Annotated in this window: 46 protein-coding genes and 1 pseudogene (2 of these 47 only partly in view); 31 read left to right on the top strand and 16 right to left on the bottom strand. The window is 56.2% G+C overall.

What is annotated here, in order from left to right; all coding sequences use genetic code 11:
• From KORM41_RS16070 to KORM41_RS16060, 3 genes are all read right to left on the bottom strand, one after another.
• Window positions 1-499 carry the beginning of an HlyC/CorC family transporter gene (locus KORM41_RS16070; RefSeq protein WP_068150472.1) on the bottom strand. 800 nt of this gene lie to the left of the window's left edge, so 499 of the gene's 1,299 nt are visible here — the first part of the coding sequence; its start codon is at window positions 497-499; the stop codon falls past the left edge of the window.
• A 64-nt stretch (window positions 500-563) separates the two neighbouring features.
• Entirely contained in the window at window positions 564-1,694 is a 1,131-nt protein-coding gene (gene aroB, locus KORM41_RS16065) for a 3-dehydroquinate synthase (RefSeq protein WP_068150470.1), read from the bottom strand.
• Window positions 1,691-2,269: a shikimate kinase gene (locus KORM41_RS16060; RefSeq protein WP_068150467.1), complete on the bottom strand. Its 579-nt coding sequence runs from the start codon at window positions 2,267-2,269 to the stop codon at window positions 1,691-1,693. Before KORM41_RS16060 ends, aroB begins: the two co-directional genes overlap by 4 nt.
• A 194-nt stretch (window positions 2,270-2,463) precedes the next feature.
• On the opposite strand from KORM41_RS16060, the gene KORM41_RS22060 reads away from it, so the two are divergent.
• From KORM41_RS22060 to KORM41_RS16030, 7 genes are all read left to right on the top strand, one after another.
• A complete protein-coding gene (locus KORM41_RS22060; protein ID WP_197421210.1) occupies window positions 2,464-2,604 on the top strand; it encodes a hypothetical protein in 141 nt (46 codons plus the stop codon).
• Between the two features lie 28 nt (window positions 2,605-2,632).
• Window positions 2,633-4,663, top strand: coding sequence for a hypothetical protein (locus KORM41_RS16055; protein ID WP_156432022.1), 2,031 nt, complete (start codon window positions 2,633-2,635; stop codon window positions 4,661-4,663).
• A 6-nt stretch (window positions 4,664-4,669) separates the two neighbouring features.
• A complete protein-coding gene (locus KORM41_RS16050; RefSeq protein ID WP_068150462.1) occupies window positions 4,670-5,566 on the top strand; it encodes a site-specific tyrosine recombinase XerD in 897 nt (298 codons plus the stop codon).
• A gap of 74 nt (window positions 5,567-5,640) precedes the next feature.
• Window positions 5,641-7,788, top strand: coding sequence for a penicillin acylase family protein (locus KORM41_RS16045; RefSeq protein ID WP_068150459.1), 2,148 nt, complete (start codon window positions 5,641-5,643; stop codon window positions 7,786-7,788).
• 102 nt (window positions 7,789-7,890) lie between these two features.
• The gene (locus KORM41_RS16040; RefSeq protein ID WP_068151143.1) at window positions 7,891-8,838 is read left to right on the top strand and encodes an acetyl-CoA carboxylase carboxyltransferase subunit alpha; all 948 of its coding nucleotides are present in this window, start codon (window positions 7,891-7,893) and stop codon (window positions 8,836-8,838) included.
• 348 nt (window positions 8,839-9,186) lie between these two features.
• Window positions 9,187-11,022, top strand: coding sequence for a ribonucleoside-diphosphate reductase subunit alpha (locus KORM41_RS16035; protein WP_156432034.1), 1,836 nt, complete (start codon window positions 9,187-9,189; stop codon window positions 11,020-11,022).
• A 157-nt stretch (window positions 11,023-11,179) separates the two neighbouring features.
• On the top strand, window positions 11,180-12,391 hold the full coding sequence (locus KORM41_RS16030; protein WP_082720006.1) for an ISL3 family transposase: 1,212 nt from the start codon (window positions 11,180-11,182) through the stop codon (window positions 12,389-12,391).
• 27 nt (window positions 12,392-12,418) lie between these two features.
• Here KORM41_RS16030 and KORM41_RS16025 read toward each other — a convergent pair whose 3' ends face one another.
• Window positions 12,419-13,036 (bottom strand): hypothetical protein, encoded by a 618-nt coding sequence (locus KORM41_RS16025; protein WP_068150456.1) that lies wholly within the window; start codon window positions 13,034-13,036, stop codon window positions 12,419-12,421.
• 220 nt (window positions 13,037-13,256) lie between these two features.
• On the opposite strand from KORM41_RS16025, the gene KORM41_RS16020 reads away from it, so the two are divergent.
• The gene (locus KORM41_RS16020; RefSeq protein ID WP_068150453.1) at window positions 13,257-14,252 is read left to right on the top strand and encodes a ribonucleotide-diphosphate reductase subunit beta; all 996 of its coding nucleotides are present in this window, start codon (window positions 13,257-13,259) and stop codon (window positions 14,250-14,252) included.
• A 163-nt stretch (window positions 14,253-14,415) separates the two neighbouring features.
• On the opposite strand, the gene KORM41_RS16015 is transcribed toward KORM41_RS16020, so the two are convergent.
• Complete coding sequence (locus KORM41_RS16015; protein ID WP_068150450.1) at window positions 14,416-15,360, bottom strand: hypothetical protein; 945 nt, start codon at window positions 15,358-15,360, stop codon at window positions 14,416-14,418.
• 173 nt (window positions 15,361-15,533) lie between these two features.
• Window positions 15,534-18,380: a preprotein translocase subunit SecA gene (gene secA, locus KORM41_RS16010; RefSeq protein ID WP_068150448.1), complete on the bottom strand. Its 2,847-nt coding sequence runs from the start codon at window positions 18,378-18,380 to the stop codon at window positions 15,534-15,536.
• Window positions 18,381-18,677: 297 nt separating this feature from the next.
• On the opposite strand from secA, the gene argJ reads away from it, so the two are divergent.
• Both argJ and KORM41_RS16000 read left to right on the top strand, forming a co-directional pair.
• A complete protein-coding gene (gene argJ, locus KORM41_RS16005) occupies window positions 18,678-19,922 on the top strand; it encodes a bifunctional glutamate N-acetyltransferase/amino-acid acetyltransferase ArgJ (RefSeq protein ID WP_068150445.1) in 1,245 nt (414 codons plus the stop codon).
• A 161-nt stretch (window positions 19,923-20,083) separates the two neighbouring features.
• Complete coding sequence (locus KORM41_RS16000; RefSeq protein WP_156432020.1) at window positions 20,084-20,332, top strand: hypothetical protein; 249 nt, start codon at window positions 20,084-20,086, stop codon at window positions 20,330-20,332.
• A gap of 50 nt (window positions 20,333-20,382) precedes the next feature.
• Here KORM41_RS16000 and KORM41_RS21605 read toward each other — a convergent pair whose 3' ends face one another.
• Complete coding sequence (locus KORM41_RS21605; protein ID WP_082720005.1) at window positions 20,383-20,706, bottom strand: Flp family type IVb pilin; 324 nt, start codon at window positions 20,704-20,706, stop codon at window positions 20,383-20,385.
• Here KORM41_RS21605 and KORM41_RS15990 point away from each other — a divergent pair.
• Together KORM41_RS15990 and KORM41_RS15985 are read left to right on the top strand one after the other, a co-directional pair.
• A complete protein-coding gene (locus KORM41_RS15990; RefSeq protein WP_156432019.1) occupies window positions 20,705-21,148 on the top strand; it encodes a (deoxy)nucleoside triphosphate pyrophosphohydrolase in 444 nt (147 codons plus the stop codon). The two genes, KORM41_RS21605 and KORM41_RS15990, sit on opposite strands and share 2 nt — an antisense overlap.
• Entirely contained in the window at window positions 21,145-21,699 is a 555-nt protein-coding gene (locus tag KORM41_RS15985; protein WP_068150437.1) for a nucleotidyltransferase family protein, read from the top strand. Before KORM41_RS15990 ends, KORM41_RS15985 begins: the two co-directional genes overlap by 4 nt.
• On the opposite strand, the gene KORM41_RS15980 is transcribed toward KORM41_RS15985, so the two are convergent.
• Window positions 21,689-22,528, bottom strand: coding sequence for a methyltransferase domain-containing protein (locus tag KORM41_RS15980; RefSeq protein ID WP_068151133.1), 840 nt, complete (start codon window positions 22,526-22,528; stop codon window positions 21,689-21,691). The two genes, KORM41_RS15985 and KORM41_RS15980, sit on opposite strands and share 11 nt — an antisense overlap.
• A gap of 72 nt (window positions 22,529-22,600) precedes the next feature.
• On the opposite strand from KORM41_RS15980, the pseudogene KORM41_RS22520 reads away from it, so the two are divergent.
• From KORM41_RS22520 to KORM41_RS15960, 5 genes and pseudogenes are all read left to right on the top strand, one after another.
• Window positions 22,601-22,816: pseudogene (locus tag KORM41_RS22520) on the top strand (double zinc ribbon domain-containing protein); the annotation flags it as partial.
• A gap of 9 nt (window positions 22,817-22,825) precedes the next feature.
• Window positions 22,826-23,356: a ComF family protein gene (locus tag KORM41_RS15975; RefSeq protein WP_197421209.1), complete on the top strand. Its 531-nt coding sequence runs from the start codon at window positions 22,826-22,828 to the stop codon at window positions 23,354-23,356.
• A gap of 114 nt (window positions 23,357-23,470) precedes the next feature.
• Complete coding sequence (gene grxC / locus KORM41_RS15970) at window positions 23,471-23,728, top strand: glutaredoxin 3 (protein WP_068150426.1); 258 nt, start codon at window positions 23,471-23,473, stop codon at window positions 23,726-23,728.
• Window positions 23,729-23,733: 5 nt separating this feature from the next.
• Window positions 23,734-24,561 carry a carbon-nitrogen hydrolase family protein gene (locus tag KORM41_RS15965; protein ID WP_082720003.1) on the top strand — a complete coding sequence of 276 codons (828 nt, stop codon included), beginning with the start codon at window positions 23,734-23,736 and terminating at the stop codon, window positions 24,559-24,561.
• Window positions 24,558-25,010, top strand: coding sequence for a DUF1178 family protein (locus KORM41_RS15960; RefSeq protein WP_068150418.1), 453 nt, complete (start codon window positions 24,558-24,560; stop codon window positions 25,008-25,010). The genes KORM41_RS15965 and KORM41_RS15960 overlap by 4 nt, the downstream gene beginning before the upstream one ends.
• An 8-nt stretch (window positions 25,011-25,018) precedes the next feature.
• Here KORM41_RS15960 and KORM41_RS15955 read toward each other — a convergent pair whose 3' ends face one another.
• On the bottom strand, window positions 25,019-25,894 hold the full coding sequence (locus KORM41_RS15955) for an AraC family transcriptional regulator (protein WP_068150414.1): 876 nt from the start codon (window positions 25,892-25,894) through the stop codon (window positions 25,019-25,021).
• Between the two features lie 76 nt (window positions 25,895-25,970).
• Here KORM41_RS15955 and KORM41_RS15950 point away from each other — a divergent pair, with 76 nt between their 5' ends.
• Entirely contained in the window at window positions 25,971-26,951 is a 981-nt protein-coding gene (locus KORM41_RS15950) for a CPBP family intramembrane glutamic endopeptidase (protein ID WP_082720002.1), read from the top strand.
• A gap of 30 nt (window positions 26,952-26,981) precedes the next feature.
• Here KORM41_RS15950 and ubiG read toward each other — a convergent pair whose 3' ends face one another.
• Window positions 26,982-27,773: a bifunctional 2-polyprenyl-6-hydroxyphenol methylase/3-demethylubiquinol 3-O-methyltransferase UbiG gene (ubiG, locus tag KORM41_RS15945; RefSeq protein WP_082720001.1), complete on the bottom strand. Its 792-nt coding sequence runs from the start codon at window positions 27,771-27,773 to the stop codon at window positions 26,982-26,984.
• 181 nt (window positions 27,774-27,954) lie between these two features.
• Here ubiG and KORM41_RS15940 point away from each other — a divergent pair, with 181 nt between their 5' ends.
• The 10 genes from KORM41_RS15940 (at window position 27,955) to clpB (ending at window position 41,847) form a co-directional block, all read left to right on the top strand.
• Window positions 27,955-29,184, top strand: coding sequence for an aspartate kinase (locus KORM41_RS15940; RefSeq protein WP_068150409.1), 1,230 nt, complete (start codon window positions 27,955-27,957; stop codon window positions 29,182-29,184).
• A 26-nt stretch (window positions 29,185-29,210) separates the two neighbouring features.
• Window positions 29,211-30,227, top strand: coding sequence for an NAD(P)H-dependent flavin oxidoreductase (locus KORM41_RS15935; RefSeq protein WP_068150407.1), 1,017 nt, complete (start codon window positions 29,211-29,213; stop codon window positions 30,225-30,227).
• A 119-nt stretch (window positions 30,228-30,346) separates the two neighbouring features.
• Window positions 30,347-32,554 carry a phosphoenolpyruvate--protein phosphotransferase gene (ptsP, locus tag KORM41_RS15930; RefSeq protein ID WP_068150402.1) on the top strand — a complete coding sequence of 736 codons (2,208 nt, stop codon included), beginning with the start codon at window positions 30,347-30,349 and terminating at the stop codon, window positions 32,552-32,554.
• A gap of 315 nt (window positions 32,555-32,869) precedes the next feature.
• Window positions 32,870-33,784, top strand: coding sequence for a helix-turn-helix domain-containing protein (locus KORM41_RS15925; protein WP_068150399.1), 915 nt, complete (start codon window positions 32,870-32,872; stop codon window positions 33,782-33,784).
• A 103-nt stretch (window positions 33,785-33,887) separates the two neighbouring features.
• A complete protein-coding gene (gene ispG / locus KORM41_RS15920; RefSeq protein ID WP_068150396.1) occupies window positions 33,888-35,003 on the top strand; it encodes a flavodoxin-dependent (E)-4-hydroxy-3-methylbut-2-enyl-diphosphate synthase in 1,116 nt (371 codons plus the stop codon).
• Between the two features lie 21 nt (window positions 35,004-35,024).
• On the top strand, window positions 35,025-36,263 hold the full coding sequence (gene hisS / locus KORM41_RS15915) for a histidine--tRNA ligase (protein ID WP_068150394.1): 1,239 nt from the start codon (window positions 35,025-35,027) through the stop codon (window positions 36,261-36,263).
• 11 nt (window positions 36,264-36,274) lie between these two features.
• On the top strand, window positions 36,275-37,354 hold the full coding sequence (prfA, locus tag KORM41_RS15910; protein WP_068150391.1) for a peptide chain release factor 1: 1,080 nt from the start codon (window positions 36,275-36,277) through the stop codon (window positions 37,352-37,354).
• A complete protein-coding gene (prmC, locus tag KORM41_RS15905; protein WP_197421207.1) occupies window positions 37,351-38,211 on the top strand; it encodes a peptide chain release factor N(5)-glutamine methyltransferase in 861 nt (286 codons plus the stop codon). The genes prfA and prmC overlap by 4 nt, the downstream gene beginning before the upstream one ends.
• A gap of 196 nt (window positions 38,212-38,407) precedes the next feature.
• Window positions 38,408-39,043 carry a DUF4167 domain-containing protein gene (locus KORM41_RS15900; RefSeq protein ID WP_068150390.1) on the top strand — a complete coding sequence of 212 codons (636 nt, stop codon included), beginning with the start codon at window positions 38,408-38,410 and terminating at the stop codon, window positions 39,041-39,043.
• A 203-nt stretch (window positions 39,044-39,246) separates the two neighbouring features.
• A complete protein-coding gene (gene clpB, locus KORM41_RS15895; protein ID WP_068150387.1) occupies window positions 39,247-41,847 on the top strand; it encodes an ATP-dependent chaperone ClpB in 2,601 nt (866 codons plus the stop codon).
• Window positions 41,848-41,927: 80 nt separating this feature from the next.
• Here clpB and KORM41_RS15890 read toward each other — a convergent pair whose 3' ends face one another.
• Both KORM41_RS15890 and KORM41_RS15885 read right to left on the bottom strand, forming a co-directional pair.
• A complete protein-coding gene (locus tag KORM41_RS15890) occupies window positions 41,928-43,841 on the bottom strand; it encodes an alpha/beta hydrolase family protein (protein ID WP_068150385.1) in 1,914 nt (637 codons plus the stop codon).
• 138 nt (window positions 43,842-43,979) lie between these two features.
• Window positions 43,980-47,204 (bottom strand): TonB-dependent receptor domain-containing protein, encoded by a 3,225-nt coding sequence (locus KORM41_RS15885; RefSeq protein ID WP_068150382.1) that lies wholly within the window; start codon window positions 47,202-47,204, stop codon window positions 43,980-43,982.
• Between the two features lie 291 nt (window positions 47,205-47,495).
• On the opposite strand from KORM41_RS15885, the gene KORM41_RS15880 reads away from it, so the two are divergent.
• Window positions 47,496-49,316, top strand: a complete 1,821-nt coding sequence (locus KORM41_RS15880; protein ID WP_068150379.1) for a tetratricopeptide repeat protein — start codon at window positions 47,496-47,498, stop codon at window positions 49,314-49,316.
• 3 nt (window positions 49,317-49,319) lie between these two features.
• Here the strand turns inward: KORM41_RS15880 and KORM41_RS15875 are convergent, their stop codons facing one another.
• Window positions 49,320-50,033: a 2OG-Fe(II) oxygenase gene (locus tag KORM41_RS15875; protein ID WP_068150376.1), complete on the bottom strand. Its 714-nt coding sequence runs from the start codon at window positions 50,031-50,033 to the stop codon at window positions 49,320-49,322.
• Window positions 50,034-50,179: 146 nt separating this feature from the next.
• Here KORM41_RS15875 and KORM41_RS15870 point away from each other — a divergent pair, with 146 nt between their 5' ends.
• Together KORM41_RS15870 and KORM41_RS15865 are read left to right on the top strand one after the other, a co-directional pair.
• The gene (locus KORM41_RS15870) at window positions 50,180-52,042 is read left to right on the top strand and encodes a tetratricopeptide repeat-containing sulfotransferase family protein (protein ID WP_068150373.1); all 1,863 of its coding nucleotides are present in this window, start codon (window positions 50,180-50,182) and stop codon (window positions 52,040-52,042) included.
• A complete protein-coding gene (locus tag KORM41_RS15865; protein ID WP_068150371.1) occupies window positions 52,042-52,965 on the top strand; it encodes a class I SAM-dependent methyltransferase in 924 nt (307 codons plus the stop codon). Before KORM41_RS15870 ends, KORM41_RS15865 begins: the two co-directional genes overlap by 1 nt.
• A 155-nt stretch (window positions 52,966-53,120) precedes the next feature.
• On the opposite strand, the gene KORM41_RS15860 is transcribed toward KORM41_RS15865, so the two are convergent.
• The 3 genes from KORM41_RS15860 to KORM41_RS15850 all read right to left on the bottom strand — a co-directional run.
• Entirely contained in the window at window positions 53,121-56,033 is a 2,913-nt protein-coding gene (locus KORM41_RS15860; RefSeq protein ID WP_197421205.1) for a TonB-dependent receptor plug domain-containing protein, read from the bottom strand.
• Between the two features lie 706 nt (window positions 56,034-56,739).
• Window positions 56,740-57,303: a hypothetical protein gene (locus KORM41_RS15855; protein WP_068150365.1), complete on the bottom strand. Its 564-nt coding sequence runs from the start codon at window positions 57,301-57,303 to the stop codon at window positions 56,740-56,742.
• A 40-nt stretch (window positions 57,304-57,343) separates the two neighbouring features.
• Window positions 57,344-57,671 carry the final stretch of a M23 family metallopeptidase gene (locus KORM41_RS15850; RefSeq protein WP_068150362.1) on the bottom strand. Its footprint extends 1,157 nt past the window's final position, so only the last 328 of its 1,485 coding nucleotides appear in the window; the start codon falls outside the window, past its right edge; it ends in the stop codon at window positions 57,344-57,346.

The following is a 57,671-nucleotide window of genomic DNA, read 5'->3' as shown; positions in this document are numbered from 1 at the left end:
CGAAAACCCTGAGCGTCAGGCGCACGATCTTCTGCACCAAGGCAACGATGGGGGCAAAAAGCGCTACGATTAGGCTGATGAACCAGCTGATTTTCAGCGCCATATTGTCCGGGTTGGCGATGGCGTAGGATTTTGGTAGCACTTCTGCGAAAATCAGCACCAGCGCCGTCATCACCAGGGTGGCATAAACCACACCTTCTTCGCCCACCATATTCATGAAAAGGCTGGTGGCAATGGCGGACGCCAGGATGTTCACAAGGTTGTTGCCAAGAAGGATCGCGCCGATCAGGCGTTCCTGGTCGTCAATCAGGCGGGAAACGCGTTTTGCCCGCTTGTTGCCGTCACTCGCCATATGGTGGATGCGGGCACGGGAGGCTGCTGTGAGCGCCGTTTCAGACCCGGAAAAAATGCCCGAAAGCCCCAGAAGAACAAAAATGATCCCGGCAGTGATCCAGAAATCGGTATCGAAGAGAGAAGCGGCTGCCGCTGTCTCGTCCATGGTAAAGCTCCAGTCTCTAATGTCGCACCGCTAAACGCTAGCGGGTCAGGCTTCCACATATGGGCTATAAGCCGCGACCGTCAATAGAGTCCTGTATTACAGCTTTGATGATGTTCAGGTCCACGCCTTTATGCGTGGCTGCGCCGCCGATGGGGCCAAGGATGAAAACAATTTCGCCGGCGTCCACTTTCTTGTCCTGGCTCATGTGTGCCAGCAGCGTGTCGGCGTCCAGTTTTTTACCAATCTGGCTTGCGGTCGCCATCATGTTCACGGACTTCAGGTGCGCCAGATAGCGCGCGAGGTCTGCCTCTGGCGCCAGCCCCATGCGCACGCTTGCATCGAGCGCCATGGCCATGCCGATGGCCACACCTTCGCCATGCAGAAGCGTGCCGTCATAGCCGCATTCGGCCTCAAGCGCGTGCCCGAATGTGTGCCCAAGGTTCAGAAGCGCGCGTTTGCCCGCCTCAAACTCGTCCTCGGCCACGATCCGGGCTTTGGCCTCGCAGCTTTTCGCCACAGCGTACGCCTGCGTGTCGCGGTCGCCGCTGCGCAATCTGGGGCCATTTTCTTCAAGCCAGGTGAAGAAGTCCGGATCGTCGATCAGACCGTATTTGACCACCTCAGCGTATCCCGCCTGCAGCTCGCGCGCGGGCAGGGTGTCCAGTACCTGTAGGTCAATCACCACCATTTTCGGCTGGTGGAACGCGCCAATCAGGTTCTTGCCGAACGGTGTGTTGATGCCGGTTTTGCCGCCCACCGAGCTGTCGACTTGCGCAAGCAGGCTTGTCGGTACCTGGATGAAGTCCATCCCCCGCCTCAGGACTGCCGCCGCGAAGCCGGTGATGTCGCCGATCACGCCGCCGCCGAGCGCGATCAGCGTGTCCTTGCGTTCGGCGCCAAGTTCCAACAGTCGGTTCGTCAGCGTCTCGAAGTTGGAGAAGGATTTGGTTGCTTCGCCTGCGGGCAGGATAATCGCGTCCGATTTTATGCCGCTCGCCGCCAGTGATTTTTCGGCCGCGTCAAGGTGCAGTTTGGCGACATTCTCATCCGTGATGATAATGGCGCGTTTGCTCCGGAAAATGGGCCCTACCAGTGTGCCCATTTGTGCCACGATTCCCACGCCGATGTGAATTTCGTAAGACCGGTCGCCCAGGTCCACTGGCACGGTTTTCAGCATGGTGCCGCCTGTGCTCATGCCGCTTTCCTCGCCTTCAGCGCGCTCAGGATTTCGCCAACAACATCCTCGTGCGGCCCGTTTGAGCTTGCGACCTTGAGGTCGGCTTCAGCGTAAAATGGCGCCCGTTCCTCGGCCAGCCGGGTCAGGATTTCTTTCGGGTCGCCGGTTTTCAGAAGTGGCCGTGTGTCGCGCCTGCCGGTGCGTTCCACGAGTACGTCGATGTCCGCGTCCAGCCAGATCGAGAGGCCTTTGTCCTTGATGAGCGCCCGTGTGGCCTCATTAATGAACGCGCCGCCGCCGGTGGCTACAATCTGGGGCTTGCCGTCCAGCAAGCGTTCGATCACCCGGCGTTCGCCCGAGCGGAAATCGGCCTCACCGAAGCATTCGAAAATTTCAGCCACCGACATGCCGGCGGCTTTTTCGATCTCATGATCTGAATCGACGAAGGGCAGATTGAGTTTTCTCGCCAGCCGCCTGCCGACTGTGGTCTTGCCGGCGCCCATCAGGCCAACCAGAACGATCGTACGGTCGACGCCATATTGGCGCGCTACCGACGTCTTTTTGCCCTGATTTTTCTGCTTTGCGTTCGTCATGCTTCGCTCTTTACACAGCCCGGCCCGCTTCGCCAACGGTTTTATCGGAAACCAATACCTTATTTCCGCCAAAAAGGCTGGCCAATGTGTTTTTGATGACTTTTCCTTGTGCTGGGGTGGGTGGACTTGTGCGCTGCGCCATCATATAAGACCAACAGGTATGGCAAGGTAACCGAGAGACCAAAGGGAGTTTCATGTCGAAATTAACGCAGATTTTGCTGGTTGCCGGTGCACTGGTGATCGTGGGCGGGGCCATCTTTCTGATGACCTGGGACATTCCGGCGCCTTCCGAAACAGTGACCAAAACGCTGAGCAATGACCGTTTCCCGGCATAAGGCTCGCGCGGTCGCACGCGCGGCAGACATGACAGCAATCAGGCGTTTGATGGCCGCGTTGCTGATGGGTAGTGCTATTGTTGCGCTTTCCGCTTTTGATGCGTTTGCGCAGGAAGCCGAAGACGATGAGGCGCAGGAAGCCCAGCAGGAAGCGAAACCTGCTGACGCCAAGCAACAAGAGGCTGCAGAAGAAAGCGATGGCCGCTTCTTCCTGGGCCCCAGGCCTACGCTGAAACGGCAGGTCGGCCCGGCACTTGGCACCCCCCGGTCCATTCTGCCGCAGCCCTATGTGCCGAAAGGGACCATCGAGGTTCCACCCGCGCCCGAGACCGCGACCGATGAAGCCGCAGCACAAGATGGTGTCCTGACTGCTGATTTGGGAGAAGTGCCACTTGAGGCGGACCAGACCGCAACCAATGAATTGACGGAAGAGCAAGCCGTCCCGACCCCTGAAACCGATATTTTCGCAGGCGCCTTGCAGACGCTGGACCCAAGCGGGATTGCCGTTCTGACGGGCGCGAACGCTTACCCTCGTGATTTCTGGTCAGGCTATAGCCGGCAGGATGTGGAAGCCCGGCTGCAGGCATTAGCTGCGCCGAGCAAGACTGCAGCCATGACCGATGCTGCGCGCAGGATGGCGCTTTCAGGCTATCAGTTGCCAACCCCAGCTGATGACAGTGAAATTGATGCCTTTATCAAGGCGCGTCTGAATGTTCTGGCGGCCCACGGTGATACAGAAGGCTATCTGGCGCTTCTAAAGTCCCTGACGCCGGACCATGACTGGTCTGGCCTCGCGCGTGACTTGGTGGACGGCCACCTGCTCGCGGGGCGGATTGAGGATGCCTGTTCCCTTGCCGCTGAGGAACGCGCGGACAGCAATGATGCATTCTGGCTCAGGATGGCGGTCTTCTGCCGCGCGGTACAGGGCGACCGTGTAGGCGTGGACTTTAACCTGGGCATTTTGGAAGAAGTCAGCAGCGTTCAGCCGACTTTCTATCAGTTGACCGACCAGATTCTGGTTGAGGCGGAGCAGGCCGGCGGTGCCGTGCTGACATCCGGTATGGTGCTGTCGAACACGCTCAAGGTGAATGTGCTTGAAGCCACGATGGTGCGGCTTGCCAAGGTGCAGGTCTCCGCACTGGATATGACAGACGTAAGCCCGATGGCTGCCAAGGCCATGCTGGGCATTCCCGGCGTTGTGCCTGAAGCCAAGCTGCAGCTTATTGCGCGCGGCCTATCGGAAGGCTGGCTGGGCGCTGACGTGCTTGTTGACTATCTGCGGGCTGCCCCGCCTGCGGTGCAGGCTGATGTGGACGCGCAGGCATTGATGCAGGAAGACATGAGCTTCGACGGCGACATGATGGTCATTGCCCAAGCTATCGGCGGCATGGACGATATAGTGCGGGCTGACGCGCTGGCGTCGCTTGAACGTCGCGCCAAGGACCCGGAGAAGGCCTTTTATCTGTTGCCTGTTCTCCAGTACCTGAGCGCGGGAGAAGGCAATGCAGCGGCGACCATGGCGCGTGAGGTACGCACCGCGTTGATGTCGGGTGACCATAAACGGGCGGGCTCTTTGTTTACAGACCTGCGCGCGGGCCAGGCTGGCGATGATGCTGAAAAAGACGCAGTTCTGACGGCTAGTTGGCCGCTGATGGTTGCGGCGGGGCTTGATGGCGCGCCGGAGGTAACACCCGCGCGGCTTAACGCCTGGTGGGCCGGGCAGGGCGAAAGCGAAGGCCGTTTCATTCGTGCCGCTATTCTGTTCACCACGCTTGAGGCCCTTGGGCATGTGGTGCCTGAAGATATCTGGGCGCTTGCCGAAGACGGCGACCCGCAGCTTGCAGGGCCGAGCATGTCACCGGCTTATTGGCGCAGGCTTCTGGTGATGCAGGCTGAGGGGGACAAGGCGGGGGCGTTGTCGCTTGCCTATGAAACCACAGCTGACGGCACGGTTCCGGCGTCTTATGCCAGCTCACTTGTCGGTGCGCTGAGGGAGCTGGGTTTTGAGACTGAGGCCCACCGGTTGGCTGCGGAGCTTCTGGTCCGGCGAGGCCTGTAGACAGTTATGTCTGACGCCTCGCTGATTGATCAGTTTCTTGAAATGCTGGCGGCGGAAAAGGGGCGGGCCAAGAACAGCCTGATGGCTTACCGGCGCGACCTTGAGGATTTCACCGAGCATTCCACCAGTAAACTGGTGTCCGCTGACGCGCAGGATATCCGAGACTATCTTTCCGGCCTCAACCGCCGCGGCCTGAAGGCTGGCACAGTTGCGCGGCGCTTGTCTGCGATCCGGCAATTTTACCTGTTTCTTTATTCTGACGGTCTTCGGCCAGATAACCCCGCAAAAAATATCGAAAGCCCGCGGCCGGAACAGAAGCTGCCGAAAGTGCTGTCGGAATCTGATGTGGACCGGCTTCTGGATACCGCCGAAGCACAGGCGGCAGCAGGCGGCATGAGCGAGAAGCGCCTGCATGCACTTGTTGAAACGCTATACGCCACCGGGCTTCGGGTGAGTGAGTTGGTGACATTGCCGAAGCGCGCAGTGGGGCCGGACACGACCATGATTATGGTGCGCGGCAAGGGCGGGCGCGAACGCATGGTGCCGCTGGGGGACAAGGCCCGGCATGCCCTTATGGCGCATATGGAGGCGGTGCGCACGTCACCCTTCAAGGACTCGCCATACCTGTTTCCCTCACGCGGCAAGGAAGGATTCCTGACCCGCCGACGGGTCGGGCAACTGATGAAAGACCTGGCAGTTGCGGCCGGGGTGATGCCTAGTGCGGTCAGCCCGCACAAGCTCAGGCACGCGTTTGCGACGCATCTGCTGGCGCACGGGGCGGATTTGCGCGCGGTGCAGCAGATGCTGGGGCATGCAGATATTTCCACGACCCAGATTTACACTCATGTGCTTGAAGAAAGGCTCAAGAGCCTGGTGCTTACTAAACACCCCCTGGGTGATTAGGGGGTGACCGGCTGGGAGTGACTTGCGGGAAAAATGCGCTAGATTGCCAATAAGGGGACAGTCAGGGGGAGCACATGATCCGGAAAAGTCTGTATGGCGCAATTGCGTTCATGGTCGTTGTTTATGCCGGTTTCTGGGTGAGCGCGCCGGGAACGGGCGACCCTTCCCAATATGCCAGGCTTACCCAGAACTATGATGTGCGTATCGTGCGCGACAAGTATGGCGTGCCGCATATTTTTGGCGACCGTGATGTAGATGTCTCCTTCGGGCTTGCCTTCGCCCACGCCGAAGATGATTTTGCGACCATTCAGGATGTGGTGCTGGCGACCCGAGGCACGCTTTCCACCCTCAAGGGCCCGGATGCGGCGAAGACAGATTATCTGATTCAGTGGATGGGTATCTGGGATGTGGTCAACGCGGGCTACGAGACGCGCATCAGCCAGGCGACACGTGATCACGCGGAAGCTTATGCCGACGGGCTGAACTATTATGTTTCAGAGCATCCGCATGTGGTGGCGCCCGGTGTGCTGCCCTTCACCGGCAAGGACATCGTTGCGGGTTTTACCTTCAAAACACCGCTCTTTTTTGGGTTTGACCAGGATGTGGCCAAAGTGGCCGCCGGTGAATACGGCACGGGCCTTGACAAGACGGCTGCCCTGATGGTGACGGACGCACCCCAGCCGGACCTGGGAAGCCAGGGCGTGGCGATTGCGCCCGCACGCTCCGGTGACGGCTCGACACGCTTGCTCGTCAATTCCCACCAGCCGCTCACAGGGCCTGTCGCCTGGTATGAGGCGCGATTGAAGTCGAATGAGGGCTGGGATATGGCCGGCGGCACCTTCCCGGGTTCGCCACTTATCCTGCACGGCACCGGGCCGACGCTGGGCTGGGCCAATACGGTAAACAAACCTGACCTGGTGGACGTATATGAGCTGACGCTCAATCCAGACAATGGGAACCAGTACAAGCTTGACGGCGAATGGCGGGACTTTGAGATCAGCGATGCCGCGATTGATGTCACCTTCTGGGGCCCCATTCGCTGGACGTTTCATGAACCCATCTACCGCTCCGCCCACGGCCCGGTGTTCAAGACAGAAGAGGGCGCTTTTGCCGTTCGCTGGGCGGGTATGGACGAGATGCGCACGCTTGAAGAAATGATCGCACTCAATAAGGCCCGAACGCCAGCGGATTTTGAGACCGCGCTTGCCATGATGGCCATGCCCAGCATCAATTATGTCTATGCCGACAAGGCAGGCAATATCGCCCACTATTATAACGCCATGATGCCCAAGCGGCCTGAGGGCGTGGATTGGTCAGGCCTCGTGCCGGGTGACAGGTCTGACCTGATCTGGCACGGCTATCACGGCTTTGGGGATATTCCGAAAACGGTGAACCCGCCTTCGGGCGCTGTGTTCAATGCCAACAATACGCCTTATGTGGCATCCGATGGGGACGGAAGCGCACTGCGGGAAGATTTCCCCAGTTCGATGGGAATCGAGACGCAGATGACCAACCGGGCGCTTCGCCTTGTAGAGCTCTTGTCAGACGCTGAGCAGGTCTACGATCACGCATTCCGCAGGATTAAATACGACAACGCCTATTCCTTCATGGGGGAGGAGAAGTCTCTCGCCTTTCAAGTATGGCATGAGGTGACGGGGCTGGAATTTGAAGACGCTGAACTCAGGGAAGCGCGGGATTATCTCTTTGGCTGGAGTCTGACCACAGATGCCTCAAGCGAGCATGCGGCACTAGGCGTTCTGACGGTAACCCCCTTTATCATGGCGGACATGAGCGGCGAGCCAAGGCCTGACCCGCGCGAGGCGTTTGAGCATGCTGTGCGCACCCTGAAAGACAATTTCGGCCGGTTGGATGTACCCTGGGGACAAGTGAACCGTTTGGTGCGCGGGGGCGAAAGCTGGCCGCTTTCGGGCGGGCCGGATGTGCTGCGCGCGGTCTATGCTGAATGGGATGAAGAAGCCGGGCACCTTGAAGCCACGGCAGGGGATAGTTACATCATGTTTGTGGAATGGGATGCCGCTGGTGCGCAGCATGTGCGCACGATGCATAATTTCGGCAGTGCGACGCTTGATGCGTCGTCACAGCATTATGCCGATCAGGCCCCCCTGTTTGCTGACGAACGCGAAAGAAAATTGCCACTAGATATGGTGGCTTTGGAGCTTGAGAAAACAAGCGAAAGGCGCCTTGGCGGGGCAGGCAACTGAGAACTTGACATAACAAGTGCAATCAAGGATTTTGCGCCCGTCGGCGAAACATGGTTTACTGGGTCCATGAACAAGTCGCCTCAAAAAACGGATACGAATGATATGATGACGTTTCTAGAGTTTGAGAAGCCAATTGCAGAACTGGAAGGCAAGATCCGCGAACTGCGCAGCTTCAAGGGCGGCGCTGACATTACAGCGGAAGTCGGCCAGCTTGAGACCAAGCTTGGTAAGCTCCTCAAGGAAACGTACGCGGGGCTGACGCCAACGCAGAAAATGCAGGTGGCGCGGCACCCTGAGCGCCCGCACTTCCACGACCTGATCGGGCACCTGTTCGAAGATTTCACGCCGCTTTCCGGCGATCGGTGCTTCGGTGAAGACGAGGCGCTTGTTGGCGGCCTTGCCCGCTTCCGCGGCGAAGCCTGCGTGGTCATGGGCCATGAAAAGGGCTGGGATACTGAAAGCCGCCTCAAGCACAATTTCGGCATGGCGCGCCCGGAAGGCTACCGTAAGGCCATTCGCCTGATGGATATGGCCGACCGTTTCGGCCTGCCGGTGCTAACGCTTGTTGATACGTCAGGCGCTTATCCAGGTGTGGGGGCGGAAGAGCGCGGCCAGGCGGAAGCCATCGCAAGGTCGACCGACAAATGCCTTGGCCTTGAAGTGCCGCTGGTGACCTGCATCGTGGGTGAAGGCGGCTCGGGTGGTGCTGTGGCAATCGCTGCGGCCAACAAGGTGCTCATGATGGAACATGCCATCTATTCCGTGATCTCGCCTGAAGGCTGTGCTTCCATTCTGTGGCGCACAAACGACAAGGCGAACGAAGCTGCAGTCGCCCTTAAGATCACCGCACAGGACCTTTTGAAGCTGGGCGTGATTGATGAAATCGTTGCTGAGCCGCTTGGTGGCGCACACCGCGATACGGAGCGTGCGATGAACATGCTGGGTGACGCGATGGAGCGGTCGCTCCGGGATATGGCGGGTGTTGACGGCGCGCGCTTGAAGGAACTTCGCCGCGATAAATTCCTGGCGATGGGCGACAAGGGCCTCTAGGCGGCCCTGTTAACCGCGACTCATTGAATTCCCTATAGTTGGCAATAGGCAGGGTGTATTCTGTGCAACCTTGGCTGTCATACGTCTGTCATAAAAACACTAGATATTGGGCACTTAAAAATTCTCACCACTTTATCTTGACGAAAATACCCGTTCGACCTTATCCTACAAATCTCGCGGCGATATGGCGACTCGAACGGGGGAGTTCGGACGAGCGCTTCGCTAAGCACTTACAATAATTACGAAAAGTCGATTTGTTCGACTTTTGTTCTTTGCTCGGGCACAATGGGGTGTTTCTCGAGACGAAGAAGGAGTCAGTACCGCATGGCTAGGGCGGACAAGGGAGATATGGGCACAATGTTTGAGGTCACTCAGTTTGAGCATGGCGGACCGGTTGAGCTGGACCGTAGCCGCGATGCGCTACTCACCGATTTCGGAAAAGCAACGCTTGAGGATCGCTATCTGATGCCCGGTGAGAGCTATCAGGACCTGTTCGCTCGCGTGGCGTCCTACTATGGCGATGACGCAGCCCATTCCCAGCGGCTCTATAATTACATTTCCAACCTTTGGTTCATGCCGGCAACACCCGTTCTGTCGAACGGTGGGACCAACCGCGGCCTGCCGATCAGCTGCTTCCTCAATGAGGCGCAGGACAAGCTTTCCTCGATCGTGGACCTGTGGACGGAGAACGTCTGGCTGGCGTCCAAAGGCGGCGGCATTGGCTCATACTGGGGTAACCTGCGTTCGATCGGTGAAACGGTTGGCGGTGTTGGCAAGACCAGCGGTATCGTACCGTTCGTGCGTGTGATGGACAGCCTGACGCTTGCGATCTCCCAAGGGTCTCTGCGTCGCGGCTCTGCGGCGATCTATCTGCCGATCAGCCACCCGGAAATTGAAGAATTTATCGAGCTTCGTCGCCCGACAGGCGGTGACCCAAACCGCAAGACACCAAACCTGCACCACGGTGTGCTGGTAACAGACGCCTTTATGCGTGCGGTGGAAGCGAATGAGGATTGGGTGCTCACCAGTCCGAAAGACGGCCATGCAGTTCGTTCCGTGTCTGCACGCGGCCTGTGGATTCGTCTGCTGACTGCCCGCGTTGAGACCGGCGAGCCTTACATCATTTATTCCGACACGGTGAACCGCCAGATGCCTGAGCATCACAAGCTTGCGGGCCTTACGGTGAAGACTTCGAACCTGTGCGCGGAAATCACGCTGCCGACGGGTCTTGACCACCTGGGCAACGAACGTACGGCTGTCTGCTGTCTGTCGAGCCTCAATCTCGAGCACTATAAGCAGTGGAAAGACAACAAGGACTTCATCCCAGACGTGATGCGGTTCCTTGATAACGTGCTGCAGGACTTCATCGACCGCGCGCCGGACGAGATGGCGAAGGCCCGCTATTCGGCTATGCGCGAGCGCTCTGTGGGCCTTGGTGTGATGGGTTTCCACAGCTTCCTGCAGGACAATATGATCCCGTTTGAAAGCGCGATGGCGAAGGCCTGGAACAAGAAAATCTTCAAGCATATTGAAGCCGAAGTGGACCGCGCATCAGAGGCTCTCGCGTTTGAACGCGGCCCATGCCCGGACGCGGCTGACTATGGCATCATGCAGCGCTTCTCGAACAAGACGGCTATCGCGCCTACGGCTTCCATCTCCACCATCTGTGGTGGCGCAAGCCCGGGCATCGAGCCGATCGCCGGCAACAGCTATAACCAGAAAACCCTGTCGGGGAACTTCATCGTTCACAACCGCGCGCTGAAGCGGCTTCTGAAGGAGAAGGGCCAGGATACGGATGAGATCTGGACGTCGATCACGATCAACGAAGGTTCCGTGCAGCATCTGGACTTCCTGAGCCAGGAAGAAAAAGACGTGTTCAAGACCGCATTTGAGTTGGACCAGCGTTGGGTGGTTGAACTGGCAGCTGACCGTGCCGAGCACATCAGCCAGGCGCAGTCGGTGAACATCTTCCTGCCAGCGAATGTGCACAAGCGTGACCTGCACCAGATTCACTATCAGGCCTGGAAGAAGGGTCTCAAAAGCCTTTATTACTGCCGGTCCAAGTCTATCAGCCGTGCTGAGGTCGTGGCTACGGGCAGCTACAAGAAGAAGGCCAAGGAAGTGCAGCTGGAGCTGGGCGGTGGTGGCACCACCGACTATGAGGAATGCCTCGCTTGCCAATAAGCTGAAGTAGTGACAGTGATAGACAAGGGCGTGCCTGCATGGCACGCCTTTTTTTAGGTTCATCACGGATTATCGTGATTTGAGATAAGTGGACGAACACACCAGCCGTCTTCATTATTTGTTTTGCGAATTACAAGCATGAAGATTGGAGGCTGATGTGTCCTGCATTGATGATATTTCCGAATTTGGTTTCTGGGAAGGTTTCTTTGTCGCGCATTGGGAGCGACGGGAAGAAGTCCTTTGGATTGAGCTTTCCGGGCATGACGACAGGCATCTGGTCTGTGATGGCTGTGGCTGTGACTGCCGTTCAGTTCATGATACGACACGCAGGGTTGTACGTGACCTGCCGATCCTTGATGCCCCGGTGTTGCTGGTGGTGCCACGTTGTCGGGTCGCTTGTCCGAACTGCGGGCCGAAGCTCGAACGGCTGCCCTGGCTTGACCGACATGCCCGATTGACCCGGCGGCTGGTACAGAGCGTTGTCCGGCTTGTGTCGGTTCTGCCAGTGTCACAGGTAGCCGCCTTTTTCGCCCTTCACTGGTCCACCGTGAAAGCCATCGACAAGCGCCACCTTGAAGCCACGCTGCCGCCCCTGTCAGCAGAGGGCCTTGAAGTATTGGCAATGGATGAATTCGCTCTGCACAAGGGGCACAGATACGCAACTGTGGTCATTGATCCCCGCCGCAAACGGGTTCTGTGGGTCGGCAATGGCAACAGTCGCACGGCTGTCCGGCCCTTCTTCGAAGCCCTGGGTGCAGCGGGTTGCAGGCGCATCCGAGCGGTGGCCATGGATATGAATGCCGCCTTTGCCCTTGAGGTGAAGGAGCACTGCCCCTACGCAGAGATCGTCTATGACCTGTTCCATGTGGTCTCCAAATATGGCCGCGAGGTCATCGACCGGGTGCGGGTCGATGAAGCCAACCGGCTGCGCGATGACAAACCGGCAAGAAAGGTCATCAAATCAGCCCGGTGGCTATTGCTGCGCAACCCGGAAAACCTGCCGGGTGAAGCCGCAAAGATCCGGCTCGCTGAGCTTCTGGAGGCCAACCAGGCGCTGATGATCACTTATGTCCTCAAGGACGACTTGCGGGAAATCTGGCGGCAGCCGTCCAGAAAAATGGCAATCAAGGCATGGAATGAATGGATCAGGCGTGCTCTCGCATCAGCCGTCAAGCCCCTGGTCAGGTTCGCAAAAAGACTGTTGCCATACCGCGACGGCATCATCTCCCACGCTAAATGGCAGATCAATACCAGCATCCTCGAAGGATTTAACAACAAGATAAAGGTCATCAAGAGAATGGCATACGGCTACAGGGATTCAGAATACTTCTTCATGAAAATAAAAGCCGCTTTCCCCGGAGTTCCGTGATGAACCTTTTTTTATGGGGCGTTGGGGTTAGCCCCGTTGGCGGGACAGTAAGCCGTGTACGGCAAGGATGGCAATCATGGCCATCAGGAATGTCAGGAACAGGCGAGTGCAGATGCTGCCAAGTTCCTTGGCGACGGCTTGCCTTTCGTTAAAGCTAATGCGGATTTCGCCGGTGGCTTCCGACATGCTTTCCGGCAGGACAAGCTCACGCGAGACTTCCGTGTCATGGCCAACGAAAGGCCCGACAATAGAATGCAGGAGCGAATAACCAATAGTGCCGGTTCGTTTCGCCTGTCCTAGCACTACATTATGATCTTCATAAATGCGGGCCTCAGTGATGAACCCATGTTCCATAAGCCCCCGGGCAATGTCAGTAGCCAGTTCGGCATCGAGGATCAGGACTGCCCGTGCCGCCGGTTTTTCAAGGGACGTCATCAGCTGGTCGATCCCGGCGGCGGCGCGCCCTTTGGCTAATTGGACTTCCAGGAAGAATTGGATAAGCGTTAGGGCAGCAGCAGCCAATGCTGCAAAAAGGATTGCCCTTGCAGTGACATCGCCGAGCACGCTTTTTGAACTGCTCTGGTTCACATTTCTAACCCTTCCAAGAATGCGGACATCATCGGTTGCATCTGGCTGAATGATCAATAGGTAATTTTTTCTGTCTGTCCGGGCATTGAAACAGCCTGTCAGGGAAACCCTTGATTCGTCTGAATGGGCGTTGTCAGGATTTTAGCGGCAAGTCTTTTTTTTACCAAATATTGTGTCTCTTAAATTCCATTCTACTAATTGAGGGGCTATACTGCCGCCACGCAACCAATGGGCAATTTGAAAATAAACAGCGTTAAGAGTGGGAGGCACGGTCAGTATGGCTGAAGCGGCGACTGTAGAAACGGTGGAACCAACAGGTCTTTTGGAAGAACGGCATGTCTATAAGCCGTTTCGTTACCCCTGGGCATATGAAGCCTGGCTGACGCAGCAGCAAATTCACTGGCTGCCGGAAGAAGTGCCGCTGGCGGAAGATGTGCGCGACTGGGCCAAGAAACTGACGGAGTCTGAGAAGAATCTACTGACGCAGATTTTCCGCTTCTTCACCCAAAGCGATATCGAGGTGAATAACTGCTACATGAAGCATTACACCAAAATATTCAAACCCACTGAAGTGCAGATGATGCTGTCGGCCTTTTCGAATATGGAAACCATCCATATCGCGGCCTATAGCCACCTTCTCGACACGCTTGGCATGCCCGAGGCGGAATATTCCGCCTTCCTCCGCTATAAGGAGATGAAGGACAAATACGACTATATGCAGCAGTTCAATTCGAACGACCTTCGGTCTGCTGCAGTTACGCTTGCTGTATTTGGCGCCTTTACCGAAGGCCTGCAGCTGTTTGCGAGTTTTGCGATGCTGCTGAACTTCCCGCGCTTCAATAAAATGAAGGGCATGGGGCAGATCATTACATGGTCTGTGCGCGATGAAAGCCTGCACTGCAACAGCATCATCAAATTGTTCCACACGCTGATGAAAGAGCACCCTGACCTGTGGGATGACCGCATGAAGGAAGAGCTGACAACAGCATGTAAGACCATTGTGGAGCATGAAGACGCCTTTATCGACCTTGCCTTTGGCATGGGGGCAATCGAAGGCCTGACGGCGGAAGAAGTGAAGCAATATATCCGCTATATCGCTGATCGCCGCCTGTCGCAACTGGATCTGGACGAGGTTTTCCATGTGGAGTCCAACCCGCTGCCGTGGCTGGACAGCATGTTGAACGCAGTGGAGCACACCAACTTTTTCGAAAACCGGGCGACCGAATATTCAAAAGCGGCCACCCAAGGCTCGTGGGAGGACGCGTTCGAGTAAATCCGAACGCATTAAGCCCGAATGGGCAAATTGGTCACAAGTCCGGAACAAGAAGCGCTCGAGACATTCTCGGGCGCTTTTTCGTGCTCCGGACCCCTATCTTAAAAAAAAGCGCCCGGACAAAGCCGGGCGCTTCAGTTTAGGGAGCCGTTATAGGGGAGGTTTAATCGTCCAGGGTGGCAGCGAGGATTGCCAACCCGGTAGCGATGAAAACCGCGGCGCCCAGGTCATCGTCCTCCAGTTCAAAATGCTGGTTTTGTGCCAGCGGAGGACGAGGTGCGTGGTGGTCATACTCAGAACGTCTGCCATAGTCGCCACCACGACGTGAATATCGGTCATAGTCTGCCTGGCTCAGCCTTGTGGCCAGGTTGAGATAATAATGGTCTACGCCATTTCTGATCTTATGGGCCAGTGCACGGCCCAGATCGGCTGCTGCTTCTTCGCGAACCTCGCGGGCAACATGGTTTCTATACTCTGGTGTGTTGCGGGCAAACAGCTCGGCAACACCGGATGACGGCATATGGTAGGTGGAAACCATGCCGCAATTGGTGCGGGCCACCAGGTCAGTGCCATAGCTGAAATTCTCAGCCGACCGAAGCTCGATAAAGTCCGTGTCGCGGCCATACCCATGCATGGCGATCTTGATGCCGTAGGAGGCATAGGCCTCGCCCTTTTCCTTCACCTTGGTGTAGTAAGCCTTCTGGAAATGGCCACACCGGCCTCCGGTATTGCGGGCATGCTTCTTGTATTTCTTATCCTTGCGGTCGGTGTCGACAACGCGGAAACCGAATCGGTAATCCTTTTCCCGGGCGCGTACAATCATATCGGCATGGTGGCGTTCGCGCACGAACTCGACATAATTCGGCAAGGCGTACCGCATGTGTTTGAAGGCCTGCGCCTCAAACGCGGTTACGCCAGCTTCACGGCGTTCGTCCTTGCTGTCCACATCTACAAAAACCCGGATTGGGTGGCTGGTGCGGAACACGTTGCTTTCTGCGTCATAGTCAGGCAGGTCGCGTGGGTCGCGGTGATCTGCTGTCGCCGCGCCACCGATGGCAAAGCTGGTTGCCGCTGTGATCAGGATGGAGGTCAGTCGTTTCGCTGTCATTGCTCGGGTCTCCTCGTCTTATGGAAACACAATAGACAGCCGCGTCTTACACCATCCTGAGCTTGACGTTCATAGGTTGTTCATCTGGCTTAGTAGGGAATAACCATTTGTTATTAAATAAAAAAGCGGGCCGCAAAGCCCGCCTTGATACACTGTTTTGTTCCTGTGCGGCGTTAGAAAGCGCCGTGGCAGTGTTTGAATTTCTTGCCAGACCCACAGGGGCATGGGTCGTTGCGACCAACATCAGAAAACGGGTTGGATGCCTGGCGCGCACCGGCGAATGACGCCGGGTTCATGCTCGTGATGTCACCGTGACAATGCTTGAATTTCTCGCCCGAGCCGCATGGGCATGGTGCGTTCCGCGGCACATCGCCCCAGGTTGATGTGTCGTTCGGGTTGAAGCTACCACCCTGAGACGGTGCCCCAACGGCCGTGTCTGGTGTCGGGTGACTTTCCTTGAAGACAGAAGGTGCTTCGGGTTCCAGGTCTTCCGGGCGAACCTGCGGAGCAAGCTCAATGCGGCCCAGTAGCTGGGTCGTTTCCTCGCGGATATGATAGAGCATGCCTTCAAAGAGGGTGAAGGCTTCGGTCTTATATTCATTGAGTGGATCACGCTGACCGTAGGCACGAAGAGAAACGCCCTGGCGCAGATGGTCCAGATTCTGCAGGTGTTCTTTCCATTCCTGGTCAAGTACCTGAAGAAGGATATTTTTCTCGATATCCTTTTCCCACATGCCAAAGCCGGTTTCAGCGTCCGCTGTTCCGGTCATCTCATTGATACGTTTGGCTTTTTCAGTCATCATCTGGCTGCAGGCTTCATCAAGGCGTTCGATGATCACATGGTCATCCACGCCTTCTTCTGCCGCCCAGGCACGGATATCAACGTCAAGGCTGAGCTTGGTTTTTACGTCTTCATCCAGGCCATCAATGTCCCACTGCTCCGGGTAGGATTTTGGCGGGATGCGGGTTTCCACAATATTGTGGATGACATCGGCGCGCATATCCTTAATGGTCTCGCTGATCTCATCTGCGTCCATCACTTCCTTGCGCTGGTCGTAGATGGCGCGGCGCTGGTCGTTCATCACGTCATCAAATTTCACCAGGTTTTTCCGGATGTCATAGTTCCTGGCTTCCACTTTGGACTGGGCTTTTTCAATAGCCTTGTTGATCCATGGGTGGATGATGGCTTCGCCTTCCTCAATGCCAAGGCGCACGAGCATGGCGTCCATGCGCTCAGGGCCGAAGATGCGCATCAGGTCATCCTGCAGCGACAGGAAGAATTTCGTGCGGCCCGGGTCACCCTGACGACCAGAACGGCCGCGAAGCTGGTTATCGATGCGGCGGCTTTCGTGCCGCTCAGTGGCCACAACATAAAGGCCGCCGGCTTCCAGAACCTTCTGTTTCTCTTCCTCGACTTCCTTGCGGATGCGGTCCGTGATTTCCTTGATCTTAGCTTCGTCTTCAACGCCTGCGGTTTCATCAGCGATACGCATGTCCGCGTTACCGCCCAACTGGATGTCAGTACCCCGACCCGCCATGTTGGTGGCAATCGTTACGGCTCCGAGACGACCGGCCTGGGCAATGATGTGCGCTTCCTGTTCATGGAAGCGGGCGTTAAGGACCTGATGCTTGATCTTCTTCTTTTTGAGGTAATCGGAAAGTACCTCCGATTTCTCGATCGACACGGTACCAACCAGAACCGGCTGGCCTTTTTTCTGAGCCTCAAGGATATCCTTGATGATGGCGTCGAATTTTTCCTTGCCGGTGCGGTAGAATTCGTCGTGCTCATCAATACGGGCCACAGGTACGTTGGTCGGGATTTCGATCACGCCAAGGCCGTAAATGTCGCCAAACTCTTCAGCTTCCGTGGCAGCCGTACCGGTCATGCCCGAAAGTTTCGGGTACATGCGGAAATAATTCTGGAAAGTAATCGATGCCAGTGTCTGGTTTTCAGGCTGGATGGCCACGCCTTCCTTGGCTTCCAGCGCCTGGTGCAGGCCACCGGAGTAGCGGCGGCCGTCCATCATGCGTCCTGTGAATTCGTCGATGATCACCACTTTATCGCCCTTGACGATATAGTCGGTGTCACGTTCGAACATGGTCCGCGCCTTCAGGGCCTGGTCCACGTGGTGAACGATCTGTGTATTCTCATAGTCATAAAGGTTTTCGGACTTCAGAAGGCCCTGGTCTGCGAGGATTTTCTCGATCTTTTCATGACCGTCTTCGGTGAGCGCCACATGTTTGGACTTTTCGTCCTTTTCATAGTCGCCTTCTTCCAGTTCAGCCACCAGCTTGTCGATGGTGATGTAAAGCTCGGATTTGTCTTCGGTCGGGCCAGAGATAATCAGCGGGGTCCGCGCCTCGTCGATCAGGATGCTGTCCACCTCGTCGACAATGGCAAAGTGGAAGGGACGCTGGACCATCTGGTCCTTGTGCGTTTTCATATTGTCGCGCAGGTAATCGAAGCCCAGCTCGTTGTTGGTGGCATAAGTGATGTCGCACTGATATGCCTCGCGCCGCTCCTCATCTGTCTTGCCTGGCACAATGACGCCAGTGGTCATGCCCAGGAAGCCATAAACCTTGCTCATCCATTCGGCGTCACGTTCGGCGAGATAGTCGTTCACGGTTACAACATGCACGCCTTTACCGGGCAGGGCATTGAGGTAAGCGGCCAGCGTCGCCACCAGGGTTTTACCTTCACCTGTCTTCATTTCAGCGATCGAGCTGTCATTCAGGACCATGCCGCCGATGAGCTGGACATCATAGTGCCTCAGGCCCAGTGATCGTGTCGCGGCTTCGCGGACAACGGCAAAGGCTTCGACCAGAAGGTCGTCAACCGTTTCACCTGCATCAAGCCTGTCGCGGAACTCTTGGGTCTTTGCCTTGAGGGCCTCGTCTGACAGCGCTTTCATCTCGTCAGCCAGCGCGCCAATGGCGGCAACTTTCGGCTCGAGTTTACGGAGATAGCGTTCGTTTGCGGACCCAAAAATCTTTTTGGCGAGTTTGCTTAGTCCCAGCATATTTCTTTCCTGGCCTGCCCTTGGCTTCCTAGCTCTGACATCACCGGTCATTTTCGAAGTGCGCAAAGCGCGGCCGGCCGTACTGTGATCCCTGAGGGAATGCGTTACTGACTTTATTTATATATGCAGTTTCACAACTACATGAGTGCAGGCACAGATAAGTATCATGCCTGCGTCTGTCAACTGGTGCGGCACCTTCTAACGGTGAATTGAGTAATTCCTGTGTCATTTCTTGATGATTGGTAATTCTGGGGGCATGATGCAGCATGAAATTTGGCATCGATTGAGGATCATCATATGGCCGAGTCTAAAGTGTCTCCACTTGCCCCTGAGGGCTTTCCGAACCTTTTGCCCGTTGCTGGCGTTGAAATGGGCGCCATGCACGCCGGATTTCGCAAACGTGAAAGGCCGGACCTTCTGTTCGCCGTGATGGCTGAAGGGTCTGTGGCGGCAGGTGTCTTCACCAGGTCAAAAGCGCCGGCAGCCCCCGTGGATTGGTGCCGTGAGGCACTCGCCAAGTCAGGCGGCAAGGTGCGGGCGATTATCGTGAATGCGGGCAATGCCAATGCCTTTACCGGCGAGAAAGGCATGAAGGCGACGATGAAATCGGTTGAGACGACCGCCGAAATTGTTGGATGCGCGCCCGAGGAGGTGCTGGCCTGCTCAACCGGCGTTATCGGCGTGCCGCTGAATGGTGATCTTTTTGAAAAGCCGCTGAAAGCCATCAAGGACGGTATGTCCGGTTTCATGTGGCGCGAAGCTGCGGGCGCCATCATGACAACAGACACATACCCCAAGGGCAGTTGCAAGGTGGCGACCGTTGAAGGTCGACCTGTTGTAATTTCGGGAATCGCCAAAGGGTCAGGCATGATCGCGCCAGATATGGCCACGATGCTGGGGTTTGTTTTCACCAATGCGGCGCTGACGCATGGTTGCCTTCAGAAGATGCTCACAGACGCCACGGACCGCAGTTTCAACAGCATCACTGTGGATAGCGATACCTCAACCAACGACACCTGCATTGCTGTGGCAACTGGCGTCGGAGCGACCTATGACCCGATCGATGACCCGGACGATCCGCGCCTGGAAGACTTCCGCGCCAAGTTTGATGAGCTGATGACCGATCTGGCGCATCAGATCGTGCGCGACGGAGAGGGCGCGACGAAATTTGTCTCGATCACGATTGAAGGTGCCGAAAACGATAGGGCAGCACGCGTTATCGCCAAGTCCGTGGCCAACAGCCCGCTTGTAAAAACGGCCATCGCGGGCGAAGACCCCAATTGGGGCCGCCTTGTCGCTGCCGTGGGCAAGGCGGGCGAAGCGGCAGCGCGTGACGCACTGCAAATCTGGATTGGCGGCCAGCAGGTGGCTAAGGCAGGCTGCGTTCATCCCCGTTACAGCGAACCTGTGGCGGCCGAGCACATGAAGGGCCAGGACATTGATATCCGCATCGATGTGGGCGTAGGGACCGGGACTGCAACTGTCTGGACCTGTGATTTCACCTATGACTACATTCGGATCAACGCCGACTATCGCAGCTAGGACGAAATTTCCTCAAATAGCGAATTGCACCCGGTGGTTTCTGCCGGGTGTTTCTTTTTGTTGCCGTAAGATATTGAAAGTAAACAAATAAATCTCTGGCATGACTCTTGTATCAAGGAAGGCGTGGGGTACGTTGAACCGGAGTTCGCTGGAGAAATATGATGCCAACCGTCAATCTAGAGTTACAGATGAAGTTCCTGACGGAATTGAATGAAGCACTGACCGAAGCTTTGGACCGCTATGCTGATGAAGGCGCGGATAAGCTGGCGGAGCTGAATTACATGAAGCAGGAAGTCGCGAGAGCGCGCCTTGTGATTGCCGAGCGCATGGATGATGAGTCTGATGATGGTAAGTCAGGTCGTCGGTCCCGCCGCATGACAGGTGGGTTTCAGGAAGCTGCCTATAGCTGATCGAACCGGTTCGCCGGTTCGGCATTACACCTTTGTTTCCATTCCAGCCTTTAGGGGGTTGGGGTGGCTGCTTGTGTTTGGTCACTTAGCATTCCGAAAATTTGCTGCACCAGATCGCCAAGCGCTCCCCAGCCAGCAGCAAGGCCCAGGGCGGCAAGGCCAACCAACAGGCCGTATTCAACAGCCGTCGCGCCTTGGCGGTCCCGCCAAATGGCGTGCTGCAGCACGCGTATTTTTACAGCGACTGTCTTGAACACTTCTGTAACCCCATATCTTTCATCCGCGCTATAAGCTGCCCTAAGCCTCCATTTGAAACCTAAACAAGTTGTTAAAGCTTGAATTTGCGTAAAAGTGTGTTTACGCGTAGCCACCATGATCAATGATTGTCCAGAACCCAATGTGAAGATTGACGCAGGCCTGCCGACTGTCCTGGTGGCAGCGATCGCGCTTATCGATATCGATGGCCGCGTATTGATCGCGCAGCGTCCCGAAGGCAAGTCCATGACCGGGCTGTGGGAGTTTCCGGGCGGCAAAGTCGAAGAAGGCGAGCTGCCTGAAGCTGCGCTGATCCGCGAATGCAAGGAAGAGCTGGATATCGATATCACGGCTGCCTGTTTGGCGCCGTTTGCTTTCGCGTCCCATTCCTATGAGAAGTTCCATCTGCTGATGCCGCTTTACTTGTGCCGGAAATGGGAAGGCCTTGTGCGCGGTATGGAAGGACAGGCAACAAAGTGGGTAAAGATCAGAGATCTTGGCGATTACCCCATGCCGCCCGCGGATGATCCGCTTGTCGCCATGCTCAGGGATTTCTTTTGAGCCTGAAGGCGCTCGAAGACCTTCTGCGCGGTGACGATGCCGCCATGGCAGCACTTGAGGCTGTCCACACTGCTGGCCCCGAAGGCGCCTATATTGCTGCCGGTTTTGTCCGCAATCGTTACTGGGATAGCCTCTATGATCCCGCGCCAATGGCGCCGGGATCAGACGTGGACGTCATCTATTTCGACAAGACCTATAACCTGAAGACCCGCGACATGGCTTATGAAGCTTCGCTGAAGCTCAAACAGCCTGATGTGGATTGGCAGGTGCGCAATCAGGCGCGCATGCATACCTTCGGCGGCCATGATCCTTTCCCCGATATCGTTACGGCGCTACAGCATTGGGCGGAAACTGCGACGGGCATTGGGGTGCGGCTCAAGCCCAGCGGCGACTTTGATTGGCTGGCTGCTTTCGGATTTGATGACCTGTTCGGTCACGTGCTCAGGATTACGCCAGCCATGAAGGCGAATGACCCGGAAGGCTTCGAACGTCGCCTTGCCGCCAAGGGGTGGCAGCAGCGCTGGCCGAACCTGACTGTGATCAGGGACTAGGCTTTTTCGGTGGCCCGCCAGCCTTGAGTGCATCGCCCAGGTTCACCTTGCCGCTGCCAGGCTTCAATGGCTTCTGCTGGCTCTCGTGCGGGTGCCAGCCCGTCATATACATGACCTGGAAAGTGGCGGGAACACGGCCGTCGGCCATGCCGAACTTCGATTGATAGATCTCACATGCGCGCATCAACACATCACGCCGTAGGAAGCGCCGGCTGCGAGAATGCATGGCGTTGGCTTCACCCATGCCCCGAAGTTCCTGCATCAGCTTCAGCGGATGCTCGTATGTCACAGTGATGGTGTCCATATCCGTGACTGGCAGGGCAAAGCCAGCGCGCTGCAACAGGCTACCCAGATCGCGCACATCAGCGAATGGGATTACCCGCTGGCTGGCGCCGCCCGTCACCTCTGCTTCTGCTGCCAGAAGGCTGTGGCCAAGTTCATGCAGCGTTTCGCCGCCGAAAAGCGAAGCCATGAAAAGCCCATCTGGCTTCAGGGCGCGGTTGGCTTGCACCATCACTCCCGGCAGGTCGTTTACCCAGTGAAGCGCCAGGTTGGAGACGACAAGGTCATAGCTGCCGGGCGAGGCAGCCAAAGGTTCGTCGCCCACCGGCACAGCTTCAACTGTCTTGCTGGAATGGGGCGCAAAATTGCCGCCCAGGTCCAGCACGGAGCCAAAGTCACGATTGATGTCCGCCAGCCGGTCCGCCATGCGGTCAGCGATTTCCGCGCGCAGAAAGTCGAAATCCGGCCCCATTGCACGGCCCCGTTTCCGGTTGCGCTGTACAGCATCTGCATCAAACAGATTGATATCGTCTGGCTGAGTGTTCATGGGTTCTGACATAGGCGAGGGGCGTGGGTGTTGCAACTGGTTTCGCATTACGTTGCCTGCTAAGCTTTGCTCATGAAACATGTGGGGGAACTGTCGGTCATAAGAAAGGTCGCAAGCGGGGTGGTGGACTTTCTGCTGCCTCCGCGGTGCCCCGCATGCGGCGAGCGCATTCTGTCGCATGGCCATCTGTGCGGGAATTGCTGGCAGGAGCTGGCACCCATTGCTGCGCCATGGTGTGCCTCCTGCGGTTTGCCGTTCGAAGTGGATGTGGGCCCAGATGCCCAGTGCGGGGCCTGCATGAAAGATCCACCGGCCTTCGATTGGGCTCGCGCGGCTGTATCATACGAGGCGCTGGGGCGTGACCTGATCATCAGGATGAAGCATGGTGGGGCCGGGGCCAGCATTCCTGCCTTTGTAACCATGATGGCCCGGGTGATCCCACCTGACGCCTTGCCTGACCTGATAGTCCCGGTGCCTCTTCATCGCTGGAGGCTCTTGAAACGCCGTTTCAATCAGTCCCAGCTGTTGGCGAAGGGCCTGGCGGGCAAGCTTGGGGTTCGTGCCGACCCTTTCATTCTTGAGCGCACTCGCGCAACACCCAGCCAGGGCACGCTTGACCGGAAGGGCAGGCGGAAGAATGTACAGGGCGCATTCAGGGTGCTGCCCTCTTGCTCAAGCCAGCTTGAAGGCAAACGGGTGCTTCTGGTGGATGACGTGCTGACAACGGGGGCGACGGCTTCTGCGTGCGCTGTTGCGCTCAAAAAGGCGGGGGTATCTCAGGTGGGTGTTGTGGCATTTGCCCGGGTCGGACGCCCGGTTCATGCCTAGCTCCCGCTTTCGTGAAGCGGGGATTCCCTTTAAATTTTGCATGTTTTCGCTTACATATGTGGCGAATCCAGATTGCCGTGAAAGGCAACGCTGTTTGAAGTAAAGGATCTTTTTGTGGCTGACATCGTCATCTATAGCTCGAACATGTGCCCCTACTGCTTTCGCGCCAAGGCGCTTTTGAAGCAGAAAGGTGCCCGTTTTAAGGAAATCAATGTGGACATGAACCCCGCTGCCCGGCGCGAGATGCGTGAAAAGGCAGGCGGCGTGAACACTGTGCCGCAAATCTGGATCGGTGATCGCCACGTTGGCGGCTGTGACGATCTATACGCCCTTGATGCACAGGGTGGCCTGACGGCACTTCTGGCGGGATAGAGCCCTTGCGTATTGCCCTTATACAGCTGAATACCGGAAACATCGTCGCTGACGCGGTGACTGCGGCAGAAAGCCTTATTCGGGAAGCGGCAGCTGGCGGCGCAGTTTTCATCAGCACGCCCGAGACCACGCATCTGATGGAAATGAACCGAAAGGCAGTGCTCGAGAAGGCCTGCACCCAGGATGAAGACCTTGGGCTGAAGCGCTTCCGCGCCCTGGCGGCAGAACTTGGCGTGTGGCTGCATATCGGCTCGCTCATCACAAAGGTGGCTGAAGACCGTCTGGCCAACAGGGCCTTCCTGATCGGCCCGGACGGTGAGATCAAGGCGAGCTATGACAAGATACACCTCTTTGATGTGGATCTGGGTGGTGGCGAAGCTTACCGGGAATCGGCCCTGTATGAAGGGGGCAAGGCTGCTGTCGTGGCAAAAACGCCGATGGGCGCGTTTGGTCTTTCCATTTGCTATGACCTTCGCTTCGCATACCTCTATCGTGCGCTCGCCCACGCCGGGGCTGACATATTGCTGGTGCCTGCGGCTTTCACAAAACCAACTGGTGAGGCCCACTGGCATACGCTGCTCAGGGCCCGTGCGATCGAGACCGGTTGTTTTGTATTGGCAGCGGCTCAGACAGGCCACCATGCCACCGGCCGAGATACGTTTGGCCACAGCCTGGTGATTGATCCCTGGGGGCGGGTGATTGCTGACGCGGGCGAGGATGTGGGCGTTACATATGCCGAATTGGACCTTGCAAAATGCGCTGAAGCGCGGCAGAAAATCCCTTCATTGACGCATGACCGCGACATAAATGTAACGACTGTAGATGCCAAATGATTGTATTTGACCTGAAATGCAGCACTGGTCACCGGTTCGAAGCCTGGTTTCGTTCCTCGGGGGCCTATGAAGAGCAGAAAGCTGCCGGGCTCGTGGAATGCCCGCACTGTGGCACCAACGACGTATCAAAGGCACTGATGGCGCCCAATGTGGCCTCAAAAGGCAATCAGAAGTCTGAAGTGGCGTCGGTTGCTGCTCGCTCGGGCGATCCCAAGCTGCAGGAAGTCGTGGCCGAGGCGCAGAAGGTTCTGACGAAGTTGAAGAACCACGTTGAACAGAACTGCGACTATGTCGGCGACAAGTTCGCGGACGAAGCCCGTAAAATTCATTATGGCGAAGCAGAAGAGCGCGGCATCTACGGCGAAAGCACCCTCAAGGAAGCCAAGGAACTTCTGGAGGAAGGCGTAGAGGTCATGCCGCTGCCCGGGCTTGGGCGCAAGGACGCCTGAACAATCCATTAGCCCGCCAGGGCTATCCGGTAGACCTGCGGTGTTATCCCCATTTGTCTTTTGAACTGGGCCGTCATGTGGCTTTGCTGAGCGAAACCGGCGTTGGCAGCGATTTGTGCCAGTGGCTCATCGCTCGACAGTCGCTCCTTCACCTTTTCAATTCGCCGCCGCATGACATGTTGCCCCGGCGTCTCCCCGAAGCTTTCCTTGAACTGGCGGGCAAAGTGGAAAGGGCTCAGGCCCGCCTCCGCTGCAAGGTCTGTCATGGACAGGCGGGTTTCGAGCCGGTCGGCAATCAGCGCCTTCACCCGCTTCATCTGGCGCGGCGTCAGCCCACCCTTGAGGCGGCTTTCCTTTATCTCGAAGCCGTTATAGTGGCCGATGACATGATCGAAGATGCTGTATAGGAGCTGCTCGCCGATAAGCCCGGCGCGGTCCGGCTGCCGGGCACAGCAATCAACATATCCAAGCAGCATATTCGAGAGCGTTTGGTCCGCCTGATAAGTCAGGTCCCTGATATCCACGAGCCGCACATCCTGCTCATAATGATCGGCGGCGAAGCGCTTCAAAATGGCGTCTGAAAAATATAGGTGCACGAAATCGATCGGGCCACCGATATGCCAGCTGGATGCGTGCCCCTGCGGCATCAGGCACAGGGTTCCCGCGCGACCTGGGTTGCCCTTTTGGTCGGCGCGGTAACTTGTGTCGCCGCCCTTAAGGTAAAGGCTTAGCGTATGGCTGTCGCTTTTTTCATAAGCCACGCTGTTGCGGTCGATGGACCATCTGGATACAGCCACATCCCTGTGGATGTCGTGCTGGGCCTCGATGCTTGCGTTGGCTTTCAGAAGCAGCGCGCTGTCTATTTTCTTATCTGCGCGGCTCATGCCGAATTCCTCTCACTGTCTTTGCAGAAGATAGGCATGCGCACCCAAAACAGCAAGATTTTGATATTCGAGCCCTATGACTTTCGTTAGGGGCTTGTTGGATGGCTCGCGCAAAGACGAGTCCGACAGCGAGAGAAAAACAATGACAACAACTTTCTATTCCGACCTTAACGAAAACAGTCGAAGAACCTGGTTTTGGGCTCTGTTCATCCTATTGCCGGTGTTCTTTATCGGTGGCCAGCTTATGGTTCTGCTGCCCGCCAAATTTTCCAATCTGGTCACGCGGGAAAATGTCGAGACTTATCCGACAATCCTCTATTTCCTGGTGGCGTCCTTTGGTGCGTCCTTCGGCATTTTGTGGTTATGGCTTCGCTATTTTGAACGACGCAGCCTGGCAAGCGTTGGGCTTGCGCCGGGTGGCAGCCTGAAGCGTTATTTCCCTAAAGGCTTCGCTATTGGCCTGTTGATGGCATCGGTTTCCGTAGTGGCTGTCTGGCTTGTGGGCGGCTACACGCTGGAGGGGCCGCAGGATTTTGCCTTGGTGAGCTATGGCCCAATCCTGTTCCTGGGGCTGGCCTTCATTGTCCAATCCAGTGTGGAGGAAATCCTGTTTCGGGGCTGGATGCTGTCCCGCCTTACGGAGCGGTTCGGCATGTGGACCGGGGTGCTTGGCAACTCCACATTGTTCATGCTGATGCATATCGAGGGGATCGGCGGTGAAGATTTTGACCCTCTCGTGTTCGCCATTTTCACATTCATGACAATGGCTTTCTCGATCTTTGTCAGCTTCCTGGCGATCCGGCAGAAATCCGTATGGGGGGCGTGCGCCTGGCACGCGGCCTGGAACTGGTCGTTCATCACATGGTTCGGCCTGCCGACAACCGGCATTGCCCTTGATGTTAAGCCGCTGTGGGTGGACTTGATGATCAAGACAGGCGCACGTGACTGGCTTTCGGGTGGTGCCGAAGGGCCAGAGAACAGCGCCATCACCGGCGCGGTCCTGATCATCGCGTGTCTACTGGCCTACCGTGGCCTCAAGAAGAAGCCCCAAGCCTGAGTTGATGGGGGTATGACGGCGACCGCGTCCTTATTTGGGTGCGGTTGCCGTCATGGCATAATTGACACCCGTGTCTGTGCTGCTCAGCCGCCACCGGCCTCCGATGGGGTTGAACACAAAGCCTGTGGCGTCGCCGGGCGTGAAGCCAGCTTTAGCGACATATTCCTTCAGCTCATCCGGTTTGATGAACTTGTTCCAGTCGTGCGCGCCCACGGGCAACCAGCGCAGGATGTGCTCTGCGCCCACAATCGCGAACAGGTACGATTTTGCCGTCCGGTTGATAGTGGAGAGCAACATGATGCCGCCGGGTTTCAGGAGCTTGCGGCAGGATGCGAGGAAGGCATCCACGTCTGCCACATGCTCGATTACTTCCATATTGATGATCACGTCAAACTGTTCGCCTGCGTCCGCGAGCGCTTCGGCGGTGGTGTTGCGAAAGTCAATCTCGAGGCGCGACTGCGCCGCATGCACACTGGCGGTCTTGATGTTCTTCTCAGACGCATCAACGGCCACCACATCGGCTCCCAGGCGCGCCACGGGTTCAGATACCAGCCCGCCGCCGCAGCCAATGTCCAGAAGACGCAACCCTTTGAAGGGTTCCTTCAGATTCTTCTCGAGGCCGAAATGAGCTTCCACTTCCTGCCGGATATAGCCAAGGCGCGTTGGATTGAGGATATGCAGCGGCTTGAAGGGGCCCTTTGGGTCCCACCAGGTATCGGCAATGCGGGCGAAGAAAGCGACTTCGCTTTCATCCACTGTGCCACCATGGGCGATGGTGCCGGCCTCTGGTGCTGTGTCGGATGTCTGGTTTTCGTTCAGCATATCTTTTGTTCCAAGCAAGCTTTTCCCGCGCGACCCAAAGACTGAGCGCTTGCACGCATGCAAGCCAGCCTTTAAACAATATCGCGCTGTTTCTCAATACGCACCTTTGTGCCCATCGGGTCAAGTGCATGCGTCAAATTGCCGGAAACAGGATTGTTTGCGATAGGAACCGGAAATTCAGATGGCACGGATAGTAAAAAAGTTTGGTGGGACTTCTGTTGGCGACGTTGACCGCATTCGCAACGTAGCAAACCGGGTCAAGAAAGCCGTGGACGAAGGCCATGAAGTGGTTGTCGTTGTTTCCGCCATGTCGGGCACTACAAACCAACTGGTGGATTTCTGCCGCGCGGCCGCACCCATGCATGATGCCCGCGAATATGACACTGTCGTAGCAGCTGGCGAGCAGATTACCATCGGGCTCCTGTCTATCTGCCTTCAGGAAATGGAAGTGCCTGCGCGCTCTTTCCTGGGCTGGCAGGTGCCGATCCACACCAACGACGTCCATGGTGCGGCCCGAATCGAATCTATTGAGACCGAAAAGCTTGAGGAATGCCTGAAGGGTGGCCGTGTGGCCGTTGTGGCAGGCTTCCAGGGTATTGCTGACGACGGCCGCATCACCACGCTTGGTCGGGGTGGGTCGGATACGTCAGCGGTGGCGCTTGCTGCTGCCCTGAAGGCGGACCAGTGCGATATTTACACGGATGTGGACGGTGTCTACACCACAGACCCTCGTATCGTGCCAAAGGCGCGCAAGCTTGATAAAATTACTTATGAAGAGATGCTCGAGATGGCATCCCTGGGGGCCAAGGTGCTGCAGACCCGGTCTGTTGCCATGGCCATGACGCACGGCGTGCGCACTCAGGTTCTGTCATCTTTTGAAGACCTGCCCGGAACACTTGTAGTTGGTGAGGACGAAATCGTGGAACAGGAAGTAGTAAGCGGGATCGCATATTCCCGCGGCGAAGCAAAAATTACCGTTGTTGGCCTTGAAGACCGGCCTGGTCAGGTATCGCACCTGTTCGCGCCGCTTGCCGAGGAAAATATCAACGTCGACATGATCGTGCAAAGCGCGTCCGAAGACGGCACGTCCACTGACGTGACCTTCACGGTGCCTGAGGATGACTTGAGGAAAGCGGTTAAGATTCTCCAAGACCGCAAGGATGAGCTCAAATACCGCGACCTCGTCTACACCGGCGACGTTGTAAAGGTGTCTGTTGTGGGTGTCGGCATGCGTAGTCACGCAGGTGTCGCAAGCAAAATGTTTGATACGCTCGCAGAAAAGGGTATCAATATCCAAGTTATCTCTACGTCTGAAATTAAAGTTAGTGTAATTATCGACGCGGAATATACAGAGCTTGCAGTTCGGGCGCTTCATACGGCCTATGGTTTGGATGCCCCGACTGACGCATAATCTGCGTAGAGTTTGAGGGTATTTTTATGAGTGAAATTGGTCTGGCGCGCCTGGAAAGACACTGGCAGCGCGGCAAGGAATTTTTAGGCAGTGAATATGCCATCCTTGGCGGTGCAATGACCTGGGTCTCCGAACGGAACCTGGTATCCGCCATCTCTAACGCAGGTGGCTTCGGTGTCATCGCTTGTGGCGGAATGGGGCCAGACCTTCTGGCTGCTGAGATCGCCGCAACTCGCAAGCTGACCGACAAGCCTTTCGGGGTTAACCTGATCACGCTGCACCCCGACCTTGATGCCCTTATCGATGTCTGTGCCGAGCAGAAGGTCAGCCATGTGGTACTCGCGGGCGGCCTGCCAAGTGGCGCTTCGATTGCCAAAATCAAGGGTTTCGGGGCCAAGCTGATGTGTTTTGCGCCAACGGCGGCGCTGGCCAAGAAGCTGGTGCGGTCTGGCGTTGATGCGATCATTATCGAAGGCGCTGAAGCTGGCGGCCATATCGGGCCTGTGTCCACAAGTGTCCTCGCGCAGGAAATCCTGCCGGTGATCACAGACGTGCCTGTTTTCGTGGCGGGGGGTATCGGCCGCGGTGAAGTGATGGCTTCCTACCTTGAAATGGGTGCGTCAGGTGCCCAGTTAGGAACCAGGTTTGTGGTTGCAGAAGAATGTGTGGCTCATGAAAACTTCAAGAAGGCTTTTGTTCGCGCGAGTGCCCGAGACGCTGTGGCGAGCACGCAGATCGATAGCCGTTTCCCTGTAATTCCTGTGCGTGCGCTCAAGAATCAGGGCACAGAAGATTTCATGAAGACCCAGCAGGAAGTTGTCGCCAAATTCCGGGCCGGTGAAATTGCCCAGGACGAAGGCCAGATGATGATTGAACACTTCTGGGGTGGTGCCCTGCGCCGCGCGGTGGTTGACGGCGACGTCGAAACCGGCTCTGTTATGGCTGGTCAAAGCGTCGGCATGGTCAAAAAGATTGAGCCGACCGCCGATATCATTCGGGAGCTTGTAGACCAAGCAATAGCCCACCTGGATGCCCGAGGCTAACAGGTGGATCGCGGTTTCCGCCGCACGCCGGCTCATCGGCCGGTACAAGCAAGAGGGGGAATGCCTTGCCTGACCACGTAAGTCAGCCAAGATTGCTGCTTCGGCGGCTCCATAGCGTTATGGCTGGCAGTGGCCAGCCGCAGGACCGGCTCGACCGCGTGGTCCGTGTTATCGCGCAGAATATGGTTGCCGAAGTTTGCTCAATCTATCTGGCTAGGGCAGGCGGCATCCTGGAACTTTTCGCGACAGAAGGCCTGAAGGAAGAGGCTGTGCACCAGACGCGCCTGCGCTTCGGTGAAGGCCTTGTGGGTCTTGTGGCCGAACGTGGCCTGCCGCTGAACCTTTCTGAAGCACCGCAGCATCCCCGATTCGTTTACCGCCCTGAAACAGGCGAAGACATCTATCACAGCTTCCTTGGCGTACCGATCCTGAGGACCGGCAAGGTGGTGGGTGTTCTGGTTGTGCAGAATGTGGCCCCGCGCCGTTATAAGCCAGAGGAAGTGGAAGCGCTTCAGACCATCTCGATGGTGATCGCTGAGCTTGTGGGCTCTGGCACCCTGGTGGACAAGGAAGAGCTGTCGGAAGACAGTACCACGACGGGCCAGCCTGTCACGCTTGACGGCATGTCTCTCGCGGGTGGTGTAGGCGCCGGTGTGGCCGTGTTTCACCAGCCGCAAATTCATATCACTCGCACGGTCGCGGAAGACGTTGATGCCGAAAAACTGCGTCTGGAAGAGGCGATCGCCGAACTTAGGCTTCGCCTTGAAGAGCTTATAGAGCATCCAGACCTTGCCCATGGCGGCGAACACCGCGAAGTGCTCGAGACCTACCGCATGTTCGCCTACGACCAGGGTTGGCAGGACAAGATGCGTGATGCTGTGCTGTCGGGCCTGACCGCCGAGGCTGCGGTCGACCGGGTTCAGCAGGAAAACCGCGCCCGTATGAGCAAGATCCGTGATCCGTACCTGAAGGAACGGATTTCAGATTTTGAAGACCTCGCCACGCGTCTTATCCGGATCATCCAGGGCGACACCACCGATTACCGGATAAAGCTGACAGAGGATTCGGCGTTGATTGCCCGCACGATCGGCCCGGCAGAGTTGATGGATTATGACCGCGATTTTCTGAAAGCCATTGTGCTTGAGGAAGGATCGGCGACGTCCCATGTGACCATCATTGCTCGTGCGATGGGCATTCCTGTTCTGGGGCGGGTCAAGGGCCTGTTGACACATGTTGAGCCCGGCGAACAGGTGATCGTCGATACAGGCAGCGAGCATGTCTACATTCGCCCGGCCGATGATGTGGTTGAAAGCTATAAGGCGACGCTTGAGCTTCAGGAAAAGCTTTATGCCGAATATGCAGCCGAACGCGAGCTGCCTGCGGAAACGGTGGATGGCCAGCGGGTCACGCTTTTCATGAACGCGGGTCTGTTGGTGGACCTGCCCAGCCTTGATACGACCGGTGCCGAAGGCATCGGCCTGTTCCGGACGGAATTCCAGTTCATGGTTTCACCGGCGTTGCCCCGCGTGGATGAGCAAACGAAGATCTATAAAGCCGCGCTTGAAGCTGCAGGCGACCGACCAGTGGTGTTCCGCACCCTGGATATCGGCGGCGACAAGCCTGCCCCTTTTCTGCCACGCGAAGAAGAAGAGAACCCGGCCATGGGTTGGCGCGCAATTCGCATCGCGCTCGACCGCCCTGCGCTCCTGAGATATCAGTTGCGGGCACTTCTCTATGCGTCGCCGGGAAAGACACTTCACGTCATGTTTCCCATGATTGCGGAAGTCGCCGAACTCAGGCGCTGCAAGGCGATCCTGCAAAAGGAAATTGACCGTCTGGCCAAGCATGGCCGTGAGGCGCCAACGGCTGTGAAGGTGGGCTGCATGCTTGAGGTGCCGTCCTTGTCGTGGCAGCTCGATATTCTGCTTAAGGAGATCGACTTCCTGTCGATCGGGACCAATGACCTGATGCAGTTTTTCTTTGCCTGCGACCGCGGCAATCCGAAGCTTGCCAACCGGTATGACCTACTGGCACCGCCTGTTCTTGCTTTCCTCCATATGGTGATCAAGGCGTGCGATAACGCAGATGTTCCTGTAACGCTGTGTGGTGAAATGGGTGGGCGCCCCATCGAGGCCATGGCACTGGTGGCGCTGGGCCTTCGTCGCATTTCCATTTCGCCTACATCTGTGGGGCCAGTGAAGCGCATGATCCGGTCAGTCAACCTGAAGCAGTTGCGCGATTTCATGCTTTCAAACATCACGTCGCCGGAACATTCGATTCGCGACTCACTCCTGGCTTTTGCCCAGGATCACAACATCAAACTCTGAAATTCTCTTGAAGCAGCAAATGTTTGCTGTCAGGAGGGGAATAATTTCCCATAAAAATTGAATCTATTTGACTCGGGGCGTTAAATGTTTTTTGACTAATGTGTGGTCCAATAGAAACCGTAGAAAAATACCACGGACCGCAACCACAAGCTGCTCGCACGATAGCGGGGTGCACTTTGGATGCAGAAATGTGGTGCTCGAGAGGCCTAGGGTTAAGCCGGACGGTCTCATGATGGGATAACGCTGTAATAGCAGGTTACTGTCTGTCCAGACTGGAAAAATCCAGCAAAGGCAAGGCAGGGGACGGTTTTTGTGATGAACCAGGAAGTAAAAACAGTTGGTAAACTGTTGCAGGACGCGCGTGATGAGCGTGGCCTGAGTATTGAGTCCATCGCCAAAGATATTTGTGTCAGGAGCAGCTATCTGGTCGCCATTGAAGCGGACGACTATAGCGAGCTGCCTGAAAAAACTTTCGCAGTTGGTTTTGTGCGCGCTTATGCCATGGCACTAAAGCAAGACGCAAAAGCCATTGTTGCTCAGTTCAAAGAAGAATATGGCGCAGAAGACGAACCGCTGGCTTTGCCGGTGGATAACGCGCTCGCGCAGCCTCGTCGCCGCCTTCCTGGCTGGCTATCGCCGCTCGCTGGCGTTGTGGGTGTCTCCCTTTGCTGGGCCATGTTCGGCAGCAGTATCGTACCTTTTAGCCTGACCGCTGACAGCGACATTATTGACCGCAATACAGATGTGGCGCAGTTGCAGGCTGTGCAGGCCTCTTTACCGTCTCTCACAAAGGAGACAGAGGTCCTGAACGCTGACGCCGCAGTTGTCGAAGAGGTGGTTCAGCTGGAAACAGTGTCATCAGACCGTGAAAAACTGTTTGCGCGCCCTGCTTCTCTGTTCTCGCCGGCAGCGATTGCGGACCAGGCCGGGCCAGCAACACCGGGCCAGGCTGATTTCACATTGCAGGCCAGCGAAGATTCCTGGGTACGCCTTGAGAATACAGACGGTACTGAAATCTGGTCTGGCGTTCTGCGAGAGGGCCAGAGTTACCGTCCGCAGATTGAAGGGGCCGCGCTTCTGTCTACCACAAATGCCGGTGGCGTGACATTGACGCTCGGGGATCAGCAGATGGTTGCGCTAGGCAGTCGCGGAGAAGTGATTGAAGGCGTTCGTCTTGACCAAGACCGCTTGCTATCTTCTATCAGCTCTTCAGGTGCTGGATCGCGCTAACTTTATCATTCCTTTATTTCGCGAATTTCCTTGCTTTCAGCGAGGCGCTTCCTCATGTATAACGCCAACAAACACGCTTGGAGTTAGAAGGTAATAGGCCGTCATGAGTGTACGCCCCTGGAGAGATATTTATCGCCGGAAATCCCGCCAGATCATGGTCGGGAATGTTCCTGTTGGGGGCGACGCGCCGATCACGGTGCAAACCATGACCAATACCCTGACGTCTGATCCGTGCGCGACAATCAACCAGATCCGTACGGCGGAAGAGGCCGGCGTCGATATCGTGCGGGTTTCCTGCCCGGACGAAGACTCAACAGCGGCGATGCCGACGATTTGCCGCGAGGCCAATGTGCCGATCGTGGCGGATATCCACTTCCATTATAAGCGGGCGCTTGAAGCAGCCGACGCTGGCGCAGCGTGCCTCAGGATCAACCCGGGCAATATTGGGTCTGCTGATCGGGTTCGGGAAGTAATCCGCGCCGCGAAAGCCAACGGCTGCTCCATGCGTATTGGCGTGAATGCCGGGTCCTTGGAAAAGCATCTCCTGGAAAAATACGGCGAACCTTGCCCCGAGGCATTGGTTGAAAGCGCGCTGGAGCATGCCCGCATTCTTGAAGACAATGATTTTCATGACTTCAAGATCAGCGTGAAGGCGTCTGATGTGTTCCTGGCCGTCGCGGCTTATCAAGGCCTTGCTGATGCGACAGATTACCCCCTGCATTTGGGTATCACGGAGGCCGGTGGCCTTCGAGGCGGCACGGTCAAATCCGCTATCGGCATCGGTTCGCTTCTTTGGGCCGGTATTGGTGACACCATCCGCGTGTCCCTCTCTGCTGAGCCGGTCGAGGAAGTGAAGGCGGGCTTTGAAATTCTCAAGTCACTTGGCCTCAGGCACCGTGGTGTGCGGATTGTTTCCTGCCCGTCCTGCGCGCGCCAGGCTTTCCCGGTTATCAAGACCGTGGAGGTGCTGGAAGAGCGCTTGTCACACATCCATACGCCCATGAGCCTGTCGATCATCGGCTGCGTGGTGAACGGTCCTGGTGAAGCGCGGGAGACGGACATCGGCCTCACTGGCGGTGGCCAGGGCAACCATATGGTTTACCTCTCGGGTGTGACCGATCATAAAATTACTGACGACAAGCTTGTCGATCATATTGTTGATCTTGTGGAAGAAAAGGCGGCTCAGCTTGAAGCCGCTGCAGCCCAAGACACTCATTAGCTGACGTAAAAGGAATTTCCCGTGTCCAAACTGCAACCAGCGCGGGGCACGCGCGATATCTATGGGGATGAAGCCCGCCGGATGAATGCCGTGGTGGAAACGTTCCGCCGTGTGGCAGGTTCATATGGTTTCGAGGAAATCTCTACCCCGATATTTGAATTCACAGATGTGTTTCGCCGCCCGCTTGGTGAAGCATCCGATGTGGTTTCGAAAGAGATGTACACCTTCGAGGACCGGGGCGGTGAAGAGATCACGCTGCGGCCGGAATTCACAGCCGGCGTGTGCCGCGCCTTTATCTCAAACGGGATGCAGCAGAACCTGCCGTGCCGGTTGATGAGCAACGGACCGGCTTTCCGGTACGAGCGCCCGCAGAAAGGCCGCTATCGCCAGTTCCATCAGATCAATGCTGAGCTTCTGGGCCCCGAAAACCCGGAAGCGGATGTGGAGCAGATCGCCATGGCTTGGCGCCTGCTGCGCGAGCTTGGGCTTGGTGACAAGGTTATCCTGCACCTCAATACACTGGGTGATGTGGAAAGCAGGGTAGCCTACCGCGAGGCACTGGTGGCTTATTTCGAAGCACACAGGGACAAGCTGTCGGAAGACAGTGTGCGCAGGCTCGAAACCAACCCGCTCCGTATCCTCGATAGCAAGGATGAAGGGGACAAGCTGATCGTGGCCGACGCGCCGCTGCTGTCGGCGCACTTGAATGAGGCATCCCACACCTTCTTTGAAAGCGTGAAGGCAGGCCTTGAAGCCGTGGGCGTGCCTTATGAGCACGACGAGCGCCTGGTGCGCGGCCTTGATTATTACACCCACACGGCTTTTGAGTTCGTCACCACCGAGCTGGGCGCACAGGGCACGGTTCTGGCCGGTGGCCGCTATGACGGCCTGATTGAGAAGCTCGGTGGTCCAGCCGTGGCCGGTGTTGGCTGGGCAGGTGGCATCGAACGCCTTGCCATGCTGTCTGACTTGGACCTCCGAGAGGTTCGCCCGGTTATGATCATGCCAATGGGCGAAGCTGCGACACTGAAGGCCTTTGCGCTCGCGGAAGACATGCGTGAAGCCGGATTGACTGTTCTCGCAGACCGCAGTGGCAATATGAAGAAGCGCCTGAACCGGGCCAATAAAGCCAACGCGCGCTTTGCCGTGATCCTTGGCGACAATGAGCTGGAGGCCGGTAATGTGATGGTGAAAGAGCTTGATAGTGGCGAGCAATGGGAAGTGCCGTTTGGCGGCCTCGTTGCCTCGATCAAGGCGTAAGGAGAGAAGCCATGATTTCCGATGAACGCCTGGAACTGCTAACTGATCGCTATGACTATCTGGGTCATGCTCTTGGCACACCCGATGAGTTTTCGAACGAAGAGTTCGTGAAGCTGAGCCGCGAGTATGCCGACCTTGGCCCCGTGGTTGAGGCAGTGAATGCCCTCAAAGCCGCGCGCCAGGAGGTTGAAGATCTTGAGGAGATGATCGCGTCAGGCGACGATCCCGAGATGAGAGAACTGGCGCAGGAAGAGCTTAAAGAGCTCAAGGAAAAGCTGCCCCAAATGGACCGGGACCTGTCGATCCAGCTGCTGCCGAAAGATGCGGCGGATGACAAGTCGGCGATCCTTGAGATTCGAGCGGGCACGGGCGGTGATGAAGCGGCGCTGTTCGCAGGCGACCTTTATGAAATGTACGAAAAGTACGCAGCCACCCAGGGCTGGAAGATGGAGATGATCTCTGGCTCCCCATCTGACGTTGGTGGCTTCAAGGAAGTGATGGCGAACGTTTCCGGCAAGGGCGTGTTCGCGAAGCTGAAGTTCGAATCCGGGGTGCATCGGGTGCAACGTGTGCCGGCAACCGAATCAGGTGGCCGCATTCACACAAGCGCGGCCACCGTTGCGGTAATGCCGGAAGCGGAAGAGGTGGACATCGAAATTCGCCCGGAAGACATCCGGATTGATACCATGCGATCTTCAGGCGCAGGTGGCCAGCACGTAAACACCACCGATAGTGCCGTGCGCATCACCCACCTGCCAACCGGGATTGTGGTGACATCAAGCGAGAAGTCCCAGCACCGGAACCGGGAGAAGGCCATGCAGGTGCTGCGGGCACGGCTTTATGACCGGGAGCGGGAGATGCTGGCAGCGGAGCGGTCAGAGGCGCGTAAGAGCCAGGTTGGTTCAGGTGACCGGTCTGAACGCATTCGTACCTATAATTTCCCGCAGGGCCGAGTGACGGATCACCGTATCGGCTTGACCCTTCACAAGCTGGATCAGATTCTGGCGGGTGAAGGCCTTGAAGAAGTCATCGACGCCCTTATCAGTGAAGATCAGGCAGCTAAACTGTCCGCTATGGAAGAAGGCTTTTGAGCGTAGCGGACACCCTTCTAAGTCAATTGAAGGCGGCTGAGGTCAGGCTTGCCTTGGCCGGGATTGAGACTGCCCGTCTGGACGCAGAAATCCTAATGGCTCATGTGCTGGGCTGCCCACGGATGGCGCTCTACGGCAAGCTGACAGCTGCCGTCCCCCAGCAAGCGGTGTCAGAATTTGATGCGCTGCTGAGCAGAAGGCTGACGTGTGAGCCGGTAGCCTACATCACCGGCGAGCAGGAGTTCTGGAGCCTGCCCTTCAAGGTGACACCTGACACCCTGATCCCACGCCCGGACACTGAAACCCTGGTGGAAACGGTCCTCAGGCAGATGGACGGACTGCCGGTTCGGCGCGTCCTCGACTTGGGGACAGGGTCCGGCTGTATTTTGCTGAGCCTCCTGCATGAATTGCGGGACGCCCTTGGAACTGCCGTTGATATCAGCGCCGGAGCCCTGTCGGTGGCCAAAGAAAATGCTGTATCGCTGGACCTTCAGGAGCGGGTCGAATTCTTTCAAGGCAGCTGGTTTGCCCCCCTGGATAAGCAGGCACAGTTTGATGTGATCGTTTCCAACCCGCCATATATTCCATCAAAGGATATGGCCGGCCTGATGGCCGATGTCCGGCTTTATGAGCCAGGCAGTGCGCTTGATGGCGGCGAAGATGGTCTGGGCCCATATCGTTTGATCGCGGATCAGGCACCTGCATTTCTTGCGCCTGGCGGCCTACTGGCGGTGGAGGTGGGCATTCACCAAGCTGGTGACGTGATGGCGCTTTTTGATGCTGCGGGTCTGGTCGGAACCGGCAAGGTCAAAGACCTGGGCGGTGTTGAGCGCGTGCTATACGGCAAAAAAAGCTGAATTCTCAGCCTTTTTCCCTTGGAATGCATAATAAGACCCGTTAGGGTGAGGATGTCTTGGAAAGAGCGGACATGGTCTTTGGGAACCAACCGCTGCAGACATAATTTCCGAAAAAGGTCGAATTTCGATGTCGGAAGACTGGCAGGCTTGGTCTGCCTTTGAATTAATTTCTTATCACTGTTGGTAATGATTTCGCATGAAACAGAATCAGAACGCGCGGAAACAGCGCGGTAGGTCTGCACCCCGCAAAGGCGGCAAAGGTAGCAATGGCGGTCCTGGTAACCGTAGCAACGAACCCAAGGTTCGTGGCAATCCAAAGCAACTGCTGGAAAAATACAAGAACCAGGCACGGGAAGCCAAGCAGGCTGGTGACCGGGTTCAGGCTGAATATTTCTATCAGTTCGCCGACCATTATCAACGGGTCCTGAATGAGATGACCGCAAGGAATGGCGGCCAAAACCAGCGGGACCAAAACCAGCGCGACCAAAACCAGCGCGACCAGGGTCAGCATGAGGATGACCAGCCGTCATCTGAAAGCGTGCAGCAGGACGCCGATCAGGCGCAGCGCCGAGGTCGGGGGCGGCGGAAAAAGCCTGAAGACCAGGATCAAAATGGTGGCCAAGCGGGCAATGCAGCAGATCCAGCCGCGGTAGAGCAACCTGTTGAGGTGCATCCGGAGTTGGATCTGGACGGCACTACGGCAGAAGAAAAGCCGAAGCGTCGCCGGGCACCTGTGCGCCGCCGCAGCCCCAAGGCTGATGTCGTGCCGGAAGCCGCTGCAGAAGTTGCCGCCGACGCTGGTAGCAATCCAGAAGGCAATGAAGCCGCCTAAGGGCCATTGTGCCGGCTTAAAGAGTTCCAAAAGGTCGTGCCAGCGTTGGTGCGACCTTTTTTCATGGCTCCTACCCTTGCGAGAATTTGATATAATACCCACATGTGTATAGCAGGCGGGCTTCAAAGAAGGCGTCTGTGAGTAACCGAAAGTAACCCTGTCGCTTCAAAAGAAGGGCGGGACAATCATGGGGTTGATGACACATGAACATCGAAAACTATACCGACCGCACGCGCGGTTTCATTCAGAGCGCTCAAGGACTGGCCCTTCGTGAGGGACACCAGCGCTTTACACCAGAACATCTTTTGAAAGTATTCCTCGACGACAAGGAAGGCCTCGCGGCGAACCTTATTCGCGCCGCAGGAGGCAAGCCTGAAGAGGCGCTTAAGGGCGTTGAAGAGGCCCTTGGAAAGTTGCCCAAGGTCGAGGGATCGGGTGCCGGACAATTGCATCTGGACCCTGCAACAGCGCAAGTATTTGCCAAAGCAGAAGAGATCGCCGAAAAGGCGGGTGACAAGTATGTCACTGCCGAGCGCATGTTGCTTGCATTTCTGCTGACACCCAAGTGTGACGCAAGCAGCATTCTGATGAAAGCTGGCCTGACGCCCGAAAAGCTTAATGACGCAATCAATACCATCCGCAAGGGTCGGACGGCGGACACCGCTTCGGCCGAAGACGCTTATGATGCCCTCAAGCGCTTCGCGCAGGATCTGACCCAGCGGGCCCGCGACGGCAAGCTGGATCCCGTGATCGGCCGCGATGAGGAAATCCGCCGCACGGTGCAGGTCCTCTCGCGCCGGACCAAGAACAACCCGGTGCTGATCGGTGAACCTGGCGTTGGTAAAACCGCGATTGCGGAAGGCCTTGCATTGCGGATTGCTAATGGCGATGTGCCGGATAGCCTGAAGAACAAAACCATCATGGCGCTTGATATGGGCGCGCTGATCGCAGGTGCAAAATACCGCGGTGAATTCGAGGAGCGCCTTAAGGGTGTGCTGCAGGAAGTTTCCGCAGGCGAAGGTGATATCGTTCTGTTCATTGACGAGATGCACACGCTTGTGGGCGCAGGCAAGACCGACGGTGCCATGGATGCTTCAAACCTCCTGAAGCCAGCGCTCGCGCGTGGTGAGTTGCACTGTATCGGCGCCACAACGCTTAATGAATACAAGAAATATGTTGAAAAGGATGCTGCCCTTGAGCGCCGGTTCCAGCCCGTGTTTGTTGGCGAGCCGACGGTTGAAGACACGATCTCCATCCTGCGCGGCCTGAAGGAAAAGTATGAGCTGCACCACGGTGTCCGTATCACTGATGCCGCGCTTGTGGCTGCCGCAACTCTTTCAAACCGCTATATCACCGACCGGTTTCTGCCGGACAAGGCGATCGACTTGATGGACGAAAGCGCTTCGCGCCTGCGTATGGAAACCGAATCGAAACCTGAAGAGATTGATGAGCTGGACCGCAAGATCATTCAGCTGAAGATCGAACGGGAAGCCCTGAAGAAAGAGAAGGACGAAGGGTCCAAAACACGCCTTAAGGATCTTGAAAAAGAACTGGCGGACCTTGAACAGCGTTCTGCAGAACTGACAGCTCGCTGGCAGACAGAAAAGGACCGCATTGCCGGGGACAAGAACCTCAAGGAACAGTTGGATCAGGCACGGATCGAGCTTGAGCAGGCTCAACGTCGCGGTGACTATGCCAAGGCGGGTGAGCTGCAGCACAGCACAATCCCAGGGCTTGAACAGCGCCTCGAAGAGGCAGCTAATGCCGATGAGAGCGGGTCGCTTCTCAGGGAAGAGGTAACCGACCAGGATATTGCGGCCGTGGTGTCGCGCTGGACTGGTGTGCCTGTTGAAAAGATGCTGGAAGGCGAGCGCGACAAGCTCCTTCGGATGGAAGATGAGCTCGGTCGTCGTGTGATCGGCCAGCGGGAAGCCCTTGAGGCCGTCTCGGCCTCTGTGCGCCGCGCGCGTGCTGGCCTGCAGGACCCGAACCGGCCGCTTGGCAGCTTCCTGTTCCTCGGGCCCACTGGTGTGGGCAAGACAGAGCTTACAAAAGCGCTGGCCTCGTTCCTCTTCAATGACGATACGGCTATGGTGCGGATCGATATGTCCGAGTTCATGGAGAAACACTCCGTGGCCCGGCTGATCGGCGCCCCTCCGGGCTATGTCGGCTATGAGGAAGGCGGCGTGCTGACCGAAGCCGTGCGACGCCGGCCATACCAGGTGATCCTGTTCGACGAGATCGAAAAGGCCCATCCGGATGTATTCAACGTGCTGTTGCAGGTGCTGGATGATGGCCGCCTGACGGACGGGCAGGGGCGTACGGTGGACTTCACCAACACGCTCATTATCCTGACATCCAACCTTGGCTCACACCTGATTGCCGAGTTGAAGGACGGTGAACCGGTTGAAAGCGTACGCAACGAGGTGATGGATGTGGTCAAGGGCTCCTTCCGGCCTGAGTTCATCAACCGGCTGGACGAGATCATTCTGTTCCACCGGCTGGAACGCAGTCATATGGCGGCGATTGTGGATATCCAGGTTCGCCGGCTGCAGAAGCTTCTGGACGACCGCAAGATCGTGATCGACCTCTCGGACGAAGCGCGGGATTGGCTTGGCAATATGGGCTACGATCCGGTTTACGGTGCGCGCCCACTGAAGCGGACAGTGCAGAAATATCTGCAGGACCCGCTAGCGGATGAAATCCTGAAGGGTGACATCAAGCCGGGCGACCATGTTGCTGTGTCTGCGGGCGATGGCATGCTGCTCCTGAACCGACAAGAAAGCAAGGCTGATGCAGCCTGATAACTAGAGGCCTGATAGTTCAGGCTTAGAAGAAAAAGCCGGGGTACTTATTCCCCGGCTTTTTGCCTGTTTTGTATCGCTTACTTGCCGAAGCACTTGTCGCTGGCGAGCCAGTCAAGAAGCTCGGTGTAGAATTGCTTCTTGTGTTCGTGCGTAAAACGATTCGAGAAGTGGTCCAGACCTTCCATCTCGGTGTACTTATAGTCCTTGCCGTATTTTTCCAGCTCATCAACAAACTGGCGGCTGTGGATCACCGGCACACGCTCGTCAATGGCGCCATGCACGACGAAGATTGGAATGTTGACCTTTTCGACCTGCTTCTCAGGCGAAATGCCCTTGATTGTAGGGCGCTGCAACTCTTTCAGGAACGGGCTGTTGTGCAAGCCAGCATTCAGTAGTTCCAGATTGCTGACACCTGCTCCTGCGACAGAGCACTGATAAATGTTGTTGTCGCGCATAGAAGCAACAAAGGCCGCATAGCCGCCATAGCTCCAGCCAAACATGGCAAGCTTGTCTTTCGTAGACAGGCCCTTTTCCACCAGATACATGGCCGCATCATCAAGGTCATCCTGCATTTTCAGGCCCCAATTCTCGTCACCGGCTTTCCAGTGATCAAGACCATAACCTGTGGAGCCGCGATAGTTTGGCTGAATGACCACATACCCCCTGCTGGCCAGCAGCTGGGACCACTCATCATAGCCACCGGTCTCACGAACCCACGGACCGCCGTGCGGCAACACAATGCCGGGGTGCGGACCTTCGCTGCGTGGCACTGTCAGGTATGCATAGATGGTGCGACCGTCGCGGGCTTTATAGCGGATGTATTTCTTTTCCGCGAGGTTGCTCTTGTCCAAAAGGGGATATGTATCGCCGATCTTGATCAGCTCCGCTTTGTTTTTCAGCAGATAATAGGTGCCAGGTGTCGTGTCGGACGAAACATAGACCATGATCATATTGTCGTCGTCGGACCGGCTGTAAAGTGACACATCATCTTCCGGGAACAGGGCCTGTACCGCGTCATGAAGCGCTTTTTCCGCGGGATCCGTATAAAACCGGCGATATTCTCCTGCGTCGTAGGTATAGCCTAAAAGCTTGCCTAGGTTGTGTGGCTGGTTGCCGGTGATGATACCGCCTGCATCCACAGACTTCAGGCCGAACAGGCGTTCAGATGTCTGCTTAGTTTCCAGATTATAGGTGTAAATACCTGATTTATCCTGACCGTTATTGGCCCGGATGTAGATTTCATTCGGATTATCAACCGAAAAAGCGAGAAGATCAAAGTCATCCCGGGTTTCTGCGTCTGGTGTAACCGTCTTGATCAGTTGCCAATCGTCATCGCCCTTGAGGCGGGCATAATATTTGATCGATCCGGATTCGACCTCAAAGCCTGTGCCACCACGGATATCGCCGTCGAGGTCACTGATGAAGCCGCTAATCTTGGTGCTGCCACGGATGACTGTACGTGTGCGACCGTTATTGACATTAAATCGAACCACGTCAGGAATACGATTTTCATTCGCATCCATTTCTAGCAGGATTTCGTCCTTCTCGCTTCGGAGCCAAGACATCCAGCTGCTGCCATCAGGCAGGTATAGCCATTCGCCTTTGCCGTCAGCATCGACAATCGCGCGCTGGAAGCGGTAGTAGCTACCCAAGCGGTTCGGGCGATCCTTCTGGACGCGGAAAGTCATATACAAGCGGTCGCTGTTTGCCCATCCAACGGCAAGCATCTGCATTTTGTCTGAGCCAAGGCGCACTGGCTCTCTGTCCATCCGGCGAGTATCGTAGATATCCAGAATATAGTCGCCAGCAGCTGTAGTCGCACGCAGGACAGCAAGCTTCTTTCCATCAGGGGATATACGCGCATCCTGAATGATAGGCAGCATGGTGAAAGCCTCCAGCGGAATCTGTTCTTCTTCCGCGAAGGCGGTGTTGCCCGGCGCAGCTGTCAGTGACAGCACAGCGGCCAGAGCGAAACCGAGTTTCTTAAGCATTGAATCTCACCCCAATCTCTTCCCAAGGTAGAGGCCACAGCGAGCGAAAACGCGGGCCCTCAGGTGAAAATGGCTCCAGGAGAAATTCTCCCGGAGCCACAATCTAACTTAGCCCACAAGAGTGAGCTAAGACTTTTCTTAGAATGTTGCGCCGACGCTCATGAAGACAGAGCGGCCAGTCACGTCGTAGCCAACACCGATTGGAACGTTGCGCACGCTGAAGACGCCTGCACTGTCCACGCGAGGTGGCTTGGCATTGAACACGTTCTCAACACCAACGTTCACGCGGTATTTTCCGTTGCTCCAGCCAACCGACATGTTGTGGCGCATGTAGTTTTCGGTGTAGTAGACCGGACGACAGCCAACACCCAGGCCATCACAAGGAATGGCAGTGGTGTCGAAGTCTTCTGGGTTGTCGTTCTCACCGCCTTGGATCCAACGAGCATCCCAGTTGAATGCGAAGTCATCGTATTCAAGGGTCAGGAGGCCGCGAGCTCGCCAGTTTGGAGAGCCAGGCTCGCCAGCAAGGTCGTCAACGTCACCGAACAGCTCGAAAACGTTCTCGCGCTGGTTGGTTGCACGCAGGTCGAACGAAACGCCAAGCGTCTTGCTGCCAACTTCAAAGTCCTGCTGATAGTACATGTTGAAGTCGAAGCCTTTGGACGTATAACGACCAGCGTTCACGAAGGATGTGTCCAACAGATCGATGAAGCCGTCGGTGTCGCGTGAAATACGGCTACAGAAGCCGCTGGTTGCGTTCGGCTCATCCGGGTTGTCGTAACAACGGTTGATGATGAATGCCCGAGTTGGTTCTTCGATACTACCAGTGATCTCGATGTCGAAGTAAGTCACAGCGAGACGGAGATCGAAGTTGTCGAACCAAGGTTGCTCAAGAACAACACCAACTGTCTTACTGGTACTTTCTTCTTCTGTCAGGTCAAGTGCACCACCGGTGTTGATTTCCACAGAGTAGGAACCAAAGGTTACCGGGTTCAGACCAAGTGTAGTCGGATCAACACCGTCTGCACGACACGCGTCGAGAACGCGGTCAAGACGAGTGTCTTCTGCTGCATTATAAACCTGAGGATCGCCAGGCTGGCTGCCAGGCGCATTGACCCGAGCCGATTCAGGAACAACACACGGGTCAGAAACAGCGTTAAAGCCCGTGGTGCCATTCAGGAAGTGCTCACGCAGGTTTGGTGCACGGTAAGACGTGCCATAGCTGCCGCGGAAGGTCAGATATTCAACCGGACGGTACAGACCTTTTACAGCGTACGTGGTGGCCGGAGAATAGTAGCTCTCATCTGTCCAGCGCGCGGATGCGTCGATCGACAGTTCTTCTGCGAATGGCAGACCTTGCAGCAGGTCGAAGTGAGTTTCTGCATAGAATTCATGCAGGTCACGGGAACCGTCTGCGCCAGCGTCAGCAAACCAGCCGAAGAGCAGGCCGTCGGCTGCTACGTCGTTCGGGTTGGAAGCAATGGTGTCGCGGCGGAATTCGTAACCGAACACGATTGGAACAACAGTGTCGTTCCATGGCAGACGGAACAGGTCACCCGTCAGGAATGCACTGGCCATTGTCTGCTTAACAATTGTTTCCGAGTAACGCTCAACAAACAGGAAGTCTGCTTCCGCGGCGGTGAATGTACCCCCACCTTCTTGGAAGATGTTGTCACCGAACAGATTTACGGCAACACAACCGTTTGATGGATCGTTACAAACTACATTGCCGTTGCCGTCACGCGTTGCGTCAAGAGACTGCTCAAGACGAGGTGCGCTGATACCAAAGCGGCTGTTTGTACCTTTTGAGTAGCTATAGGAACCGTATGCGTCATAGGACCAGTTACCTTCGCCGAAATTGTCGAGCGCGCTGATGTTACCACGAACACCACCAACCAGACGGTACTGGTAGAGGTCGAAGTTCGCCGTATCACGGTCGCCGCGGATGTTCACAATTGGGGTCACGGAGGTTGGGCCAATTGGGAAACCGATCACGCCAAGACAGTCAACACCGTCCACACCACAAGGGTTGTACGGGTTGTCAGCGCCAACAGTTGGGAACAACTGGTAGCCAGCTGCGAAGCTGCTGTCATCACGCTGAGAATACAGGCCTTCGAAGTAGAAGGTCGTATCGTTTTCGTCCTGCAGGTTATAGTCTGCAGTACCCAAGATTGTCACACGCTGGGATGGTGTGATGAATTGGGATTGTTGCGCATAATCAGAACGATCAAATGCATAGAACGGGTCCTGGAAGTCGAAGTCCTTGAGGCCATCGCCATCCCAGTCAACGATGGCATAGCCATTGTCGTCTGTCAGGTCACCGTTTGCGTTGCTGTCAGCTGCTACCCAGTGAGGGAAGAAGCCGGCAAAGCCAGTCACGGACGATTCAGAGAAGTTAGGAATACCGTCCGACACACCAGGGATACCAGTGTTGGAGAAACCAGGCGTGTAGTAAACGCTGCCCCAGAACACCGGGATAGATATACGGTTGGTCAGAGGGAAGATGCTACAATCAACGATGCCACGGGACTCTGGGCCCAATGTGCGGTCGCCTTGGTAACGGTTACCCTGAGCGTCTTCATACTCATAGCCTTCACACTCGCCCATGTATGGGTTTTCGCCCACAGTCTGCGCCTTACGGTCATAGAATTCGGCACCGATCATGAAACTCGCGCGGTCCGTCTTCGTGCCCCACAGGACAGAAGCCGTCAGCTCTTCGCCGCCACCAGCGAATGGAACCTGGTAGGATGCATCGACCTCAAAGCCTTCAACGTCCTGACGCAGTTTGATGTTCACCACGCCTGCGATAGCGTCGGAACCATAAATGGTGGAAGCGCCGTCAAGCAGGATGTCATACTGATCAACCATGATACTTGGGATCAAGTTCAGGTCAGGTGATGTTGGCGCGCCACCGATACCAGCAGGCGCCAGACGACGACCGTTGAGCACAACAAGAGTACGCTCTGGGTCGAGGCCGCGCAGGCCAATCTGCTGCGAACCAGGACCGTTGTCGATCACGAAACCACCGAAGGTATTATCAATCTGAAGACCGGACGTTTGTACGGTGGACTGCAGAACGTCTGCAGCACTGATCAGACCGATTTCACGGGACTTCTGACCCGAAATAATCTGGATTGGGGAAGCGCTGGTAAATTCGCTGCGGCGGATACGGGAACCCGTAACAACCACCTCTACCAGTTCGTCTTCCATTACGCACTCGCCAGCGTCGTTGATCACTTCGTCGGCGGCGCATTGCGCATCTTGTGCCATTGCGCCGGACGTGCCCATCATGCCCGCTGCCGCAATAAGCAGTGAAGCCGTGCTGTATGCCAGCCGGTTCTTCAATAGCTCTGTGCTATTCATAAGTTACTCCTCCCAGAGATAAGTAGCGCCTGCCAGCCCCGACAGGCGCCCCTGACCTTTTGTTAAGGCTTCTAAAGTGTCGGTCCCCACAAATGGAGTAAAGCCAAAGATTAACGGATCATTAATTATGAAATCCAAGTGTGACAAAAATGTAACTTCTGAAACTAACCCAGACTAAACTTAAGGCGTATCCATGCAAAAAATGTTGTGATGACATTATGTTGCGACAGCTAGTTTTTCGTTCTCAAACCGGTGTAAGCACGCTAAAGAATTGGCAAAAGGAGGCTCTTTTTGAGTAACGCGCAGTTGCAACAGATCCTACAACAGGGCGGGCAGGCATTTGGTCAGGGCAACCTGGCAAAGGCTGAGCAATGTTGCCGTGCGATCCTCGCCCAGGTTGTGGCTGAGCCAAACGCTCTGCACCTCCTGGCCTTGATTCGGCGACGCCAGGGCCGGTTTGCAGAAGCAGAAAAGTCATTAAGACAGGCTTTATCCGGCCAGCCTGACAACGCGCAAATGCTCAATAATCTGGGCAACCTTTTGCGGGATATGAAGCGGCAACAGGAAGCCATCGGAGCCTATGAAAAGGCGGCCGCAGCGCAGCAAGGATTTGCCGAGCCGTTCTTCAATTTGGGGCTGGTCTACCAAAGTCTGGACCAGCATGATGAGGCAATTCAGGCCTTGGAAAAGGCTCAAGCCATCAATCCAAATGACCCGCGTTTCGCCAATGCTATTGGTATTTCCTTCAAGGAGACAGACCAGCTTGACAAGGCCGTTGAGGCTTACGGTCATGCGCTCAAGGTGAAGCCCGATTATTATCGCGCCCTCCATAACATGGGTGTGGCCCTGCGGATGCAGGACAGGCAGGCGGAAGCGCTGGATTATTATATGCGTGCCATGGCAATTGAGCCCAGGGTTGCTGAACTTCGGTACAACCTTGCAAATGCCCTTTATGAACTCGGCAGGTATGATGAGGCCGATGAACAATACCGCACGGCCATTGCACTCAAGCCAGATTTCCTGGATGCACATGAGACCCTGAACCAGATGTATTGGGAGCACGGCAAGCGCGACCTGTTTGCCAAGTCCTATCAGGTTGGGATCAAGAGCGCCCCGGATTCTGCGGAACTCCGGGAAGCCTATGTAAAGTCGCTGGAACTGGCGGGTAACCAGGAGGCAGCTGAAGCTATTGTTGATGAGGCACTCTCTGAGTTGGGCGGAGACGCGGGGCTGTTTCGCAGGAAGGCCCGCATTCTGGCGGCTAAGGGCGATGTGGATGCAAGCGTCGACTATTTCGACAAGGCAGTGAATGCTAACCCGGATCATCAGCCAATCCGCATGGACTTCTCTCGCCTCCTTATCCAAAAGGGCGAATATGAGCGTGCGCTCGGTCACCTGGAGGCGGCAGAGAAACTGAACCTATTTGACCAGGAGATGTGGTGTTATCGCGGCCTTTGCTGGCGGTTCCTGGGCGACAAACGTGAAGCTTGGCTCAATGATTATGACCGCTTTGTACAGCCGCAAAGGATCGAAACACCCGAGGGCTACGGGTCGCTTGAGGAGTTCCTAGAGGAGCTTGAGAAAACAGTGACAGATATGCATGTCACCCAGGTGCGGCCACTTGAACAGACATTGCGGGGCGGCACCCAGACGCACGGACGCCTGTTCTTCCGCCCTGTGCCTATCGTGCAGACCCTCAGGCAACAGCTGGAGAAATGCGTTTCGCGCTATATCTCCTCTCTGCCTGATGACGCAGAGCATCCGCTGCTCAGCCGCAAAAGCCAGACCTTCCGGTTTGCAGGTTCATGGTCTGTGCGGCTGACGAAAGATGGCTTCCATGTCAACCACGTGCACCCAGCCGGCTGGATCAGTTCGGCTTTCTATGTGCAGGTGCCTGAAAGCGTGTGTGATACTGACCAGGCCCATGAGGGTTGGATCAAGTTTGGTGAAAGTGGTCTTGCGCTTGGAGAGGGAAGGGAAGAAATCAGAAAGATCATCAAGCCGGAACCAGGGCTTCTGGCTTTGTTCCCGTCTTATGTCTGGCATGGCACGGTACCGTTTACGGACGACAGCGTACGCATGACCACGCCTTTTGACGTGGTGCCGACCTGAGCCCTATTTGTACCTGAACCAGCCAGTGATGGCGTAGCGCTGCTTGGTGGCATAGTTCGCTACATAGCTGACCGCATGATTCTGCGGCACGGTGAAGATATTGAGCGCATTGAAGCGCGGCAGGAATGCCTCTTCAATGTCCCAATTCTGGTCGTAGAACTGCAGGTAGCCGCCGAAATCCGGGTCCCAGTCGCGGGTGAAATTCAGGACAAAGGCAGCCACGCGAAATTCTTCGGTCACATTGTCTGTATGGAACTTCAGGAACTGGCCTGGGCCGTAGCGCGTGGCCTGGGCGTCGCCCTTGATGATTTCGGGACGGCCGGTGAGCGTGCGCATAAATTCCAGCACTTCTTCTGAATTGATGAACTCCAGAAGGCGGTCCAGAAGCGGCACCTGGCCCCAGCCGTTCATATAAGCGTCCAGAATAGGATAGCAGTTATAGGCGTACTGGAACCCGGTCCGCGCCCGGTCGTAAAGCGCCTTCAGGAGTTGTTGCTGCTCCTGCGGTGACATGCGCTGCATTTCTTCGGCGCGCAGGAACTGGCTTTCCCCGTTATTGTAGGCAAAGCCCCAGGGCACCTGCGTCTCCAGACAGGACGCAATTTTGGTGGCGCTCTCATCGGTCAGGATGTTGGGAATATGCAGGCGTTTTTTCCGAGCATAGTTCTTAGCCAGTTCGTCTACATCAAGTTGGCTGTTCAGCGAAAAGTCCGACATATCCACTCTTTTCCCTCTCTGGTGACTACAGGTCTTTTAACTTATGGCGGCCCATTGTAAAAGGCGAAGGCGGGCTTGCCGATGACTTTCCTGGCGACAAAAGGAAGCAGGCAGTCAATGGGACGATTTGGCTAAGGGAGAATCTTTTGACGATCGATCGCCTACTTGACCAGGCAGAAGGGCACCACCGGGCTGGTCGGCTCGACGATGCGGTAACCTTCTACCGGAAGGCGCTGTCGGTGTCTCCCGGGCATGCCGACGCCGATTACGGCCTGGGTACCGTGCTCATGCAGCAGAACAAGGATGCCGAAGCGCTATCCCATCTGGCGAGTGCAGCCCGGCAACTGCCCAGCGTGCCTGAATTCCAGTTCAATTTGGCGCTTTGCCTGGCCAAGGTAGGCCAGACAGAAGATGCCAAGGGCGCGCTTCTGCGGGCTGCGGCGCTTGCAGGCAACAACATCTATTTTCTTATTCCCATCTGTACCAAGATGGTGGAGTTGGGCTTGGCGGGTCAAGCCTACAACTGTCTGGACCGTTCGGGTGACCAGAGTCCCAAGGTGCGTATCCTGAAAGCCAAGGCGCTCGGGGCAACAGGCAATTGGCGCGGGGCAGCTAAAACACTGGCTGCCCTGACGGATGAAAATCCGGATGATCCCGTTGTGTGGTTCGAGCATGCAAAGGCATCCGGCTTTCTGCGAGATTATGACGATGCGATCGCCTCCTTCAGAACCTATATGACGAAAAAAGAGCCATCAGCGGAGGACTATCTGCGTCTCGCAGACCTTTTGCTGACCGCACGAAAGCCTGAGGCCGCTCAAGCTGAGCTTGAAAAAGCCATAGATGGCGGGATTGACCGGGCTGAAGCCCATCACCTTGCGGCCAAGTGCGCACGTCTTGAGGGCGATAAGGCGCGTGTGAGGAAGTTTGCCGATATGGCAATCGAACGCCGCCCCGCGTTTGGCCAAGCCTGGCAACTGAAATTTGAGGTTTCGCCTACCGACAAGCTGGCAGACCTTGCCGATACCTGCGTGGGCCTGGTTGGCGATGCGCGGGCTACGGAATGGGACCGTATCATGCTCGAGCTGACGGCAGGGCGAGCTTACGAGAAACTTGGCCGTTTTGGGGAAGCGTTTGAGGCTTTCGACCGAGGAAACCTCAAACATAAGGCATTCCTGGCGACGCGAGACTGTTCCTACGACAAGGAAGCAACCGTCGCGGAGCACGACAAGATTATCGCACGGTTCCCAAAAGGCGGAAATTATGCTGAAGCGCCTGCGCAGGAGGGGCGCAGGCCTGTCTTCATTCTGGGTATGCCGAGGTCCGGCACAACACTAGTTGAAAAGATTTTGTCATGCCTTGATGGCGTGGAGGCTGGAGGTGAAAACGAGGCAGTCGAATTTGTAGCCGCCCAATATTATTGGGACCTGGCGCAAGGCCGTATCGTGTGCCCAACCGAGATCGGTCCGGACAGTTTGGCGGACATGGCTGAGTCCTATTGGCAGAAAACGCCCCATACGCTGCCCGTTGTAACCGACAAGATGCCCCACAATTTCCGTCATGTGGGGTTGATCTGTCAGATGTTCCCTGATGCGCGCGTCATCTACATGCGGAGGGACCCAAGGGACGTGTGCCTGTCCATATACAGCCGCCTGTTTCCGGAAGCGCATGGCTATGCCGTTGACCTGGATTGGCTGGCGCATTTCTATGCCGAAAACATGCGGCTTAAAGATCACTGGAAGGCCGCGTTCCCTGACCGTGTGCTGGAAGTAGTCTATGAAGACCTGGTGGACGATCCCGCAACCCACACCAAAGCCATTGCAGACTTCTGCGGCCTTGATTGGCACGCCGGCTGCCTTGAGTTCCACAAGAGCAAGGGCACCAGCTTCACCTTCAGCGAGCTGCAGGTCAGGAAGCCTTTGAACAAGGAAGGCATCGGGCGTTGGCGGTACTATGCCCAGCAACTGGAACCGCTTGAGGCAGCGCTGAAGCGCTATGGAGTGCTTTCCTGATGGCGGCCGGGGAAACAGCCTGGACCACCTATTGGCATGCCAACCGGCTGGATAGCTGTATTGTGCGCCCGGGCCAGCAGGATGATGACCAAAAAGCCATCTTCGACTTCTGGCGGACGTTTGTTTCCGGTACGCCGGACGGGGGACAGATTCTTGATCTTGCCACTGGGAACGGGGCAGTTGCGTTACGTCTTGTCGAGGCGGCCGTTGAGCTGGGCCAGGACATATCAGTGAAGGCTGTCGATCTGGCTGACATCCGGCCTGAAATCTTCCTGAAGGAATATGGGGACCTGATCCGGTTGATCGAGTTCGAGGGGCAGGTTGATATCTGTGATTTGCCGTTTTCCGATCAGTCTTTTGATGGTGTTGTATCCCAGTTCGGCTTTGAATATGCGCCGCCTGTGTCGGCGGTTGCCGAACTTGCCCGTGTACTTAAGCCGAGTGGCACATTCCAGTTGCTGGTTCACCATAAGTCAGGGGCTTTGGTGGCGCCGAATGTGGCGCAAGTGAATGAAATTGACACACTGCTTCAGGCTGGTGGGCTGGTGGACTGTATTCAGGGGCTTTTGGCCGGTACGGTCCGAATGGAGCAATTGGAGGCTGAGGGTAGGCGCCTGCTCCAGCTTTATGACAACCAGTTGCCTCGGATCACGGCAGAGATATTCGCGGCTGTCAGGCAGCTGTTGACGCGTCAGGACCTTGACCTGATCGTTCGCGCTGAAGGTGCAACAGATATGCGTCGCCGGCTTGAGGCCGAGCAGGAACGCATGCGACAACTTGGCGATGCGGCTTTGGCCGAAAATGATGCGGCAGATCTGCGGCAGATCATGGCAGAAGCTGGTTTGCGGGATGTTTCCTATGAGCCGTTTCACGTTGGCGCGGACCAGGCGCTTCTTGGCTGGCAATTTGCTGGGCGCCGTTGAGCCGAAAATTTCATCAATGACATCAGAAAAGTAGCAGCCACTACAGGGCATCCTGTCTTGCTGCCCGGTCAATGCTGGCCCGGCTATTTCCTATGGCCAAAAAAGAAAGCGGCGGGCAATGCCCGCCGCTCCCGTGTTCTGATTAAGCCGATGGCTTAGAAGCGCACACGTGCACCCAGGAATACGCGCGTACCGATTGCGTCGTAAGTTTCTGGGAAGGTGTTTGCTTGCTCTTGGCTGTCACCAACAAACGTAGGCTTGTTGTTGAAGATGTTGCGAGCACCACCGTACATCTGCAGGTTCTCGTTCACGTCGTACGTGAAGGACAGATCGAAGTAGTTCTCAGCTTTCAGCGTTGGAACTGGCAGATCAGCGCGAGTCAGGCCCGCGTTTTTGATCTGGTCGTCTTCAACGCTGTCGAGCCAACGCCAGTTCAGCGAGAGCTGAAGTGGGCCGTTCGTCATCGTCGTACGCAGGTTGAAGCGGTACTGAGGATCAGGCTCGCCACAGGTGTTACCATAGGTGCCTTCACAATCGTTTACCGTACCTACGAACAGGTCAGGTGTAACTTCGTTGTTGATTACATGCGTACCAACAAAGTTGAAGTCGATGGAAGAACCGCCTTCGAAGAAGCCGAAGTCAACATCCATGCCGTAGGACATCTGGAGGTCAACACCAGAAGTCTTGATCTGACCGATGTTTGCGTTACCGGCAAACACAGTGTCAACGTTACCGTCAAGGCGACGAGTAACTGCCTGACAATAGATCGAGTTCAGGTCCTGAACAGTGTTGTAACAGATGTCCAGGATGTTGTTAACGCCGCCACCCAGGGTGGAGATAGCGTCATCGATCGTGATGTCGTAGTAGTCAACCGTCATGGTGAAGCCAGGGATGGCTTCTGGCGTGATCACAGCACCGAAGGTGTAGGTGTCAGCGCTTTCCTCGAAGAGGTCAGGGTTACCACCGAAGATACCTTCGATCTGGCCGTTTGCTTGGGTGAAGTTACCAGTCTGACCAGCAGGAACGCCAGTTGCTTCACAAAGCGAGATCAGGGTAGCAGATGGGCTGGCCGTTGCATCGGAACATGGGTCAGATGCGCCTGGGAAGCCGTTTGCGTTACCTTGGAACAGCTCAAGTACGTTAGGAGCACGTACCGCGCGCTGATACTGTGCACGCAGGCTGATGTCAGCTACAGGTGCCCAAGTCAGACCACCAGCGTAGGACCATACGGAACCTGCAGTGGAGTAGTCTGCGTAACGAGCAGCAAGGCTGGCTTCGAGGTTTTCAGCCATTGGAGCACCAGTGATGAGTGGCAGAGCCATCTCAGCGAACACCTCGTAAGTGTCAAAGCCACCTACAGTTGGCTCACCAGCGTTAAAGCCGAGAACGTCACCGGATGCCAGGAAGGTATCAGGCGTGAACGCGGATTCGTCTTTACGGTATTCAACACCGATTGCCAGACCAACTTCACCAGCACCAGTCCAGTCACCGAGCGTACCGGAAACGATACCCTGGATATTCTGGGTTTCGATCTGAGTTACGTTGGTTGCGGAGATGTTTACGAAGTCAACAGCTTCCTGGCTGATGTTGCCGGCACCGAAGATGTTCAGTGGTACACAACCGCCGGATGGATCCTGACATGCAGTACCATCGTCAGTTACTGCAATCGCTTGAACGAAGCGGGAAGCAGAAACGTCATTTTTCAGGAACTGGAAGTTGTCTACGCGAGCGTAGCTGTAGGATACATCGTAGGACCAGCCATCACCGATTTCGCCATCGAAACCAACGAGAATGCGGAATGCATCACGAGTGTCGAGAGCCTGACGTGGGCCGTTTTCAACCATACGACGGCCAACGAATGCGAAGACGTTCTCGTCTTCCCAGCCGGAGTTAGGATCGTTTGGATCAAGCGTACGCAGGCTGCGCCAAGCTTCCTGCACGTCAGCAGTGAAGAATGGGCTGTCTGGGTTGATTTCAACAGTGGTGAAGGCAGGCGTTGGAGCCAGCTCTTGCGGCACTTTGTTCGATACGAACGTAGCTTCCGTGTACATACGAACGCTGTCGTTGATCTGATAGTGTGCCATTGCAGACGCCATCCAGCGCTCTTGTGGGAGCTGCAGGAAGTTGTCTGGAGCGTAGTTGAAGCTGTCAGACGCTGCGGAGTAAGGCGCACCGGAACCGTCGCTGTTGAAGCGGCCCAGGAGGTATTCACCAGCAGTACCTGGGTTCACAGTTGGGCGAGTGAAGGTACGAGTGCCAGGGATACCGGAGGAGCCGAAGCCACCCAGGCCAGTGCCTGCACCATATGCTTCACCTGGCAGACGGTCTGGATCGCCGCCTTCGCCAAGAGCGTAAGTGGAGAACTTACGGTCGCCTTGCATCAGAGACTTACGCTTAGCGTAGTTCACGAACAGGGTAGCGTTACCGCGACCGTCAGCGAAGTTACCGCCCATTGTAGCGTCGATGTTGTACTTCTCAGCATCGCCGTGAACAGTGGTGTCGTACTGACCGGAAACTTCCAGACCTTCGTAGTCGTCTTTCATTACGAAGTTAACAACACCGGACATAGCGTCGGAACCGTAAACAGCGGAAGCACCACCGGTCACAACTTCCACACGCTCGATCAGCGTAGAAGGAATGGTGTTAAGGTCAACCGTACCAGACTGACGAGACTGGAGGTAACGGCGGCCGTTTACCAGAACCAGTGTACGGAAAGAACCGAGACCACGAAGGTCAACAGTTGCAGTACCGTCACCTGGGTTGTTGGAAGAACCACCAAAGCCTGGGATCGTTTGTGGCAGAGTAGCAAGTACCTGCTCAACGTTCTGTGCACCAGTCAGTTGGAATTCTTCAGCACCAACAGTAGAAATTGGGGAAGGAGCCGTCAGGTCGCGACGTACGATGCGCGAACCAGTTACGGTTACTTCTTCCAGGTCCATATCAAAATCGGAGTCTGCATCTTGTGCAGAAGCACCGGTTACGCCTGCGCCCAGCGCGAAGCTGGCGAGCAGTGTTGCGGCGCTGCCCATAAGGGCGGAGCGGCGCAATTTCATGAGTTCCTTAGACACTCTGCGTTTCCTCTTCTGTATTATTGCTTTCCAAGCACTCGGAATATGCGGAAATTACTTTCCGCCAATATCCTGTAGCCAGAATCTGTCCCTGCATGACAGAAAAGTTTAATATTCCCGATAGCTGAACTTTGGGATTAGCAAAATGGTGTGTCATTTGCGCCACAGACATAAACCATGGTTATATAGGGTGCCCTGAACGCCGCAGTGGCTGTATTTTTGCCGGTTTAACCCTCAAAAGTTGAGAATATTTAGTTTAGAGCGAAAGTTTTTCTTCGAGTGTTGGGTTTAGGAGAAACCGTTTCTCATCAGATGGTGGCGATGGCGGTTGAATACGGGGGGCGATGCTTCTTTTCAGGCAGCTGTGAGCTTGGCTGCAGTTGCAGTTGTTCGAGAGGCCGCAATTCTCACGGCATCAGGTGCAGTTCAGGAGAAAATCTCAATGAGCATAGGTGTTTAGTTTCAAATTGCAGTCGGGGCTAGCCTGGAACCGGCTGGGCAGAAGCGCCCTGGTTTTATGAGTTGACAGTTGCAGAAGCCATGCAGCCTTCCGAAAGGCATGCGAATCATTGCACTGGTGGACGCGTATGGCCCTTGATGCTTCTGGCGCGACCGTTTCTTTATGTGGCTTGCCTGCAACAAGTTGATTGAGCATCCAGCAAGGAAGCGCGGCGAAGGCTCCCTTGCTTTTGTACTTGGCTGCGGTTTAGTTGACGCGTTTGACCCGGAAGGTGCGGCGGGCAAGTTCTATTGTCAGCAGATAGCCACCAAAAGTTGTCTTATTAATATGCACGGCCATGCCTTCCTTGATGGGCCCGGTACGTCCACCGTCCGTGATCTGCCAGACCATGCCGTTGTTCAGAACAAGATATTTGCCACCAACGCGTGGCTCGATAACGCGTTTGATGGTGGTGTCCACCCGGTCGACGGTTCGCACCTCGGCATCGGCTTTGCCGAATTCTTCGGTACGCATGGCCTCCACCTCTTCTTTCCGCCGCTGTTCTGCTTCGGCCAGTTTGCGCTTCTCTTCCTTCAGAGTTCTGGCTTCTTCTTTTAGCTTCTTCGCTTCTTTGAGGCTTGCTGAAGCCTTTTCAAAGTCGAATCCGGCAGCGGCCTTGTCGAAGCAGGCCAGGCGCGATACATCATCCTTCAAGGTGACACATTTTTTGAATGTTTCCAGCTTGGGTGTGTCTTCCGCCGCGGCATTGTCTGCGGTTCCGCACAATGTCAATGCTGTGGCCACCAGAATGGTGGCGGCAATCCTGTTCATGAATGGTCCCCCTTGAACGTCGATACGTGTGACAGCCTTGTTATCTGTCTGCGGTTATCGCTCTCTCTACTTCGGCGCTCACGCTGGCGGGTACGTCAGCCGCGTCGACCGATGCGGTCTGTAAAATCTGTTGTTGCATCAGAATTTTGTCAATATCTGAGGCGAGCGTGGCTTGCACTTTCTGGAATGCCGCCAACTGGGTGCTATCCAACTTCCGGCCCGTTGGCAACTTCAGGGTCAGTGGGTTCGCATGGCGACCGTTCACAAGCACTTCATAGTGCAGGTGGGCAGCCGTCACCCGCCCGGTCGCGCCAGCATAGCCGATAATCTGGCCTTGCTTGACACGTACTCCGGCCTTGATACCTCGG

The sequence above is a fragment of the Kordiimonas lipolytica genome (genome assembly GCF_001550065.1).
Note: the sequence above shows the minus strand (reverse complement) of the source record. Positions and strands in the feature narration are given on the sequence as shown.

Excerpts from the sequence above, each read along its gene's own strand:
- aroB (WP_068150470.1), bottom strand. The coding sequence starts at position 1,694 with ATGAGCACAGGCGGCACCATGCTGAAAACCGTGCCAGTGGACCTGGGC.
- KORM41_RS16060 (WP_068150467.1), bottom strand. The coding sequence starts at position 2,269 with ATGACGAACGCAAAGCAGAAAAATCAGGGCAAAAAGACGTCGGTAGCG.
- KORM41_RS22060 (WP_197421210.1), top strand. The coding sequence starts at position 2,464 with ATGTCGAAATTAACGCAGATTTTGCTGGTTGCCGGTGCACTGGTGATC.
- KORM41_RS16055 (WP_156432022.1), top strand. The coding sequence starts at position 2,633 with ATGACAGCAATCAGGCGTTTGATGGCCGCGTTGCTGATGGGTAGTGCT.
- KORM41_RS16050 (WP_068150462.1), top strand. The coding sequence starts at position 4,670 with ATGTCTGACGCCTCGCTGATTGATCAGTTTCTTGAAATGCTGGCGGCG.
- KORM41_RS16045 (WP_068150459.1), top strand. The coding sequence starts at position 5,641 with ATGATCCGGAAAAGTCTGTATGGCGCAATTGCGTTCATGGTCGTTGTT.
- KORM41_RS16040 (WP_068151143.1), top strand. The coding sequence starts at position 7,891 with ATGATGACGTTTCTAGAGTTTGAGAAGCCAATTGCAGAACTGGAAGGC.
- KORM41_RS16035 (WP_156432034.1), top strand. The coding sequence starts at position 9,187 with ATGGGCACAATGTTTGAGGTCACTCAGTTTGAGCATGGCGGACCGGTT.
- KORM41_RS16020 (WP_068150453.1), top strand. The coding sequence starts at position 13,257 with ATGGCTGAAGCGGCGACTGTAGAAACGGTGGAACCAACAGGTCTTTTG.
- KORM41_RS16015 (WP_068150450.1), bottom strand. The coding sequence starts at position 15,360 with ATGACAGCGAAACGACTGACCTCCATCCTGATCACAGCGGCAACCAGC.
- secA (WP_068150448.1), bottom strand. The coding sequence starts at position 18,380 with ATGCTGGGACTAAGCAAACTCGCCAAAAAGATTTTTGGGTCCGCAAAC.
- argJ (WP_068150445.1), top strand. The coding sequence starts at position 18,678 with ATGGCCGAGTCTAAAGTGTCTCCACTTGCCCCTGAGGGCTTTCCGAAC.
- KORM41_RS16000 (WP_156432020.1), top strand. The coding sequence starts at position 20,084 with ATGCCAACCGTCAATCTAGAGTTACAGATGAAGTTCCTGACGGAATTG.
- KORM41_RS15990 (WP_156432019.1), top strand. The coding sequence starts at position 20,705 with ATGATCAATGATTGTCCAGAACCCAATGTGAAGATTGACGCAGGCCTG.
- KORM41_RS21605 (WP_082720005.1), bottom strand. The coding sequence starts at position 20,706 with ATGGTGGCTACGCGTAAACACACTTTTACGCAAATTCAAGCTTTAACA.
- KORM41_RS15980 (WP_068151133.1), bottom strand. The coding sequence starts at position 22,528 with ATGAACACTCAGCCAGACGATATCAATCTGTTTGATGCAGATGCTGTA.
- KORM41_RS15975 (WP_197421209.1), top strand. The coding sequence starts at position 22,826 with ATGAAAGATCCACCGGCCTTCGATTGGGCTCGCGCGGCTGTATCATAC.
- KORM41_RS15960 (WP_068150418.1), top strand. The coding sequence starts at position 24,558 with ATGATTGTATTTGACCTGAAATGCAGCACTGGTCACCGGTTCGAAGCC.
- KORM41_RS15955 (WP_068150414.1), bottom strand. The coding sequence starts at position 25,894 with ATGAGCCGCGCAGATAAGAAAATAGACAGCGCGCTGCTTCTGAAAGCC.
- KORM41_RS15950 (WP_082720002.1), top strand. The coding sequence starts at position 25,971 with ATGACTTTCGTTAGGGGCTTGTTGGATGGCTCGCGCAAAGACGAGTCC.
- ubiG (WP_082720001.1), bottom strand. The coding sequence starts at position 27,773 with ATGCTGAACGAAAACCAGACATCCGACACAGCACCAGAGGCCGGCACC.
- KORM41_RS15940 (WP_068150409.1), top strand. The coding sequence starts at position 27,955 with ATGGCACGGATAGTAAAAAAGTTTGGTGGGACTTCTGTTGGCGACGTT.
- KORM41_RS15935 (WP_068150407.1), top strand. The coding sequence starts at position 29,211 with ATGAGTGAAATTGGTCTGGCGCGCCTGGAAAGACACTGGCAGCGCGGC.
- ptsP (WP_068150402.1), top strand. The coding sequence starts at position 30,347 with ATGGCTGGCAGTGGCCAGCCGCAGGACCGGCTCGACCGCGTGGTCCGT.
- KORM41_RS15925 (WP_068150399.1), top strand. The coding sequence starts at position 32,870 with ATGAACCAGGAAGTAAAAACAGTTGGTAAACTGTTGCAGGACGCGCGT.
- ispG (WP_068150396.1), top strand. The coding sequence starts at position 33,888 with ATGAGTGTACGCCCCTGGAGAGATATTTATCGCCGGAAATCCCGCCAG.
- prfA (WP_068150391.1), top strand. The coding sequence starts at position 36,275 with ATGATTTCCGATGAACGCCTGGAACTGCTAACTGATCGCTATGACTAT.
- KORM41_RS15900 (WP_068150390.1), top strand. The coding sequence starts at position 38,408 with ATGAAACAGAATCAGAACGCGCGGAAACAGCGCGGTAGGTCTGCACCC.
- clpB (WP_068150387.1), top strand. The coding sequence starts at position 39,247 with ATGAACATCGAAAACTATACCGACCGCACGCGCGGTTTCATTCAGAGC.
- KORM41_RS15890 (WP_068150385.1), bottom strand. The coding sequence starts at position 43,841 with ATGCTTAAGAAACTCGGTTTCGCTCTGGCCGCTGTGCTGTCACTGACA.
- KORM41_RS15885 (WP_068150382.1), bottom strand. The coding sequence starts at position 47,204 with ATGAATAGCACAGAGCTATTGAAGAACCGGCTGGCATACAGCACGGCT.
- KORM41_RS15875 (WP_068150376.1), bottom strand. The coding sequence starts at position 50,033 with ATGTCGGACTTTTCGCTGAACAGCCAACTTGATGTAGACGAACTGGCT.
- KORM41_RS15865 (WP_068150371.1), top strand. The coding sequence starts at position 52,042 with ATGGCGGCCGGGGAAACAGCCTGGACCACCTATTGGCATGCCAACCGG.
- KORM41_RS15855 (WP_068150365.1), bottom strand. The coding sequence starts at position 57,303 with ATGAACAGGATTGCCGCCACCATTCTGGTGGCCACAGCATTGACATTG.